Source organism: Pantoea sp. EKM20T (assembly GCF_011800485.1).
GTDB classification, from domain to species: domain Bacteria; phylum Pseudomonadota; class Gammaproteobacteria; order Enterobacterales; family Enterobacteriaceae; genus Pantoea; species Pantoea agglomerans.
In genome coordinates this window covers 1-57,671 of sequence record NZ_JAALFW010000015.1, presented here as the reverse complement: position 1 = coordinate 57,671, position 57,671 = coordinate 1, and the positions used below count along the sequence as shown (strand labels likewise).

Sequence of the window (57,671 nt, the reverse complement as noted above, 5' to 3'; positions counted from 1 at the left end):
GGCTTTAACCTGCTGGTGGGTGGCGGGCTGTCGATTGAGCACGGTAACAAAGCGACCTATGCGCGCACCGCCAGCGAGTTTGGCTATTTCCCGGTGGAGAAGATCCTCGACGTCGCCGAGGCGGTGGTCACGACGCAGCGCGACTGGGGCAACCGTACCGACCGTAAAAACGCTAAAACCAAGTACACCCTGGAACGCGTTGGCGTCGAGACCTTTAAAGCCGAAGTTGAAAAACGTGCCGGTGTGACGTTTGAGCCGATCCGTCCTTATGAGTTCACCACCCGTGGCGATCGTATTGGCTGGATTAAAGGCATCGACAACAAATGGCACCTGACGCTGTTTATCGAAAATGGTCGCCTGCTCGACTATCCGGGCCGACCACTAAAAAGCGGCATCGCTGAAATTGCAAAAATTCATCAGGGCGATTTCCGCCTGACCGCTAATCAGAACCTGATTGTGGCGGGCGTGCCGGAAAGCGAAAAAGCGCAGATCGAAGCAATCGCGCGCGAACATGGTCTGATGGATCACGTTACGGCACAGCGCGAAAACTCGATGGCCTGCGTGGCGTTCCCGACCTGTCCGCTGGCGATGGCAGAAGCCGAGCGCTTCCTGCCTGCCTTCGTGACCAAAGTGGAAGGGATCATGCATGCGCATGGCGTTGGCGATGAGCACATAGTGTTACGCGTTACCGGTTGTCCCAACGGCTGTGGCCGTGCCATGCTGGCTGAGCTGGGTCTGGTGGGTAAAGCGCCAGGTCGCTACAACCTGCATCTGGGTGGAAACCGCAGCGGAACGCGTATTCCCCGCATGTACCGTGAAAACATTAACGAAAGCGAAATTCTCGCCACCATTGATGAGCTGGTGGGACGCTGGGCCACTGAGCGCCAGGCCGCGGAAGGCTTTGGTGATTTCACCATCCGCGCGGGCATTGTTGCGCCGGTGCTGGACCCGGCACGCGATTTTTGGGAGGAAGCAAAATGAGTCACCCCGACCTCGCAGCACTGAATGGGATGTCCAAAGTCCAGCGTGCTATGGCGCTGGCCGCGACCAATGCGCAGCTGGAGAAGTCATCAGCGGAAGAGCGGGTCAGCTGGGCGCTGGAGAATCTGCCGGGTGCCTATGTGCTCTCCTCCAGTTTCGGTATTCAGGCCGCGGTGTCGCTGCATCTGGTGACGCGTCTGCAGCCCGATATTCCGGTGATCCTGACCGACACCGGCTATCTGTTCCCGGAGACCTATCGTTTTATTGATGAGCTGGCGGACCAGCTCAATCTCAACCTTAAAGTGTTCCGTGCCGAAACCTCACCGGCCTGGCAGGAAGCGCGCTACGGCAAACTGTGGGAGCAGGGCGTCGAGGGGATTGAGAAATATAACGAGATCAACAAAGTTGAGCCGATGAATCGCGCCATTGAAACCCTGGGCGCGCAGACCTGGTTTGCCGGATTGCGCCGCGACCAGTCGGGCAGCCGGGCGAATCTGCCGGTGCTGGGCGTCCAGCGTGGCGTCTTTAAGCTGCTGCCGATTATCGACTGGGATAACCGCCAGATTCATCAGTATCTGGAGCAGCATAAGCTGAAGTACCATCCGCTGTGGGATGAAGGCTATCTATCGGTGGGCGATACCCATACCACCCGCAAGTGGGAGCCGGGTATGGCAGAAGAAGAGACGCGCTTCTTCGGCCTCAAGCGCGAGTGTGGTCTGCACGAAGGCTGACGCAGGACTTCTCTCCCCGCACACAGGGAGAGAAGTTTTTGGCTGCAGTCAGGCGGAAAGCTAAGCGCCTTTTAATCCGGCAAACGCCTCTGCTGCACGGGTCACATTCACTTTCGTCACCTCATACTCTGCCACCGTGACAAACGGATCTTCCGCTAAAATTGCATCCAGCTCTTCTCGTTCCATCTCCCTGACCAGTAACATGCCGCCCGTGCGCGGATCTTTACGTCCCGCTGCAATAAAAAAGCCCGCGTCAAAATAGCGATCCAGCCATTCGATATGGGCTGCCAGCAGCGCTTCAACTTCTTCTACCGGACGAACGTAATTCAGAAAGACCACGTACATGTCAGATCCTTACACTTTGGGATTGGTCAGTTCACTGAGCAGCGGCAGCAGCACGCGAACGCTGTCGCGGGTTCGCAAGGTTATCTGCCCCGGCAGCCAGCGGTCGAGATAGCTCAGATTATCCAGGTCAGTCTGATGGCGGGTAACGCCATCAGGAAAGTGGGGACTACGATGACGCTGCAGCGCACCATCTTTATTACCCAGCGTCCAGTTGCTGGCGGTCACATCCAGCAGCGGAAAGCCCGCCTTGTCGAAGGCATTAAGAGCGTCAAAATCTTTACGGTTCAGCTGATGACTGGCGGCGGGAATGCCCTGCTGGCGTGCCAGTAACAGGGCTCGTTCGCTGGTCTGCTTGCGCACCGCCCGGGGCGTATTCATGCCGCTGTTAAAATAGAGATGATCGCCGGTGATCAGGCTATTCAGATCGATGACCAGCAGGGTATTCTTCTTCTCACGCGTGCTCATCCGCTCAACATAATCATCCATGCCGTGCAGATCCGCCTCTCCGGCGCTCAGCGCCACAAAGCGTATGCCGTAGTGCAGCGGTTTGCGGCTTAGCTGCTGCGCCAGCTCCAGCATTACGCCAAGACCCGATGCATTATCATCGACGCCCTGCAGGCGTAAGCCGCCCAGATTGTGCTGGGCCTGGCTGCTATTTTGCGGCGTCCAGGTATCCAGATGTGCCACGATCAGAATCTCCTGCGGCACGCTGCCTGCACGCGCGGCAATCACCGAGGTTGCCGTGAGCTTATGCCAGCGCTGCGTGCCATCCTCTTCCTGCCACTTATAGCCGGTCCTGAACTGGCGGGTATTGGTCTTATACCCCAGCGCGGTAAATTGCTGTTGCAGGTAGTCGGCTGCCATCAGCTCAGCCGGGCTGCCGCTCATCCGGCCAGGAAACAAGGTGGCGATGTGCCGGACCTGCTGTTCGGCAAACTGGCCAGGCGGAGTGGCCAGAGCCAGCGGAGAAATGAGTGCGCCAAATAAAATTGTCGCTACCCTCAAGCGGAGGGAATAAAACATAGTGCATCCTTTTTCATTATTCGGGAGCCGTTCCGCATGGGGGCCAGGGCCAGCCATGCCGCGCGCATTATATCCTTTTTGTCCCGTGACTTTGTTAGTGGAATCGGGCGCTGTCACTACCGAAAAGCGTAACGGACCATTATCGCTGGCACTTATCTGCTTTTGCTGCCGCAGGTGTGGCTTTCAATATGTGAGCTTGTTCACGAAAAAGCCATTAAATTTCATCTGTTAAGACCAAATTGTTCTGTGCTTTGCGGCGTCGTTATTCCATTCGGTAACTACTCATTCCAATTCGTAATTTCATCTGGATAAACCCAGCGACGTATAGTCGCGTTAATACAAAGTTAAAACATCAGGGTTAACGTGGACTATTTGCCTCTTTTTGCCGATCTTTCTGGCCGCCCGGTTCTGGTTGTCGGCGGGGGAGATATTGCGGCGCGAAAAATTGAACTGCTGCGCCGTGCACGCGCGCGCGTTCTGATCGCATCTCGTGAACTCTGCCCTGAACTGCAGGCACTGCTGGATAAGCAGGAGCTGGAGTGGCTGGCGACCGAATTTGACCCGGCCCAGCTGGATGGCGTTTTCCTGGTGATTGCCGCCACCGACGACAACCATCTCAACAGCCAGGTGTTTGAAGCCGCCAACGCGCGGCATAAGCTGGTTAACGTGGTGGATGACCAGCCAAAATGCACCTTTATCTTCCCCTCGATTGTTGACCGCTCACCGCTGGTGGTGGCGATCTCCTCCAGCGGCACCGCACCGGTGCTGGCACGCATGCTGCGCGAAAAAATCGAAACGCTGCTGCCTGCCAGTCTGGGTCAGATGGCTGAAGTGGCCGGACTCTGGCGCGATAAAGTCAAACAGCGCTTCAGCCGCATGTCTGACCGTCGGCGCTTCTGGGAACGCGCTTTCGACGGCCGGTTCGCCAGTGAGATGTCTGCCGGTAACGTCGAAGAGGCGAAACGCACGCTGGACCGCGAACTGCAGGAAGAGCCGACCCGTCAGGGCGAGATCTTTCTGGTGGGCGCCGGGCCGGGCGACAGCGGTCTGCTGACGCTGCGTGGCCTGCAGGTGATGCAGTTAGCCGATGTGGTGCTCTACGACCATCTGGTCAGCGAAGAGGTGCTGGATCTGGTGCGCCGCGATGCCGATCGCATCTGCGTCGGCAAACGGGCCAGCGCGCACACGTTGCCGCAGGAAGAGATCAATCAGATGCTGGTTTCACTGGCGCTGAAAGGCAAGCGCGTCGTGCGCCTCAAGGGCGGCGATCCCTTTATCTTTGGCCGCGGCGGCGAAGAGCTGCAGGCGGCTCAGCAGGCGGGTGTGCCGTTCCAGGTGGTGCCGGGCGTCACCGCGGCAGCCGGTGCGACGGCCTATGCCGGTATTCCGCTGACCCACCGTGACTACGCGCAGAGCGTGATGTTTATTACCGGTCACTGCCGTCCCGATGGGGATGACATTGACTGGCCATCGCTGGCGCGTGCGCGTCAGACGCTGGCGATCTACATGGGAACCGTTAAAGCCGCTGCCATCAGCGAGGCGCTGATTCAGCACGGTCGCGCGCCATCAACGCCGGTGGCGGTGATCAGTCGCGGCACCCGTCAGGATCAACAGGTGCTGACCGGCACCTTAGAACAACTTGAGGCGCTGGCCGCCTCGGCACCCACTCCGGCGCTGCTGGTGATCGGAGAGGTGGTTAATCTGCACGGGCAACTCGCCTGGTTTAAACATTCAGCACAGCAGGGGGCTCGCGAGTCCGCCGTTGTCAATCTGGCTTGAGGGAAAATCATGGACCAAAAACGACTCACTCATCTGCGTCAGCTGGAGGCGGAGAGTATCCACATCATTCGCGAAGTGGCGGCGGAGTTCAGCAATCCGGTGATGATGTACTCCATCGGCAAAGACTCCTCGGTCATGCTCCATCTGGCGCGTAAAGCCTTCTACCCAGGCACGCTGCCGTTCCCGTTGCTGCATGTGGATACCGGCTGGAAATTCCGTGAAATGTACGAATTTCGCGATCGCACCGTGAAAGCGATGGGCGCAGAGTTGCTGGTTCACCGCAACCCGGAAGGCGTAGCGATGGGCATCAACCCCTTTGTTCACGGCAGTGCCAAACACACTGACATCATGAAAACCGAAGGGCTGAAGCAGGCGCTGAACAAATATGGTTTTGATGCAGCCTTTGGCGGCGCACGTCGTGATGAAGAGAAGTCACGCGCCAAAGAGCGTATCTACTCATTCCGTGACCGCTTCCATCGCTGGGATCCGAAAAACCAGCGCCCTGAGCTGTGGCACAACTACAACGGTCAGATCAACAAGGGTGAAAGCATCCGCGTCTTCCCGCTGTCGAACTGGACCGAACTGGATATCTGGCAGTACATCTTCCTGGAAAACATCGAGATCGTGCCGCTCTATCTCGCCGCACCGCGTCCGGTGCTGGAGCGTGATGGCATGCTGATGATGATCGATGACGATCGCATCAACCTGCAGCCGGGAGAAGAGATCACCGAACGGATGGTCCGTTTCCGTACGCTCGGCTGCTGGCCGCTGACCGGCGCGGTAGAGTCTGAAGCGCAGACGCTGCCGGAGATCATCGAAGAGATGCTGGTTTCCACCACCAGCGAGCGTCAGGGCCGCATGATCGATCGCGATCAGTCCGGTTCGATGGAACTGAAAAAACGTCAGGGTTATTTCTAAGGAGACGCCAGATGAATACCGTAATTGCACAACAGATTGCCGACCAGGGCGGCGTTGAAGCCTGGCTGACCACGCAACAGCACAAGAGCCTGCTGCGTTTTCTGACCTGCGGCAGCGTTGATGACGGAAAAAGTACCCTGATTGGACGTCTGCTACACGACACCCGTCAGATCTATGAAGATCAGCTCTCGTCGCTGCACAACGACAGCAAACGTCACGGCACCCAGGGCGAGAAGCTCGATCTGGCGCTGCTGGTGGATGGTCTGCAGGCTGAGCGTGAGCAGGGCATTACCATTGATGTGGCCTACCGCTACTTCTCGACCGAAAAGCGTAAATTTATTATCGCCGACACGCCGGGACATGAGCAGTACACCCGTAACATGGCGACCGGCGCGTCAACCTGCGATCTGGCGATCCTGCTGATCGATGCGCGTAAAGGCGTACTGGATCAGACCCGCCGCCACAGCTTTATCTCGACGCTGCTGGGTATCAAACACCTGGTGGTGGCAATCAATAAGATGGATCTGGTGGAGTACAACCAGGAGCGCTTCGAACAGATAAAACAGGATTACCTCGACTTTGCTGCGCAGCTGCCGGAAGACCTCGATATCCGCTTTGTGCCGATGTCGGCGCTGGAAGGGGATAACGTCGCCTCTGCCAGTCAGACCATGCCGTGGTATAGCGGCCCGACGCTGCTGGATGTGCTGGAGACTGTGGAGCTGAAGCGCGTCGTCGATCATCAGCCGATGCGTTTCCCGGTGCAGTATGTCAACCGTCCGAACCTCGATTTTCGTGGCTATGCCGGCACCCTGGCGTCGGGCAGCGTGCAGGTAGGCCAGCGCGTTAAAGTGCTGCCTTCTGGCGTGGAGTCGACCATTGCCCGCATTGTGACCTTCGATGGCGATCTGCAGGAAGCGGGTGCAGGCGAAGCGATTACCCTGGTGCTGCAGGATGAGATTGATATCAGCCGTGGCGATCTGCTGGTGGATGCCAGTGAAGAGCTGGCAGCGGTTCAGTCTGCCAGCGTTGACGTGGTCTGGATGGCAGAACAGCCACTGCAGGCCGGTCAGAGTTATGACCTGAAAATCGCCGGTAAGAAAACCCGTGGCCGGGTAGAGAAGGTGCTGCATCAGGTCGAGATCAACTCGCTGGAGACGCGTCAGGTCGATACGCTGCCGCTGAACGGTATCGGTCGCATTGAGATCACCTTTGATGAACCGATGGTGCTCGACAGCTATCAGCAGAACCCGGTAACCGGCGGCATGATCTTTATCGATCGCCTGAGCAACGTCACCGTGGGTGCCGGCATGATCCATCAGCCAAACCATGATGCCCCGGTTAATACCGGCGAGTTCAGCGCGTTTGAGCTGGAACTGAATGCGCTGGTGCGCCGCCACTTCCCACACTGGAATGCGCGCGACCTGCTGGGCGGTCAGTAATGGCGCAGCACGACGATAACGTGGTGTGGCATGATCATCCGGTGACACGCGCCTCACGCGAACAGCAGCATGGCCATCAGGGCGTGGTGCTGTGGTTCACCGGGCTTTCGGGCTCGGGGAAATCCACCGTTGCCGGTGCGCTGGAGCAGGCGCTGCACCGCATCGGCGTCAGCACCTATCTGCTGGATGGTGACAATGTGCGTCACGGCCTCTGTCGTGACCTCGGTTTCAGCGATGATGACCGTAAAGAGAATATCCGTCGCGTCGGTGAAGTGGCGAAACTGATGGTGGATGCCGGACTCGTGGTGCTCACTGCCTTTATTTCGCCGCATCGCGCCGAGCGTCAGATGGTGCGCGATCTGCTGGAGCCGGGACAGTTTATCGAGGTATTTGTCGATACGCCGTTAGCCGTGTGTGAAGCGCGTGATCCGAAAGGGTTGTATCGCAAAGCGCGCGCCGGTGAACTGCGTAATTTCACCGGCATCGACAGCGTCTATGAGGCGCCCGATAGCCCGGAAATCCAGCTGGATGGCGAACAATTGGTTACAAAACTGGCCGCCCAATTGTTAGACCTGCTGCGTGACCGCGATATCATCAGATCCTGAAGAGACAGCGGCAAATCGTTTCTGATTTGCCGCCCTCGCGCCAACAGGATGCCTATGCAGAACATTACCCCAATGCTCGCTCGAAAAGATGACTCCTCCCCGGATGAGCCGCGCTCATTGCTGCCGGGCGGCGTTATCGGCTTTCTCGCTTACTGGTGCGCGCTGGCGATTCCTTTCCTGCTGTTCGGCTCTAACACACTGTTCTTCTTTCTTTATACCTGGCCATTCTTTCTGGCGCTGCTGCCGGTTGCGGTGGTCACGGGTATCGCGCTGAATACGCTGCTGAGTGGACAGTGGCTGTGGGCCGCGCTCGCCACGGTGATCATGGTGGTCACGCTCTTCTGGTTAATGTTCTCTTTTCTCTCCGGCTGGTAAGCCCTCAGTGCGCCCGCGCTGATGTGCAAACGCATCGGCAGGTTACAAATCTTTTCCCGTCTGAATCGGTACTGATTCATATTTTGCGCAGACGCGCAGCAAAGCGCGCCATTTTCTCCGCTGGTGTGGAGTCCTGTGCAAAGTTATGGGATGATTGGGCCGTTTTTAGGGGGCGGGATGGGAAAACTGACGTTACTGTTATTGGTGCTGCTTGGCTGGCTGCAATATTCGTTGTGGCTGGGGAAAAATGGCATCCATGACTATACGCGCGTCAATGATGATGTCGCGGTGCAACAGGCAAACAATGCCAAACTGAAATCGCGAAACGATCAGCTGTTTGCCGAAATTGACGATCTCAATGGCGGCTCGGAAGCGATCGAGGAGCGTGCACGCAATGAACTGGGCATGATTAAGCCCGGTGAGACTTTCTATCGTCTGGTGCCTGACCAGAACAAACGCAACGCGCAACAAGCAGCGCTTAACCAACAACGATAAAACATGAACACTCTGGCCTCCCTTGCGGATGTGATTGCCGTGGTGCCCGCTGCCGGGATCGGCAGCCGCATGCAGGCAACCTGTCCGAAGCAGTATCTGACGATTGGTCAGCACACCCTTCTGGAACACAGCATTGCGCGTCTGTTTTCCCATCCCGCTATCAAACAGGTGATTGTCGCCCTCAGTCCTGATGATCAGCACTTCGCTTCACTGCCGCTGGCACGCGATCCGCGCGTGCTCAGGGTGACAGGCGGAGAGACCCGCGCCGAATCGGTGCTGGCCGGATTGCAGGCCGCACAGGGTTCCGCCTGGGTGCTGGTCCATGATGCCGCGCGTCCCTGTCTGCATCCCGACGATCTCCAGCAACTGCTCAACGTGCGTGAACAGAGCCACGTTGGCGGGATTCTGGCCGCGCCAGTGCGTGACACCATGAAACGGGGCGAGCCGGGCAAAGCCGCGGTGGCCCATACCGTAGAGCGCGACGATCTCTGGCACGCCTTAACGCCGCAATTTTTCCCTCATGCGCTGCTCACCGCCTGCCTGACGCGGGCGCTGGCAGAAGGCGCGACCATCACCGATGAAGCCTCGGCGCTGGAGTATTGCGGCTACCACCCGCTGTTAGTCAGCGGACGCAGTGATAACATCAAAGTCACCCGGCCAGAAGATCTGGCGCTGGCGGCTTTTTATCTGAGTCAGATTCAATTAAAGGAGAGCGCATGATGCGTATCGGTCACGGTTTTGACGTTCACGCCTTTGGCGGAGAGGGTCCGTTAGTGATTGGCGGTGTGCGGATCCCGTTTGAGCAGGGTTTTATCGCCCATTCGGATGGCGATGTGGCGCTGCACGCGCTGACTGACGCGCTGCTGGGCGCAGTGGCGATGGGCGATATCGGCAAGCTTTTTCCTGACACCGATCCGGCCTTTAAAGGGGCGGACAGCCGCGGCTTGCTGCGTGAGGCCTGGCGCCGTATCGAAGCCAAAGGCTATCGCATCGGTAATGTCGACGTCACGATTATTGCTCAGGCACCGAAAATGCTGCCGCACGTGCCACAGATGCGGATCAATATTGCAGAAGATCTGGGCTGCCATATGGATGCGGTCAACGTCAAAGCGACCACCACCGAGAAGCTGGGCTTTACCGGGCGCGGCGAAGGCATCGCCTGTGAAGCGGTGGCGTTAGTCCTGAAAGCTGACAGCCAATGATGCTGAATTACCTGCACGGCACACCCGTGGCCTCCGGCGTGATCAAAGCCAATCCGGAAGATTTCGTGGTGGTTGAGGATCTCGGTTATGGCGCGGATGGTGAAGGTGAGCACCTGCTGGTGCGCATCCGTAAAGTGGGGGCCAATACCCGCTTTGTGGCTGAGGCACTGGCGAAGTATCTCGGTATTCATCAGCGCGACATGAGTTATGCCGGAATGAAAGATCGCCATGCGGTGACGGAACAGACTCTCTGTTTTCGCCTGCCGGGTAATGCGATGCCCGATCTGCGCGGTTTTGAGCTGGAAGGGGTCGAGATTCTGCAGGCGGTGCGCCACAAACGTAAGCTGCGCATCGGCGCACTGGCGGGGAACGCGTTCCGGCTGATCATCCGCCAGATCAGTGACCGTGATGCGGTTGAAACGCGTCTGGCGCAGATTCGCGATGCGGGCGTGCCGAACTATTTTGGTGAACAGCGCTTTGGTCGCGGCGGCAATAACCTGGTGATGGCTGAAAAGTGGGCGCGCAATGAGATCATTATTCGCGACCGCAACAAGCGCAGCCTGATGCTCTCTGCCGCGCGCAGTGCGCTGTTTAATCAGGTGACCAGTGCGCGTCTGCAACAGCAGGGTGGGCTGACTCAGGTGCTCAACGGCGATGCGTTGCAGCTGACCGGACGAGGCAGCTGGTTTGTCGCCCAGCCTGATGAACTGGCAGAGTCACAGCGCCGGGTTGAGCAGCATGAGCTGCGCATCACCGCGCCGCTGCCGGGACGGGGCGAGCCTGGCCCGCAGGCTGACGCGCTGGCCTTTGAACAGCAGGCGCTGGCTGATGAGACGCTGCTGCTGGGACTGATTGAACGTGAAAAGGTCGATGCTGCACGCCGTGCCATGTTGATGGTGCCGCGCGATATGCAGTGGAGCTGGTGGGATGATGTTACGCTGGAACTGGCATTCTGGCTGCCAGCGGGCAGCTTTGCCACCAGCGTGGTCCGGGAGCTGCTGACCCACGCGGACTCGCCCGATCAGATTGATGAGTAATCTTCGCCGCAACCTGACCCGCAGTGTGGGTAATGTTGCGGCAAACCCCCACCGTCGTGTGATTTACGCCTACCACTTCCTTGCGCGCCTCGCTAGAATGCAAAAATCGCCGTCTATTCCTCACCTGTTGCCATGCCGTTAAAACAGGTTCCGTCACGGCGACCAGTCGAATAAAAAAAGGTCAGAACGAAATGCGGATATTGCTCAGTAACGATGACGGCATTCATGCGCCAGGCATTCAGACTCTGGCGAAAGCCCTGCGGCAGATTGCTGACGTGCAGGTTGTTGCCCCCGATCGTAACCGAAGCGGTGCCTCGAACTCATTAACGTTGGAAACGCCTCTGCGCACCTTCACCCATGAAAACGGCGATATCGCCGTCCAGATGGGGACGCCGACCGACTGCGTCTATCTGGGGGTGAATGCGCTGATGCAGCCGCGTCCCGACATTGTGGTGTCGGGCATCAATGCCGGCCCCAATCTGGGCGATGATGTGATCTACTCCGGCACGGTGGCGGCAGCGATGGAAGGGCGACATCTTGGCTTACCGGCTATCGCGGTTTCGCTCAATGGCCATCAGCACTACGCCACCGCGGCGGCCGTGACCTGCGCGCTCCTCAGGGCGCTGACGCATGAACCGCTGCGCACCGGCCGCATTCTCAACATCAACGTTCCCGATCTGCCGTTATCTGAACTCAAAGGCATCCGCGTGACGCGCTGTGGCAGCCGCCATCCGGCGGATCAGGTGATTGCGCAGCAGGATCCGCGTGGCAATACACACTACTGGATTGGTCCGCCAGGCGAAAAACTGGATGCGGGCCCGGATACAGACTTCGCCGCCGTGGATCAGGGCTACGTCTCTGTCACGGCACTGCATGTCGATTTAACGGCGCACAGCGCGCAGAACGTGCTCAGTGACTGGCTGGCTAAAGCTGAGGTGAACCTGGCATGGTGAATCGGCGTATTGAGACGTTGCTGTCACAACTGCGTCAGCAGGGCATCGATGATGAAAACCTGCTGAAAGCCATCAGCGAGGTGCCGCGCGAACGTTTTATCGACGAAGCGTTCGAGCATAAAGCCTGGGACAATGTTGCCTTGCCCATCGGCTCCGGTCAGACGATATCACAGCCCTACATGGTTGCGCGGATGACCGCGCTGCTCGGACTTAATCCGCATTCGCGTGTGCTGGAGATTGGTACGGGTTCAGGTTATCAGACGGCGATTCTTGCCCATCTGGTGGACCATGTTTATTCAGTGGAACGCATCAAAGGGCTGCAGTGGCAGGCCAAGCGCCGTCTGAAACAGCTGGATCTGCATAATGTCTCAACCCGTCATGGTGATGGCTGGCAGGGCTGGCCTTCACGTGGCCCCTTCGATGCCATCATCGTCACGGCTGCACCGCCTGAAATTCCGATTGCGCTGATAGCACAACTGGCAGAAGGCGGCATCATGGTGTTGCCGGTTGGCGAAGATCAGCAGGTACTGAAGCGCCTGCGTCGTCAGGGCGAAGAGGTGATGGAAGAGACCATTGAACCAGTGCGTTTTGTCCCGCTGGTGCAGGGCGATCTGGCCTGACCCTCTTCGTATTTCTTCACAACTGTTTCATAGCACCACGTACCTGATGTTGTTACTATCCAGTTTATTCATCGAAAACGCAGATTTTATCGCGCCGCGCAGAGTATCCTGCTGGCAGATACAGTGAAACAGATAGATCAGAGTTGCCATCACGGGGGATTAATGAGCACGGGAAGCACACTTTTTCAGTTACGCCGTCTGGCGGCGCTTTCACTGGTAGGTTTTTGGCTGGCAGGCTGTAGCTCCAGCGACAACTCACAGGCACCCATCAGTCGCGTTGGCGACAATGGTGGCATGAACACTAACCAGTCTGGAGCAGACATGAGTTCAGGCGGCGTTCCTGCCACGCCAGCCCAGGGACAAATGTTAAGCAAAAATTCAGCATCTGCCCCCGCTAGTGGTGGAATGATTAGTACCAACAGCAATGTTGAGACGCAGAATGGCCGGATTGTTTACAATCGCAGTTATCAGAACATTCCTAAGGGTAGCTACTCCGGTGAAACTTATACCGTTAAGCGTGGCGACACATTGTTTTACATCGCCTGGATTACCGGCAACGATTTCCGTGATTTAGCCCAGCGCAACAATGTTCCGGCGCCATATGGCCTGAATGTCGGACAAACTTTGCAGATTGGCAATGGGTCGGGTCAGCCGATTACTGGCGGCAATCCCATTACCGTTGCTGATGCAACGCAGGGCGGCGTTCCGGCGGCGCCACAAATTAAATCGCCTGCTGTTGCACAGCAACCTGTTATTACGTATTCTGATGATTCAGGTAATTCGGGTGGCAGCAAAATGTTGCCTTCGAATGGAGCAAATGTTGCAACGACAACAGCTCCAGTCGTTACCGCACCCCCAACGGTTAGCAGTACAACCAACAGTTCAACGCCGGTCGGAAGCTGGCGCTGGCCGACTGACGGGAAGATCATCGATAACTTCTCTGCCGCCGAAGGTGGCAATAAAGGTATCGATATCGCCGGGACGCGCGGACAATCTGTGGTCGCCACTGCTTCAGGACGAGTGGTTTACGCAGGTAACGCACTCCGGGGTTACGGTAATTTAATCATCATTAAACACAACGATGATTACCTGAGCGCCTACGCCCACAACGATACAATGCTGGTCCGGGAACAACAGGAAGTTAAGGCGGGGCAAAAGATCGCTACCATGGGTAGCACCGGAACCAGTTCAGTCAGATTACACTTTGAAATTCGTTACAAGGGGAAATCCGTAAACCCGTTGCGTTATTTACCGCAGCGATAATCCGGCAGAACAAAACAGGTTTATGTTCTGCCCTGGAATCACGGGTAGGAGCCGCTTATGAGCCAGAATACGCTGAAAGTAAACGAGTTACATGAGAACGCGGAATTCGATGAGAACGGAGCTGAAATTTTTGACGAGAAGGCACTCGTTGAAAATGAAGCCAGTGATAGCGACGTAGCGGAAGAAGAGTTGCTATCACAGGGTGCGACGCAACGTGTGTTAGATGCGACGCAGCTCTATCTCGGGGAGATTGGCTATTCTCCGTTGTTAACGGCAGAGGAAGAAGTCTTTTTCGCTCGCCGTGCATTGCGGGGTGATATCCCTTCCCGTCGCCGTATGATCGAAAGTAACTTACGCCTGGTGGTGAAAATCGCTCGTCGTTACAGCAATCGTGGTTTAGCTCTGCTGGACCTGATTGAAGAAGGTAACCTCGGCCTGATTCGCGCCGTAGAGAAATTTGACCCGGAGCGCGGGTTCCGTTTCTCAACGTACGCCACCTGGTGGATTCGTCAGACTATTGAACGGGCGATCATGAATCAAACCCGTACCATCCGTCTGCCGATTCACATTGTGAAAGAACTGAATGTTTATCTGCGTACTGCGCGTGAACTTTCCCACAAGCTCGACCATGAGCCGAGTGCGGAAGAGATCGCAGAGCAGCTTGATAAACCGGTTGATGACGTAAGCCGCATGTTACGTCTCAACGAACGCATTACCTCGGTTGATACGCCATTAGGCGGTGATTCTGAAAAAGCGCTGCTGGATATTCTGGCCGATGAGAAAGACAACGGCCCGGAAGACACCACGCAGGACGATGATATGAAACAAAGCATCGTTAAATGGCTGTTCGAACTGAACGCCAAGCAGCGTGAAGTGCTGGCACGTCGTTTCGGCCTGTTGGGCTATGAAGCGGCAACACTTGAGGATGTGGGTCGTGAAATCGGCTTAACCCGCGAGCGTGTACGCCAGATTCAGGTTGAAGGTTTACGCCGTCTGCGTGAAATCCTGCAGGCGCAGGGCCTCAGCATTGAAGCACTGTTTCGTGAATAATCGTTAACAGTAAATCTGAGTTTGAATGCGAAAAGCGATGGTGAAAACCATCGCTTTTTTTATGTCTGCAGAAAAGTGATTTGCGGGCGAGCGAGCATAGCACCGCGCATTAACGCGGTGCGATGTACGGGATGTAATGTCAGACCAGCGATTTAAGACGATAAATCCAGTCGAGTGCCTGACGCGGTGTCAGCGTATCGGGATCCAGCGCCTCAAGCGCCTCCATGGCAGGCGAGGTCTCTTCAACCAGCAGCGGCAGCTGAGAGCCATCGACCGTCGATGACGCGGAGTGGTTTGAAACGGTCTCAAGTTCCTTCAGCTTATTGCGTGCCCGCTTAATCACCTCTTTGGGTACGCCGGCCAGCGCCGCCACCGCCAGACCATAGCTCTTACTTGCCGCACCCTCCTGGACGCTGTGCATAAAGGCGATCGTGTCGCCATGCTCAACGGCATCCAGATGGACGTTGACCACGCCTTCCATTTTTTCCGGCAGGGTTGTCAGCTCGAAGTAATGGGTGGCAAACAGCGTCATCGCCTTGATACGGTTTGCCAGGTTTTCGGCGCAGGCCCAGGCGAGCGATAAACCGTCGTAGGTGGATGTTCCGCGTCCAATCTCATCCATCAGCACCAGGCTGTTTTCGGTGGCGTTGTGCAGGATGTTAGCGGTTTCGGTCATCTCAACCATAAAGGTCGAGCGCCCGGAGGCGAGATCGTCAGCGGCACCGACACGGGTAAAGATGCGATCCAGCGGGCCAATCAGCGTCTCATCGGCAGGAACAAAACTGCCAATCCATGCCATCAGCGCAATCAGCGCCGCCTGACGCATATAGGTACTTTTACCGCCCATGTTGGGGCCGGTAATAATCAGCATTCTGCGCTGGGGTGCCAGTGACAGTGGGTTGGCAATAAACGGCTCTTTCAGAACCTGTTCCACCACCGGATGGCGTCCGCCGCTGATTTTAATCCCGGCTTTATCCTGCAATACCGGGCGGCAATAGTTCAGGGACCAGGCGCGTTCTGCCAGGTTGCTTAACACATCCAGCTCTGCCAGCGCGGCGGCACTCAGCTGCAGCGCTTCAAGATGCGGCAGCAACTGATCGAACAGCGCCTCATACAGGCTTTTTTCCAGCGACAGCGCTTTACCTTTGGAGGTGAGTACTTTGTCTTCGTACTCTTTCAGCTCCGGAATGATATAGCGTTCAGCATTTTTCAGGGTCTGACGACGCACATAGTGCATCGGTACCTGATGGCTCTGTCCGCGGCTTACCTGGATGTAATAACCATGCACGCCGTTAAAGCCGACCTTCAGGGTATCCAGTCCCAGCTTCTCGCGTTCGCGGATCTCCAGCCGGTCAAGATAGTCGGTTGCGCCATCTGCCAGTGCACGCCACTCATCCAGCTCCGCGTTGTAGCCGGGCGCAATCACTCCGCCGTCGCGGATCAGCACCGGCGGTGACTCAATCACCGCCTGTTCCAGCAGCTCACGTAACGCAGTGAACTCGCCCATCTGCGTGCGCAGCTTCTGCAACTGGGGCGCCTCAACATCGGCCAGCAGCTGGTTAAGTTCCGGCAGTTGCTGAAACGCATGACGCATGCGAGCCAGATCGCGCGGACGTGCGGTGCGCAGGGCCAGGCGAGCCAGGATTCGCTCCAGATCGCCGACCTGACGCAGCACCGGTTGCAGCACGTCGCTGAGATTTTGCAGCTCAGCAATCGACTCCTGACGCTGGTTAATGATGCGCGCATCGCGCAGCGGCATATGCAGCCAGCGTTTCAGCATCCGGCTACCCATCGGGGTGACCGTTTTATCCAGCACCGCCGCTAAGGTGTTGTCGGTGCCGCCTGCCAGGTTCTGGGTGATCTCCAGATTACGGCGGGTGGCCGCATCCATGATGATGCTGTCCTGCTGCCGCTCCATGCTCAGCGAGCGGATGTGGGGCAGCGTGGTGCGCTGGGTATCTTTAACATACTGCAGCAGGCAGCCCGCCGCGCTCAGTCCGAGGTGCGCATTCTCCACGCCGAAGCCATTGAGATCGCGGGTGCCGAACTGCAGGTTCAGCTGCTGGCGTGCGGTATCGATCTCAAACTCCCACAGCGGACGGCGTCGCAGGCCGCGTCGCTGATCGATTAGCGACATCGCCTGAAAATCTTCGGGGTAGAGCAGCTCCGCCGGATTGGTACGCTGCAGCTCTGCCGCCATGGTTTCAGCATCGGCAGGTTCGCTGAGGCGAAAACGGCCTGAGCTGATATCCAGCGTGGCGTAGCCAAAACCACGCGGGCTTTGCACGATCGCCGCCAGCAGATTGTCGTGTCGCTCCTGCAACAGCGCCTCATCACTGATGGTGCCTGGAGTAACGATGCGCACCACTTTGCGTTCGACCGGGCCTTTGCTCAGCGCCGGATCGCCTATCTGCTCGCAGATGGCAACGGATTCGCCCAGCTGCACCAGTTTAGCCAGGTAACCTTCAACCGCATGATAGGGCACACCCGCCATCGGAATCGGCTCGCCCGCTGACGCACCGCGCTTGGTGAGTGAAATCTCCAGCAGCTGCGAGGCACGTTTTGCATCGTCATAAAACAGCTCGTAGAAGTCACCCATACGGTAAAACAGCAGAATGTCAGGATGCTCCGCCTTGAGACGCAGGTACTGCTGCATCATCGGCGTGTGGGAAGGAAAGTCCTTTTCGGTTGGCTCTTGCATAAGGTTTTAGCTCATTTTTAATGCGGTAAATTTCTGGCGGTCAACGCCCATGAAACCGAAAGGGATTCCAGGCGCGCAGGATAATCAGATGATAACGAATAGGGCAGGGCATATGCCAGCGTGATGCACAGCCGCGATCCTGACCGGGTGTAACCTGACAGGCATCCTGGCAAATGTGGCGGCGGCTGGCGACAAAAAAGTGCCTGTTCTCATGATGCTGAGGCGGGGCTGCGAGGCGGCTCGCGATTTCTGCGGTAGTTTACGGCCGGCAGGAGGGCAATGCGCCGCATCGGGAAGGGGAAAGTGTCAGTGCAGCCCGTTCTGCAGCGCCCAGACGGCGGCTTCAAGTCGGGATTTAAGGTTCATCTTTTTCAGCAGATATTTAACGTGAACCTTGACCGTGCTTTCACTGATGACCAGCTTGCGGGCAATCGCTTTATTGGTCATCCCGTCGCTGATCAGTTGCAGAATATCGCGTTCGCGCCGGGTCAGCTGATTGATATCGCGCGTCTGAGCAGGCTGCGCTTCACGCAACCGGGCGACCAGAATCGGGGTTAACGCCTCGCTCAGCACGATCTGACCGGCAGCAGCCTGATGCAGCGCTTTCAGTAAGGCTTCTGGTTCCATATCTTTCAGCAGATAACCATCAGCGCCGCGCTTCAGCGCGCTGACCACATCCTCTTCATTATCTGAAACGCTGAACACCACCACCCGGCCAGAAAGGGCTATCTCACGCAGCTGGGTCAGGGTATCCAGTCCGTTCAGACCTGGCATATTAAGATCAAGCAGGATCAGGTCGGGATCATGCTGCTGTGCCAGCGCCAGGCCATCAATGCCATTACCCGCTTCGGCAACCACCTGCAGTCTTTCATCCAGCGCAATCAGCTGCTTCAGGCCATTGCGCAGCATGGGATGGTCGTCGATCAATAAAAGCGTAAATTTCTCTGCCGTCACAATGACTCCTGTTCCTGTCACATACGCCAGCCCTGAGCGGGCGGAGAGCCTATCTTACCGGTGAAGCGGGGTCGCTATATACCCCCAATGGACTACTCCTTTATTTCCAGTCGGACACCCTTTTACAGAAGGCATGGGCGGCCGTGTTTAAACCCTATGATTTATAAGGGTTATCTGAATTCAGTCAACTACTTAACCGGGGTGAAGAGAGGGCGCTGCACCTCTGTAACCTGCATTGCCGTTGATTTGTATCAAGCCCGACACCACGGCGGATGCGCAGGATACGCACAATTATTATTCTGCTGATGAGAGATTTATGACCCAATCCACCTCTTTGCAAACCCCGACGCGCGGCGCGTTAATTCAGGACTGGCAACCGGAAAACGACGCGTTCTGGCAGGCGCGTGGTAAACGTATCGCCAGCCGTAACCTGTGGATTTCTGTCTTCTGTCTGCTGCTGGGCTTCTGCGTCTGGATGCTGTTCAGCACCGTTGCGGTTAACCTGAATAAAGTTGGCTTTACCTTCAGCACTGAGCAGCTCTTTTTACTGACCGCACTGCCGTCGGTTTCTGGCGCGTTGCTGCGTGTGCCTTACTCTTTTGTTATTCCCATCTTTGGAGGACGTCGCTGGACCGCCTTCAGCACCGGCATCCTGATCATTCCCTGCCTGTGGCTCGGCTTTGCCGTACAGGACAGCCAGACCTCATTCACCACTTTTATGGTGATTTCCCTGCTGTGCGGTTTTGGTGGCGCTAACTTCGCGTCGAGCATGGGCAATATCAGCTTCTTCTTTCCCAAAGCCCGTCAGGGCGGCGCGCTGGGCATCAACGGCGGCCTCGGTAACCTTGGCGTCAGCGTAATGCAGTTTGTCGCCCCGCTGGCGATCTCCTGTGCCATTTTTGGTTTTGCCGATGTGGGTCAGACCACCGTCACCGGCGACAGCATCTGGCTGGAAAATGCCGCCTGGATCTGGGTGCCGTTCCTGGCGATCGGCACGCTGGCGGCCTGGTTCGGCATGAACGACCTGGCGGCGGCGAAATCCTCGCTGCGTGAGCAGTTGCCGGTGCTGAAACGTCCCCACCTGTGGGTTATGGCGCTGCTCTATCTGGCGACCTTTGGCTCGTTTATCGGTTTCTCTGCCGGTTTTGCCATGCTGACGAAGACGCAATTTCCTGATGTCGTGATCATGCATTACGCCTTTTTCGGCCCCTTTATTGGCGCGCTGGCCCGTTCAGCAGGCGGCATCATTTCTGACCGCTTCGGCGGTACCCGCGTCACGCTGATTAACTATGTGCTGATGGCGCTGTTTGCTGCGCTGCTGTTCCTGACCCTGCCGGGTGCCGGACATGATGGCTCGTTCGTGGCCTTCTTCGCCGTGTTTATGGGCCTGTTCCTGACGTCCGGGCTGGGCAGCGGCTCCACCTACCAGATGATTGCGGTGATCTTCCGTAAGCTGACGCTGGAACGTATCAAAGCTGAGGGCGGCGACGATGCGCTGGCACAGCGTGAAGCGGCAACAGAAACCTCTGCTGCGCTCGGCTTTATCTCCGCGATTGGCGCGCTGGGCGGTTTCTTTATTCCGCAGACTTTTGGCCTGTCGCTCGCGATGACCGGTTCACCCGCCGGCGCGATGAAAATCTTCCTGGTCTTTTATCTCTGCTGCATCGCGGTGACCTGGCTGGTTTACGGCCGAAAAGCACGCGCCTGATAACGACAAAGCCGGTGTGGCGCACCGGCACAATTTCACTTTCTGTGTCGGGACAGATGCAGAGTCAGCAATGTCACATTAAGCCTTCAGGAGTATTCCGGATGAGCAAGTTTCTTGATCGGTTTCGCTATTTCAAACAGCTGGCCGAACCCTTTTCAGGCCAGCATGGCCAGACGTTAAACAGCAACCGCGACTGGGAAGATGGCTATCGCAGTCGCTGGCAGCACGATAAAATCGTGCGCTCCACGCACGGCGTTAACTGTACCGGCTCATGCAGCTGGAAAATCTACGTCAAAAATGGACTGGTCACCTGGGAGACCCAGCAGACCGACTATCCGCGTACCCGTCCCGATCTGCCAAACCATGAGCCGCGTGGCTGCCCACGCGGTGCCAGCTACTCGTGGTATCTCTACAGCGCTAACCGCCTGAAATATCCGTTAATGCGCAAGAAGCTGATTCAGCTCTGGCGCGACGCGAAAGCGCAGCACAGCGACCCGGTGGACGCCTGGGCATCCATCATCAGTAATCCTGAAAAGGCCAGAAGCTACAAACAGGCGCGTGGACGCGGCGGCTTTGTCCGCTCCAGCTGGCAGGAAGTCAACGAGATGATCGCCGCCGCGAACATCTGCACCGCGAAGACCTACGGCCCTGACCGCATTATGGGATTCTCACCGATTCCGGCGATGTCGATGGTCTCTTACGCTGCGGGCGCACGTTACCTGTCACTGATTGGCGGAACCTGTCTGAGCTTCTACGACTGGTACTGCGATCTGCCGCCGGCCTCACCGATGACCTGGGGCGAGCAGACCGACGTGCCGGAATCGGCTGACTGGTACAACTCCTCCTACATTATTGCCTGGGGCTCTAACGTGCCGCAGACCCGTACCCCGGATGCGCACTTCTTTACGGAAGTCCGCTATAAAGGGACGAAAACCGTGGCGATCACGCCGGACTATGCTGAGGTCGCGAAGCTGTGTGACCAGTGGCTGAGTCCGAAGCAGGGCACCGACAGCGCGATGGCGCTGGCGATGGGCCACGTGATGCTGAAAGAGTTTCATCTTGATCGCGAAGTTGGCTATTTCCGCGACTACGTGCGCCGTTACACCGATATGCCGATGCTGGTGCTGCTGGAACCCCGTGAGGGCGGTTTTTACGCCGCCGGCCGTCAGCTGCGCGCCAGCGATCTGGTGGATGGGCTCGGTCAGGAGAATAACCCGGAGTGGAAAACCGTCGCGATCAACGAGGCGACCGGGGAGCTGACCGCGCCGCAGGGATCTATCGGCTTCCGCTGGGGCGAAAAAGGCAAATGGAACCTCGAGCAGCGTGATGGGGCGTCACATCAGGAAGTTGAACTGCAGCTCAGCCTGCTCGGCAGCCATGATGAGGTGGTCGAGGTCGGTTTCCCTTACTTCGGTGGCATTACCAGCGAGCATTTCAACAGCGTTGCGCTGGACGAAATCCTGCTGCATAAGCTGCCGGTGAAACGCCTGCAACTGGCGGATGGCAGTGAAGCACTGGTCACCAGCGTCTACGATCTGACGCTGGCGAATTATGGTCTGGATCGCGGTCTGGATGATGCCAACTGCGCGCAAACCTACGACGACATCAAAGCGTACAGCCCGGCCTGGGCGGAGCAGATTACGGGTGTCTCCCGTCAGAACATCATTCGCATTGCCCGTGAATTTGCCGAAAACGCCGAGAAAACCCGCGGTCGTTCGATGATCATCGTCGGTGCCGGTATGAACCACTGGTATCACATGGACATGAACTATCGTGGCCTGATGAACATGCTGATTTTCTGCGGCTGCGTCGGTCAGAGCGGCGGTGGCTGGGCGCACTATGTCGGCCAGGAGAAACTCCGTCCGCAGACCGGCTGGACCCCGCTGGCCTTTGGCCTGGACTGGCAGCGTCCGCCACGCCAGATGAACAGCACCTCCTTCTTCTACAACCACTCCAGTCAGTGGCGCTATGAAACCCTGGCCACCAGCGAATTGCTCTCCCCGCTGGCGGATAAAAGTCGTTACAGCGGCAGCCTGATCGACCTTAACGTCCGTTCCGAACGTATGGGCTGGCTGCCTTCAGCGCCGCAGCTTAACGTCAACCCGCTGCACATCGCGGCGCAGGCGAAAGCCGCCGGTCAGTCGCCGCTGGATTACACCGTGGAAAGCCTGAAGCAGGGCACCATGCGGTTTGCCGCTGAACAGCCGGACGATCCGCAGAACTTCCCGCGTAACCTGTTTGTCTGGCGCTCCAATCTGCTCGGCTCATCCGGTAAAGGGCATGAGTACATGCTGAAGTATCTGCTGGGCACGGAAAACGGCATTCAGGGCAAAGATTTAGGCCAGCAGGGCCGCGTGAAGCCGGAAGAGGTGGAGTGGCTGGATCAGGGTGCCGAAGGCAAACTGGATCTGGTGGTCACACTCGACTTCCGCATGTCGAGCACCTGTCTCTACTCCGATGTCGTGCTGCCAACGGCGACCTGGTATGAAAAAGACGATATGAATACCTCGGATATGCATCCGTTTATTCATCCGCTTTCGGCGGCCGTCGATCCTGCCTGGGACTCAAAAAGTGACTGGGAGATCTACAAAGGCATCGCCAAAGCCTTCTCCGATCTCTGCCCGGGTCATTTAGGCGTTGAAACGGACGTCGTTACTCTGCCGGTGTTGCATGACTCACCCGCGGAACTGGCGCAGCCTTTTGAGGCGAAAGACTGGAAAAAAGGCGAATGCGATCTGATTCCGGGTAAAACCGCGCCACACATTATGGTGGTGGAGCGCGACTATCCGGCGACCTGGGAGCGCTTTACCTCGCTGGGACCGTTGCTGGAGACCCTGGGTAACGGCGGCAAAGGTATCAGCTGGAACACCAGCAAAGAGGTCGATTTCCTCAAGCAACTGAACTACGTCAAAGCGGATGGCCCGGCAGCGGGGCGGCCGAATATCGACACGGCGATCGATGCGGCAGAAGTGATCCTGGCGCTGGCACCGGAAACCAATGGTCAGGTGGCGGTGAAAGCCTGGCAGGCACTGGGCGTGATTACCGGTCGTGACCACACCCACCTGGCGCTCAATAAAGAAGATGAAAAGATTCGCTTCCGCGATATCCAGGCGCAGCCGCGCAAAATTATCTCTAGTCCGACCTGGTCAGGGCTGGAAGATGAACATGTCTCTTACAACGCCTGCTACACCAACGTTCATGAGCTGATCCCGTGGCGAACCCTGAGCGGCCGTCAGCAGCTCTATCAGGATCATGAGTGGATGCGCGCCTTTGGCGAGAGCCTGATGGTCTATCGTCCGCCAATCGATACCCGCGCGGCGAAGCCGTTGCTGAACAGCAAACCCAACGGTAACCCGGAGAAGGCGCTGAACTTCCTGACGCCACACCAGAAGTGGGGCATTCACTCCACCTACAGCGACAACCTGCTGATGCTGACACTGTCGCGCGGCGGACCGATTGTCTGGATGAGTGAAGATGACGCTCGTGAGCTGGGTATCGTGGATAACGACTGGATCGAGGCGTTCAATGCCAACGGTGCGCTGACCGCACGTGCAGTAGTGAGCCAGCGCATCCCGGCCGGTATGACCATGATGTACCACGCGCAGGAACGTATCGTGAATATCCCTGGCTCGGAGATCACCAGCCAGCGCGGCGGGATCCATAACTCGGTGACGCGGACCTGCCCGAAACCAACCCATATGATCGGCGGTTATGCGCAGCTCTCCTGGGGCTTTAACTACTACGGCACCGTCGGCTCTAACCGCGATGAGTTCGTGGTAGTGAGAAAAATGAACAACGTTAACTGGTTAGATGGGGAAGGCAACGATGCCTGCCAGGGCAGCCAGCAGGAGGTAAAACCATGAAAATTCGTTCACAGGTCGGCATGGTGCTGAACCTCGACAAATGTATCGGCTGCCACACCTGCTCGGTGACCTGTAAAAACGTCTGGACCAGCCGCGAGGGCATGGAGTACGCCTGGTTTAACAACGTTGAAAGCAAACCCGGTGTCGGCTATCCGCACGCCTGGGAAGATCAGCAGAAGTGGAAGGGCGGCTGGATCCGTAAGATCAACGGTAAGCTGGAGCCGCGCATGGGGAGTCGCATCGGCCTGCTGTCGAAGATCTTCGCCAACCCGGATGTGCCCGCGCTGGATGATTACTACGAACCGTTCGATTTTGATTATCAGCATCTGCACAATGCGCCTGCCGGTAAGCATCAGCCGATTGCGCGTCCGCGCTCGCTGATCACCGGTCAGCGGATGAAAAAGATCGAAAACGGCCCGAACTGGGAAGAGATCCTCGGCGGCGAGTTTGCCAAACGTTCGCAGGATAAGAACTTCGATAACATCCAGAAGGAGATTTACGGTCAGTTTGAGCATACCTTCATGATGTACCTGCCGCGCCTGTGTGAGCACTGCCTCAACCCGGCGTGTGTGGCGACCTGCCCAAGCGGCGCGATCTACAAACGCGGCGAAGATGGCATCGTACTGATCGACCAGGATAAATGTCGCGGCTGGCGGATGTGCCTCACCGGCTGTCCGTACAAGAAGATCTACTTCAACTGGAAAAGCGGCAAATCAGAAAAATGCATATTCTGTTATCCGCGCATTGAAGCGGGCCAGCCCACCGTCTGTTCAGAAACCTGTGTCGGCCGTATCCGCTATCTCGGCGTGTTGCTCTATGACGCTGACCGCATTGAACAGGCGGCCGCAGCGGAAAACGAGAAAGATCTCTATCAGAGCCAGCTGGATATCTTCCTTGATCCCAACGATCCGGCGGTGATTGCGCAGGCGCTGAAAGATGGCGTTGCGCAGAGCGTGATCGACGCAGCACAGCGTTCACCGGTCTATAAAATGGCGATGGAGTGGAAGCTGGCGCTGCCACTTCACCCTGAATACCGCACGCTGCCGATGGTCTGGTATGTGCCACCACTGTCACCGATTCAGTCGGCGGTGGATGGCGGGGCGCTGGCGCACACCGGCGTGCTGCCGGATGTGGAGAGCCTGCGCATTCCGGTTGAGTATCTGGCGAACCTGCTGACCGCAGGCGACACCGCACCGGTGCTGCTGGCACTGAAGCGGATGCTGGCAATGCGTCATTACAAACGCGCAGAAAGCGTGGACGGTGAGCATGATATCCGGGCGCTGGAGCAGGTCGGCCTGACCGAAGCGCAGGCGCAGGAGATGTACCGCTATCTGGCGATCGCGAACTATGAAGATCGCTTTGTGGTGCCTTCCAGCCATCGCGAACTGGCGCGTGAAGCCTTCCCGGAAAGCAAAGGCTGCGGCTTTAGCTTTGGCGATGGCTGTCACGGCAGCGACAGCAAATTCAACCTGTTCAACAGCCGCCGTATTGATGCCATCGACGTCAGTAAGAAAACCATTCGTCCGGAGGATGCCTCATGATGACGTTACGGATTCTTTCGCGGCTGCTGGACTACCCGGACGAGGCGCTGTTTACCCACTCTTCCGACCTGATCGCGGCGCTGGATGACGCCACTGAACTCAACCTGCAGCAGAGTGCACGGCTGGTGCGTTTTATCAATCAGCTCTGTGCCCGGCCACTGCTCGACGTGCAGGCTGACTACTGCGAACTGTTTGATCGTGGCCGCGCCACCTCGCTGCTGCTGTTTGAACACGTGCACGGTGAGTCACGCGATCGCGGTCAGGCGATGGTTGATCTGCTGGAACAGTATCGTGCCGATGGTCTGGAGCTGAACAGCAAAGAGCTGCCCGATTTCCTGCCGCTCTACCTGGAGTATCTCGCCTGTAAAAGCGATGAGGCCGCGCGTCAGGGACTGGACGACATCGTGCCTATCCTGGCCTTGCTGGCGGCGCGGCTTGAAGAGCGTCAGAGCCCCTACGCCGATCTCTTCACAGTGTTACTGACGCTGTCCGGTAGCGCAGTTGATCCTGCGGCCCTCAAGCCACAGGTGGCGCAGGAAGCGCGCGACGATACGCCGGCAGCACTGGATGCTGTCTGGGAAGAGGAGCAGATTAAATTTCTCGGCGAACAGGGCTGCGCCTCGGCGCAGCAGGCGATGCATCAGCGTCGCTTCGCCGATGCGGTCGCGCCGCAGTATCTGGACATTGCCGCGGCGACGGCGCGTACCACAGGAGAATCAGCATGAATTTTATTAACACTTTCTTCTTCGATATTTACCCCTATCTCGCCGGAACGGTCTTCCTGGTGGGAAGCTGGCTGCGCTATGACTACGGGCAGTACAGCTGGCGTGCCGGTTCCAGTCAGATGCTGGACAAAAAAGGGATGCGTCTCGCCTCCAACCTGTTTCACATCGGCATCATCGGTATTTTCTTCGGTCATATCGTCGGGATGCTGACGCCGCACTGGATGTATGAATCCTTCCTGCCGATCGACGTGAAGCAGAAACTGGCGATGATTGCCGGTGGCCTGTTCGGGGCGATGACACTGCTGGGCGGTGGACTGCTGCTGAAGCGCCGTCTGACCAATCCACGGGTGCGGGCGACCAGTAGCGTCGGTGATATTCTGATCATGACCCTGCTGGTGGCTCAGGCGACGCTGGGCCTGCTGACCATTCCCTTCTCCGCCCAGCATATGGACGGCAGTGAAATGATGAAGCTGGTGGGCTGGGCGCAGGCGGTGGTGACATTCCACGGTGGCGCTTCGCAGCATCTCGACGGCGTGGCGTTTATCTACCGCGTGCATATGGTGCTGGGAATGACGCTGTTCCTGCTGTTCCCGTTCTGCCGGCTGGTGCATATCTGGAGCGCGCCGGTTGAGTATCTGACCCGTCGTTATCAGCTGGTGAGAAACCGCCGCTAAGCGCATGATGGTTGCGGGGCAGAGAGAGCCCCGCAGCCATTTTAGCCCACGGCTGCCTTGACGTTTTTTTAAGATTTTGCCCTGTATGTCATTGCGCTGAACGTCTACTATTACCGCATCTGAAATTACCCCTCGTTTATGGATAACCGATGCGCCTCAAGTTAGCCTTCCTTGCGTTCATCCCGCTTCTGGCCTCCTGCAGCAGCAAACCTGAAGTCCCGTCCCAGCAGAAGATGCTGGCTGCGCCACAGGGCGGTTTTTTACTGCAGCCGTCGCACAGCGGACAGGCGATGTTTGGCGACTTTGCCGGTAACCCGGCAGCAGAGCAATTTATCGATAAGATGGTAGAGAAGCATGACTTTGACCGTCAGCAACTGCACAACATCATCGGTCAGGCCAAACGACTGGATTATGTGCTGCGACTGATGGATCGTCAGGCACCAAGCTATACGCCAGCGCCAGGACCTAATGGCGCCTGGATCCGCTATCGCAACAAGTTCATTACGCCCGATAACGTGCAAAATGGGGTGGCGTTCTGGAATCAGTATCAGGATGCCCTGCAACGCGCACAGCAGGTTTATGGCGTGCCGCCAGAAATTATTGTGGGCATCATTGGCGTGGAAACCCGCTGGGGTCGCGTGATGGGGAAAACGCGGATTCTGGATGCGCTTGCGACCTTATCCTTTAACTATCCGCGCCGCGCAGAGTACTTCAGCAGCGAGCTGGAAACCTTTCTGTTGATGTCGCGCAAAGAGCAGGATGACCCGCTGGCGCTGAAAGGCTCCTTTGCCGGGGCGATGGGTTATGGTCAGTTTATGCCCTCCTCTTACAATGATTATGCGGTTGATTTCAACGGCGACGGTCATGCAAACCTGTGGGATCCGGTGGATGCTATCGGCAGCGTGGCGCACTATTTTCAGAAGCATGGCTGGCGTAGCGGCGAAAACGTGGCGGTACCGGCCAGCGGTCAGGCACCGATGCTGGAAGATGGCTTCAAAACCCGTTACAGCGTGAGCATGCTGGCGGCGTCAGGATTGTCCCCACAGGGCTCGCTGAACGGTAACGATCAGGTCAGTCTGCTACGCCTGGATTTGGGCACCAGCTACCAGTACTGGTACGGCTTACCCAATTTCTATGTCATTACCCGCTACAACCACAGTACCCATTATGCGATGGCGGTGTGGCAGCTGGGTGAGGCGGTGAGCAAGGCACGCCAGGGCGGCCTGTTATAAAGGCTATCCTTGTTAACTGTAAGGTTATATGATGACGCCCTTTTTCAGGCCACACAGCCACTGATATTTCTGGAGTCACTATGTCTTTACCTGCCTGCCCGGCTTGTCACGCCGATTACACCTGGCAAGATGGCGATAACCTTAACTGCCCCTCCTGCGGTCACATCTGGACCGAGGGAGAAGGTGACAGCAGCAACGCAACACTGGAAGTGCGTGATGCCAACGGCAATCTGCTGGCAGATGGCGACAGCGTCACGGTGATCAAAGATCTCAAGGTGAAGGGCAGTTCTTCATCGCTGAAGATCGGCACCAAAGTGAAAAGTATTCGTCTGGTTGAAGGGGACCACAACATCGATTGTAAAATCGACGGTTTTGGCCCGATGAAATTAAAATCTGAGTTTGTGAAAAAGAACTGAGATCGGGGGCGCAGGGATGCGCCCGCTTTCCTGCTTAGCTGAACAGCTTATCAATTGCGGCACACTGTTCCGCATTCAGCGTGCCACCGTAGTTTCGTGAGCCGCTGTTCATCGAGTCATAGCGCCGTGCCACGGCCGTTTTAATTGTCGTTACGAAATCATCTCCGATACTGTAAATCGCCATCAGACGGCCGATCTGCTGCTGCAGGTGCGTCAGCTCCGGCAGATTGCCACTTCGCCATGCCGTCATCATCTGCGCAAAGTACTCCGGCACAATATTATTCAGTCCTGAAATGACACCGGCACCGCCCGCCAGCAGGTTCGGTAGCAGGTACTCGTCATACCCCGACAGTACGGCGAAATCGCTACGCACCTTGCGGGTCTCTTCAATCATCATCCGGTTATGCGACAGGCAATCCACCGTATCTTTAATGCCGGCGAAGTTGGGCAGCTTTGCCGCCAGGGCGGCAATCAGCGCGGGCGTCAGATCGCAGCCGGTGCGGGCCGGAAAATTGTAGGCAAACCATTTACCACCCAGCTGCGCGTCCAGTGCTTCGAAGTAGTGCATCAGCTGGTTTTGCGTCTGGCCATAATAGTAGGGCGGCAGCACCATCACCGCGTCAAAGTCATTTTTCCAGGCGGCTTCAGCCAGCTCCAGCATGTCAGGAATGCTGGTTGCCGAGACGTTCGCGACCATCTTCAGCGATGACAAGGGTCTGGCTTCCTGAATCAGTTGTAAGCGTTCCTGCTGCGTCAGTGAGGCGAACTCGCCAATGCTGCCCATCACCAGTAAGGTATCGATACCGGAGTCATTGAGGCGGGAGAAATGTCGCCCGAGCGCATCAATATCGACCGCACCCTGCGCATTGAACGGGGTGACTGAAGGGCACCAGACACCAGCAAAGGGCGATTTTTCACTCATAAATGACTCCTGAATCGGATGTTAAAAAATGAAACAGTGTTTTAACTTAATAACTCCGGCCGGTCTCTGCCAGCGCATGATTCAAAAATGAGCAACGGGTCGCACTTTTTCCTCTTTCATCCGTCTCAGTAAGCGGATGCATCTGATAACTGAGCGAGAGGTCATGATGAAAGAGTGGGATCCTGTGCTGTACCGTAAGTTTGAAGCAGAACGAACCCGTCCAGCCCGCGAACTTCTGGCGCGCCTCAGCCTGGAACAGGTTGAGCAGGTGACCGATCTGGGATGCGGGCCCGGTAACAGCACCGAGCTGCTCGCCGATGCCTGGCCACTGGCGCAGATTACCGGGCTGGACAGTTCCGCCACGATGTTAACTCAGGCTGCTGAACGCCTGCCGCACTGTCGTTTTATCCAGGCGGACATCCGCAACTGGCAGGCCGATGTGCCGCAGCAGGTGATCTACGCCAACGCCTCTCTGCAATGGCTGGATAATCACGCAACGCTGTTTCCCCATCTGGTCAGCCAGCTGGCGCCCGGTGGCGTGTTAGCGATCCAGATGCCTGATAACCTGAATGAGCCGTCGCACCGGCTGATGCGCGAGGTGGCGGCAACGGATCGCTGGCGTTCACGCATCAATGCCGATGCCGCTGAACGAACACAGCTGCTTTCCACGGGCGAGTATTACGATCTGCTGACGCAGGCAGGCTGTGAGGTGGATATCTGGCGTACCACCTATTATCACGTGATGGCCGATGCGCAGGCGATTATCAGCTGGCTGCAGGCGACCGGTTTACGGCCTTTCCTGGCAACGCTGGATGAGACCGAACAGACGGCGTTTCTGACCGATTATCATCAGCGTCTGCTCGCGGCTTATCCGGCTCAGGCTGATTGTCAGGTGTTGCTCGCCTTCCCGCGTCTTTTTATGGTTGCGGTGAAAAACCGGTAAGTGCAGTGGAAAGCTGACCGCAAAAACAGCGTAATAATGGTGAGTGACCTTGAAAAAGCAGTTTTTCTGCACCACCTTCAACCCACAGCCAAAGGGAGAATCGCAATGGATGATCAGCAATTGCAGGCGCTTAGTGCGCAGATAGGTGAGAAGCTGAAGCAGCGCAATGCCACCGTAACCTGTGCGGAATCCTGCACGGGGGGATGGATTGCCAAAGTCTTTACCGATATCAGCGGCAGCTCCGCCTGGTTCGAGCGGGGTTTTGTGACCTACAGTAACCAGGCCAAACAGCAGATGGTCAGTGTTCAGGCTGCTTCGCTGTTGCAGTATGGTGCGGTAAGTGATGTGGTGGTGCGGGAGATGGCGCTGGGTGCCCGCAGGGCGGCCCATGCTGACTACGCGATCTCCGTCAGCGGTATTGCCGGTCCGGATGGCGGCAGTGAAGAAAAACCGGTGGGTACGGTATGGTTTGGCTTTGCCGGGCCGCAGGATAAGGTATTGACTTTTCAGCAGCATTTTAGCGGCGATCGTGATGCCGTACGCCGCCAGTCGGTGGCATGGGCCCTGCAGAAACTGTATGGCGAATTTCTGACAAATTAAACTTGATACTGTATGACTATACAGTATAATTGTCGGCAACAGAAAGAGTACAGGCACCCTGAGTGCGTGTTTACCCGGCTTGATTAGGAGTTGAAATGGCGATTGATGAAAACAAACAGAAGGCTTTAGCTGCCGCGCTTGGCCAGATTGAGAAGCAATTTGGTAAAGGCTCCATCATGCGCTTGGGTGAAGACCGCTCAATGGATGTGGAAACTATCTCTACCGGCTCGCTGTCGCTGGATATCGCATTAGGCGCAGGCGGTCTGCCAATGGGCCGTATCGTTGAGATCTACGGACCTGAGTCTTCAGGTAAAACCACGCTGACTTTGCAGGTTATCGCATCTGCACAGCGTAAAGGTAAAACCTGTGCCTTTATCGATGCAGAACATGCGCTTGATCCGGTTTACGCCAAGAAACTCGGCGTAGACATTGATAACCTGCTCTGCTCTCAGCCAGACACTGGTGAGCAGGCGCTGGAAATCTGTGATGCGCTGGCGCGCTCTGGTGCCGTTGACGTGATCATCGTCGACTCCGTCGCGGCGCTGACGCCTAAAGCGGAAATCGAAGGTGAAATCGGTGACTCACACATGGGCCTCGCGGCACGTATGATGAGCCAGGCGATGCGTAAACTGGCCGGTAACCTGAAGCAGTCCAATACCCTGCTGATTTTCATCAACCAGATCCGTATGAAAATTGGTGTGATGTTTGGTAACCCGGAAACCACCACTGGTGGTAACGCGCTGAAGTTCTACGCCTCTGTCCGTCTTGATATCCGCCGTATCGGTGCAATCAAAGAGGGCGATAACGTGGTCGGCAGTGAGACCCGCGTTAAAGTGGTGAAAAACAAAATCGCCGCGCCATTCAAACAGGCTGAATTCCAGATCATGTACGGCGAAGGTATCAATACCTTTGGTGAGCTGGTCGACCTGGGCGTGAAGCACAAGCTGATTGAAAAAGCGGGTGCATGGTACAGCTACAATGGCGACAAGATTGGTCAGGGTAAATCGAATGCAGGCAACTTCCTGAAAGAGAATGCTGCTGTGGCAAACGAGATTGATCTGAAGTTACGTGAGATGTTGCTCAACGGCGCGGATGAAAAACTCGCAGCAGCCGACAAGGCTGCTGAGAAAGAAGACGCGGCTGAAGCGAACGAAGACTTCTAATCTCTGATGCGGGAGGGGCGAAAGCCTCTCCCGTAGTTTTTATCCCCCTCTATTGCCTTTCTTGCCTTCCCTCTGTCCTGTTCTGTCGCCATAATCTCCCTCTGTTTGTACAAGGTGCGCAGTATGACTGAACCCTCTCAGCCCCAACCTAATGTCGTCTCTTACTCTCGTTTGCTTGACCGTGCGATGCGTATTCTGGGTCAGCGCGACCACAGCCGTGCAGAGTTAGCGCGTAAACTGCAACAATCAGCGCAGCGTGCTGCGTGGGCGCAGAAAAAAGAGCCCGAAATTGTTACCGAAGCGTTGCTGGAACAGGTTCTTAACTGGTGTCAGGAAAGCGGCTGGTTAAACGACGAGCGTTTCACCGAACGATTTATTCAGAGCCGGAGCCGTAAGGGCTTTGGATCGCAGCGCGTGCGCCTTGAACTGGGCCAGAAAGGCATCGACCGTGAAGCCATTGATCTTGCAATGGAAGAGACAGAGGTAGACTGGGCGGCGTGTGCGGCTCAACTGGCTGAACGAAAATTCGGACACCCGCTGCCCACAGAGTGGAAAGAGAAAGCGAAAGTACTACGCTATCTGCAGTCAAAGGGTTTTATGAGCGAAGATATCCAGTCCATTTTCAGAAATTTTGATGACTAAAAGCCGATGTAATTTTACTTCCCACTGAAGAAAATTTATCTTATTCCCACTTTTTGTTCCGCTAATCAGGCACCACACAGAATGTGGTCGCGCCGATCAGAGGGAACGTTCGTTAGCGTGATTCCAGGATATATATGAGCAAGAGCACTGCTGAGATCCGTCAAGCGTTTCTCGACTTTTTTCATAGCAAGGGACATGAGGTTGTAACCAGCAGCTCCCTCGTACCGAATAACGATCCAACGTTGTTGTTTACTAACGCCGGGATGAACCAGTTTAAAGATGTGTTCCTCGGTCAGGACAAACGTGACTACACACGTGCGACCACGTCACAGCGCTGCGTACGCGCAGGCGGCAAACACAACGATCTTGAAAACGTCGGTTACACCGCACGTCACCACACCTTCTTTGAAATGCTGGGTAACTTCAGCTTTGGTGACTATTTCAAGAGAGAGGCGATTGGTTTTGCCTGGGAACTGCTGACGAGCGAGCAGTGGTTCAGCCTGCCAAAAGAGCGTCTGTGGGTGACGATCTATGAAACCGACGATGAAGCCTTTGATATCTGGGCGAATGAAATCGGTGTGCCACGTGAACGCATTATTCGCATCGGCGACAACAAGGGCAGTGCGTATGCGTCAGATAACTTCTGGCAGATGGGCGATACCGGTCCTTGTGGTCCGTGCAGCGAGATTTTCTACGATCATGGCGATCACATCTGGGGTGGCCCGCCGGGCAGCCCGGAAGAAGATGGTGACCGTTACATTGAGATCTGGAACATCGTCTTTATGCAGTTCAACCGTCAGGCTGATGGCACCATGCTGCCGCTGCCAAAACCGTCGGTTGATACCGGAATGGGCCTTGAGCGTATTTCTGCCGTTCTGCAACACGTCAACTCCAACTATGAAATCGACCTGTTCCAGAAACTGATTCAGGCCGTGGCACAGGTTACCGGTGCCACTGACCTCAGTAACAAATCGCTGCGTGTCATTGCCGACCACATTCGCTCCTGTGCATTCCTGATTGCCGATGGCGTCATCCCGTCTAATGAGAACCGTGGCTACGTGCTGCGTCGTATCATTCGTCGTGCCGTGCGTCATGGCAACATGCTGGGCGCCAAAGAGGCCTTCTTCTATAAACTGGTTGCGCCACTGATTGAGGTCATGGGTGCCGCAGGTGAAGAGTTACAGCGCCAGCAGGCTCAGGTTGAGCAGGTGCTGAAAAGCGAAGAAGATCAGTTTGCCAGAACCCTGGAGCGCGGACTGGCGCTGCTGGACGAAGAGCTGGAAAAACTGCAGGGCGACAGGCTGGATGGTGAAATCGTCTTCCGTCTCTACGATACCTTTGGTTTCCCGGCTGATTTAACGGCTGACGTCTGCCGCGAACGCAATCTGAAGATCGACGAAGCCGGCTTTGAGCGGGCGATGGAGCAGCAGCGTCAGCGCGCACGTGAAGCGAGTGGCTTCGGCGCTGACTACAGCAACGTTATTCGTATTGATGCCGCCTCATCCTTCAAAGGCTACGACCAGCTCGATTTAGCTGCCACGGTGAAAGCGCTCTATGTTGCAGGCGAGGCGGTTGATGAAGTGACCGCGGGTCAGGATGCCGTGGTCGTGCTGGATGAAACGCCATTCTATGGCGAATCGGGTGGCCAGGTAGGCGATACCGGTCTGCTGAAAGGGAAGAATGCTGAATTTAGCGTCCAGGATACACAAAAATATGGTCAGGCAATCGGTCATGTCGGTAAGCTGACCGCAGGGCAGTTGCGTATCGGTGATCGCCTTGAGGCGCAGGTTGATGCAGCACGCCGTGCGCGCATCCGTCTTAACCACTCTGCTACTCACTTACTGCATGCCGCCTTGCGTCAGGTTTTAGGTGAGCATGTGGCGCAGAAAGGCTCGCTGGTTAACGACAAGTACCTGCGTTTCGATTTCTCGCATTTCGAAGCGATGAAACCTCAGGAGATTCGTCAGGTCGAAGATATCGTCAATGCGCAAATTCGTCGCAACCTGCCGGTTGAAACCGAAGTGATGGATCTGGATGCGGCGAAGTCTAAAGGGGCAATGGCACTGTTTGGCGAGAAATATGATCAGCGCGTGCGTGTTCTGACCATGGGTGATTTCTCTGTTGAGCTGTGTGGTGGTACCCATGCTGCGCGCACGGGTGACATCGGGCTGTTCCGTATTCAGGCGGAGTCAGGTACCGCAGCCGGTATTCGTCGTATCGAAGCGATTACGGGTGAAGGCGCGCTGGCGCAGGTCAATGCGCAGAGCAGCCAGCTGCAGGATCTTGCGCAGCTGGTAAAAGCGAACAGCAGCAACCTGAATGAGAAAGTGCGTGGTCTGGTCGATCATGTACGGGCTCTGGAGAAAGAGTTGCAGCAACTGCGCGATCAGCAAGCCGCGCAGGAGAGCGCTTCACTGAGCAGCAATGCTATCGACATTAAGGGAGTGAAACTGCTGGTCAGTGAGCTCAACAATGTTGAACCTAAAATGTTGCGTACCATGGTTGATGATCTTAAGAATCAGCTGGGTTCGGCGATTATTGTGCTGGCAACGGTTACTGAAGGTAAGGTGTCGCTGATTGCGGGTGTGACCAAAGATCTGACTGACCGTGTTAAAGCGGGTGAGTTGATTGCCGGTCTGGCTCAGCAGGTTGGCGGGAAGGGCGGTGGCCGTCCTGATATGGCACAAGCTGGTGGTAACGATGCGGGTGCTCTGAAAGGCGCATTAGCAGGGGTTGAGGACTGGGTCAGCAGCCGTCTGTAAGTGAATTAAAACAAGGCATCGTAAAAAGCGTCAGAACGGTTGTTCCGGCGCTTTTTAATACGATGCTAAAGCAGCAAATGACAAAGTCAGGTTGATGTAGTGTATTTCGGCTAAACTAACTATCAGCAGAATGTATTGGCGCATCGATGTGCATTGGTGTATTTCTCATACACATTGTGCAGCGTTAAATGATGGATAATGCCGGGAGCCTGTACAAGCCCGACTCTTTTAATCTTTCAAGGAGCAAAGAATGCTTATTCTAACTCGTCGAGTTGGTGAAACCCTCATGATCGGTGATGAGGTAACTGTAACGGTGCTGGGTGTTAAGGGTAACCAGGTTCGTATCGGTGTTAACGCGCCGAAAGAAGTGTCTGTGCATCGCGAAGAGATCTATCAACGCATCCAGGCTGAAAAAACGCAACAAACCAGCGTTTAACGGATTCAGCGTCTCGCACCTGTGCGAGGCGCTACCGCTTTCTGTAAAAATCCTGCCTTTTCTTTCTACCTGTTCCTCCTCTGTTTTGTTAACGCCATCATCTTTCATTGTTGATAATTCACTCTTTTTGTCGCCATTTTGTCCCAATTGTGTGTGATTTGCTCAATCAAACAAAGTTTCGGAAAAATTGTTTGACTTAAAAGTCCGGGAAAGTAATATGTGCGCCACGCAGTGCCGATGAGCAGAAACAACGTTCAGACGCACAGTTCGAAAGAAAGCGTAAGGTGAGGTGGCCGAGAGGCTGAAGGCGCTCCCCTGCTAAGGGAGTATACGGTCAAAAGCTGTATCGAGGGTTCGAATCCCTCCCTCACCGCCATTTTCGATGCATCCATAGCTCAGCTGGATAGAGTACTCGGCTACGAACCGAGCGGTCGGAGGTTCGAATCCTCCTGGATGCACCATATTTTCGAATATGGAGAAGTGCCTCGGTGTGACATGACGCATTAGCGTACAGGCCGCACTAAGGAGGATAACGTTGCATCAGCAACGGCCCGCAGGGCGAAGCGCAAGCTGAGTAATCCTCCTGGATGCACCATCGAAACAAAGCGAATTAGCAATTCCTTTCATGGTGAGTAGTTAGCACCCTGCGTTGTACAAGAATTTGATTTATGCATCCATAGCTCAGCTGGATAGAGTACTCGGCTACGAACCGAGCGGTCGGAGGTTCGAATCCTCCTGGATGCACCATATTCTTCCCGAATATGGACAGTGCCTCAGTGTGTCATGACGTGATTATCGTTCAGGCCGCACTAAGGAGGATAACGTTGCATCAGCAACGGCCCATAGGGCGAAGCGCAAGCTGAGTAATCCTCCTGGATGCACCATTCTTTGTAACATCCTCAGGTTGGTTTCTGTAAGTCCATAAAAAGTTGTACCTCAAAAGATAGACCCCAAAAGATAGACCCCAATGCATCCATAGCTCAGCTGGATAGAGTACTCGGCTACGAACCGAGCGGTCGGAGGTTCGAATCCTCCTGGATGCACCATCTTCTCGAATGTTGGCAGTTCCTCAGTGTGACATGACGCAATAAGCGTTCCGGCCGCACGAAGGGGGATAACGTTGCATCAGCAACGGCCCGCAGGGCGAAGCGCAAGCTGAGTCATCCTCCTGGATGCACCATCTTCTTCTTTAGCCTCAAAATCCCTCAAAGTATCATGGCGCGATGATCGCTAAGACCTCACTAAACACGATAGCATTACTTCCGTAACCGCCCGTACAGCAAACGCTGAGTGAGTATCCTGAAAAACCTCTGCAGTTTCCCTCTGGCTTCACACGCACTCTTTTCCTGTTTAATCTGCCCCATTGATTCATCATCCTGACTTAAGCGATCCGAAACGCCTGTTTCCCGCATCAACGCCTTCTGTTTTGCTGCCCATGCCCGTCCGCCGCCGCTTGTCTGCCAGAAGAATGTTAAAAAAACGCTGGAATTTCGTACGTTTATCGCTGGTCGTGCACGATCACCTTTATCTGAAAACAAAAATTGTTAATGCTTTCAAAGCATTTGCTGTTCATCCCCCCTGGCGACAACCTGTCCACATTAGGCTAAAGTAATGTCTCATTTGATGAATGTCCGGAGTGACAATGTACGATCAATATGACGCCCTGATTTTCGATATGGACGGCACGATTCTTGATACTGAGCCGACACATCGAAAAGCGTGGCGTCAGGTACTGACGCGTTATGGATTAACGCTGGATGAAGCACGTATTATCGACTTCAATGGCGCACCAACCTGGCGGCTGTCGCAGTTCATCATTGAATCCAATCAGTCGTCACTCGACCCTCATCTTCTTGCCGCAGAAAAAACCGCTGCCGTGAAAGCGATGCTGCTGGAAAACGTGAAGCCACTGCCTTTAATGGAGGTGGTGAAAGCGTATCACGGGCGTCGTCCGATGGCGGTCGGTACCGGAAGCGAACACAGCATGGCAGAGGCGTTACTGACGCAGCTGGGCGTACGTGAGCTCTTTTCGGCCGTCGTCGGTGCTGACGACGTACAGCGTCATAAACCTGAGCCTGAAACCTTCTTACGCTGCGCTGAGCTGATGGGTGTGACGCCGGCACGTTGTGTGGTGTTTGAGGATGCGGACTTTGGTATTCAGGCAGCGAAGGCGGCAGGTATGGCTGTGGTGGATGTCCGCTTACTGTGAGTGACGTTCTTACCTATGCCTCGATGTTCGGCAGCAGCTTTTTAAGTGCAACGCTCCTGCCGGGAAGTTCTGAAGCACTGCTGATAGCACTATTGATAGCAAAAAAGACATCAGTTTACGGGTTGCTTTTGGCCGCATCACTGGGAAACACCTTGGGCGGCTTAACCAACATTCTTATTGGTCGCTTGCTGCCGTTAAAACGTCAGGGGCGATGGCATGACACAGCAATGACGTGGTTGCACCGACTGGGACCTGCAGCACTGTTATTCAGCTGGCTGCCAGTGATAGGTGATCTGCTCTGCGTTCTGGCAGGCTGGTTACGTTTCGCCTGGCTACCCGCGATGCTGTTTCTCGCTGTCGGCAAAACACTGCGTTATATCGTTATCGCGACTGCCACATTACAGGGTATGCAATGGTGGCATTGATTCGCACAGATTCGAGGCTACGGTTAACATTATGCTGAACAAAAATAAATTATTATCACAGCGGGGGGGTAATGTGATCCCGGACGTATCTAAAGCGCTCTCCTGGCTGGAAGCGCATCCCAATGCCCTTAAAGGTATTGGCCGTGGCATCGAGCGTGAAACGCTGCGTGTACAGGCAAATGGCGAGCTGGCAAAAAGCGGCCACCCGGAATCTCTGGGGTCGGCGCTGAAACATGACTGGATCACCACTGACTTTGCCGAAACGTTGCTGGAATTTATTACGCCAGTGGATCACAGCATTGATCATATGCTGGCATTCCTGCGCGATATTCATCGTCACGTTGCCCGTGAACTGGGTGATGAACGCATGTGGCCGTTTAGTATGCCGTGCGTGATTGACGATGCGGACAATATTGAGCTGGCGCAATATGGCACGTCCAATATTGGTCAGATGAAGACGCTCTACCGCGAAGGGCTGAAAAACCGCTACGGCGCGTTGATGCAGACCATCTCCGGCATTCACTATAACTTCTCACTGCCACTCTCATTCTGGCAGGAGTGGGCTGACGTGAAAGATAAGGAAAGCGGAAAAGAGACGATCTCGGCGGGCTATCTGCGGCTGATCCGCAACTATTATCGCTTCGGCTGGGTCATCCCCTATCTGTTTGGCGCATCGCCTGCTATCAGCTCCAGCTTCCTGCAGGGCCGTGAGAGCGCGCTGCCGTTCGAAACCAACGACAAAGACACGATGTGGCTGCCGTATGCCACCTCACTGCGTCTGAGCGATTTAGGCTACACCAATAAATCGCAGAGCTCTCTGGGCATCACGTTTAACTCACTGGAAGGCTATGTCACCGCGCTGAAGAAAGCGATTAAGACACCGTCAGAAGAGTATGCAGCGATGGGCACTAAAGATGCCGACGGTAACTGGCTGCAGCTCAACACCAACGTGCTGCAGATTGAAAACGAGCTCTATGCGCCAATCCGGCCTAAGCGTGTGACACGGTCGGGTGAAGCGCCCTCTGATGCGCTGCTGCGTGGTGGTATTGAGTACATTGAAGTGCGATCGCTGGATATCAACCCGTTCTCTGCGATCGGCGTAGATGAGAATCAGGTTCGCTTCCTCGACCTGTTCCTGATCTGGTGTACCCTGGCCGATGCGCCGGAAATGAGTGCAGATGAGTTGCAATGCACCCGTATAAACTGGAACCGGGTTGTGCTGGAAGGGCGTAAACCGGACCAGAAAATTGCCGTAGGCTGCGGAGAAGCGGAACATTCGCTGGTTGAAGTGGGCAAAACCTTGTTTGCCGATCTGCGTCGGGTTGCTGAAGTGTTAGACAGTCATAATCAGGACAGCACGGAATATCAGCAGGTTTGCGATCAACTGGTAGCATCGTTCGACGATCCTGAGCTAACCTACTCAGCGCGCATCCTTCAGGCAATGAAGGACAACGGTGTAACCGGAACCGGCGTGGCGCTGGCTGAACAGTATCGCCATCTGCTCTGCGAAGAGCCGCTGGAAGTGCTGACAGAAGAAGATTTCACGCGTCAGGCGCAGGCGTCTGTTGCTGCACAGCAGCAGCTGGAAGCGAATGATAAGCTGGATTTTGAAGCGTATCTGGCGAGCCGGGAAGGGTAGAAAAGAAAAAGGCCACATCAATGTGGCCAAATTAACATCTCTGTTGTCAGGGATGATGATAACAAATGCGCGTCTTTCATATATTCAGACGTTGGGCGAACAGAAAAGTTTCATCGTTTTAAAAAAAATTCTCAGAACAGGAGGTGACGTATGCCACTACTGGACAGTTTTACCGTTGATCACACCATCATGGGCGCACCGGCAGTTCGCGTGGCGAAAACCATGAAGACTCCGCATGGCGATACGATTACCGTTTTTGACCTGCGTTTTTGCCGCCCGAACATTGATATTCTCACTGAGCGTGGCATTCATACGCTGGAGCATCTCTTTGCCGGCTTCATGCGTGATCACCTGAATGGTGATGGTGTGGAAATCGTCGATATCTCGCCAATGGGTTGCCGCACCGGCTTCTACATGAGCCTGATTGGTACACCAGACGAGCAGCGCGTTGCCAAAGCGTGGAAAGGGGCGATGGAAGATGTTCTGAAAGTGAAAGATCAGAACCAGATCCCTGAGCTGAATGAATACCAGTGCGGCAGCTACAAGCTGCACTCACTGGATGAAGCGCAGCAGATCGCCCGCAATGTGCTGGCGCATGAGATCGGTGTTAACCGCAACGAAGATCTGAAACTGCCTGCTGAAAAGCTGAAAGAACTGCACATCTAGTCAGGGCTTTGCTGCTAAAAAAAACGCCGCATCATGTCGATTGCGGCGTTTTTTTATCGCTTCAGGAACCTACCGATTTTTTCAGTGGCGTCTTCGGCGTGATGCGCACTTGTTTAATCATGTTGTCCTGCACGTCCAGAATATCGACGTTGTAGTGGCCGATCTGAACACGGGTGGCGATGGCAGGGATCTCTTCCAGCGCTTCCAGCAGCATGCCGTTGATGGTGCGCGCTTCCTGCTCTGGCAGTTGCCAGTTAAACGCCTTGTTAATTTCACGCACACTGGCGCTGCCTTCAATCAGCACGGACCCATCATTCTGCGGCATCACTTCTTCTGCCAGTGATGGTGACATGGAGGTGGTGAAGTCACCCACGATCTCCTCCAGAATGTCCTCTATTGTCACCAGCCCTTTGATGTCGCCATACTCATCCACCACCACGCCCGCTTTCTCTTTGTTGCGCTGGAACTTCACCAGTTGGGTGTTCAGCGGTGTCCCTTCCGGGATGTAGTAGATCTCATCGGCGGCGCGCAGCAGCGTCTCTTTGGTGAACTCTTTTTTCTCCGTCATCATGCGCCAGGCTTCGCGCACCCGCAGCATGCCGACGCAGTCATCCAGCGAGTCCCGGAACAGCACAATGCGGCCGTGTGGCGAGTGGCTCAACTGGCGCACCACCGACTTCCAGTCATCGTTGATATTAATGCCGACGATCTCGTTACGCGGAACCATGATGTCATCAACGCTGACTTTCTCCAGGTCGAGCACGGAGAGCAGCATGTCCTGATTACGGCGTGACATCAGGCTACGTGACTCATAGACGATGGTACGCAACTCCTCTTTGCTCAGCGCGGAGTTAATGGCACCGTCAGCGCGGATACCCGCCATCCTCATCAGCAGACGGGTAATGGTGTTGAGTAGCCAGACCAGCGGCAGCATGATGTATTGCAGCGGGACCAGCAGCAGGCTGCTGGGAAAGGCGACGCGTTCGGGATAGAGGGCCGCCACTGTTTTCGGCAGCACTTCAGCAAATACCAGCACCACAAAGGTCAGGATACCGGTTGCGATCGCAACCCCTTCGTCACCGTGAATACGCATGCCAACAATGGTGGCAAGTGCGGAAGCCAGAATATTCACCAGGTTATTGCCGATTAATACCAGGCTGAGCAACCGGTCGGGGCGACGCAGTAACTTCTCCACCCGGCGTGCGGGGCGACTGCCGTTTTTGGCCTGATGGCGCAGCTTATAGCGGTTAAGCGTCATCATTCCGGTTTCCGACCCGGCAAACCAGGCGGAAACCAGTACCATGACGCAGAGAATAATAATCAGCGTGGTGGTTGAAACATTCTCCAACGCAGAACTTCCTTTTTAACGAGAGGTGGGGACAAGCAGATGCTGCAGGATGCGACTGCCGAAGTAAGCCATGGTTAACAGCACCGCACCGCTGCAGTTAAACCAGACGACGCGGCGACCACGCCAGCCTTCATGATAGTGCCCCCAGAGCAAAACGATATAAACAAACCACGCGATGATAGAGAGCACGGCTTTATCGACGTTTTCTGCGCTGAAGAGATCCTGCATATAAAACAGACCGGTGCAGAGCACCAGCGTCAACAGGACGACGCCCACCTGGGTGATGTGAAACATTTTACGTTCAATGGTCAGCAGCGGCGGCATATCCTGTGTGAACGCCAGGCGCTTGTTTTTTAACTGGTAATCGATCCACGCCAGCTGCAGTGCATAGAGCGCGGCAATAATCAGCGTCGCGTAGGCGAACAGCGACAGGCCGATATGAATCATCATGCCTGGCGTGGTTTCCAGATGGGTGATGAACGCATTGGGCACAAAAGTGGCGAAGGCCAGATTGATCAGCGCGAAGCTGTAAACAATCGGCAGCAGCAGCCAGCCACGGTTGCGTGACGCCACAATGGTCATGATGGCGCAAATCAACAGGCTGACCAGCGAGCCTATGTTGAGCAGGCTTAAATTCTGTCCGCTATCAACAGCAAATATGCGTTGCTGCAAGGCCACCGCGTGTGTCACCAGCGCCACACAGGCAGAGAGCATCGCCATTCGCCGCCAGCCGCCGTTACGTTTCAACAGGCTGGGAATGATCAGGGCAAGACTTAAGGAGTAGGCGAATAGCGCCACTATCGCGAAAACGAACATAGATCCTTTCAGGTTCAGTCAGATAAGGAAAAAGGCAGTATAGCGCCAGCCGAAGCAGGCTCCAAACGATCTGAGGGGCAATTGCAGAGATCGCTGAGGCTTCGTGTTATAATCCGCCGCATTCTGCCGATCAGGCGCCTCGCGATCTTTTTTTTAGTGAGAGACCATGTTTGATAATTTAACCGATCGTTTGTCGCAAACCCTGCGAAACATCAGCGGCCGCGGAAGGCTGACTGAAGAGAACATCAAAGAGACCCTGCGTGAAGTGCGCATGGCACTGCTTGAGGCTGACGTTGCGCTGCCGGTAGTGCGTGACTTCATCAACCGTGTGAAAGAGAGCGCGGTCGGCCATGATGTGAATAAAAGTCTGACTCCAGGTCAGGAGTTTATCAAAATCGTTCGTAACGAGCTGGTTACGGCGATGGGTGCAGAGAACAATGCACTCGACCTGGCTGCTCAGCCGCCAGCCGTGGTGCTGATGGCGGGTCTGCAGGGTGCCGGTAAAACGACCAGCGTCGCTAAGCTGGGTAAGTTCCTGCGTGAGAAGCACAAAAAGAAAGTCTTAGTGGTTTCTGCCGACGTCTATCGTCCGGCGGCAATCAAACAGCTGGAAACGCTGGCACAGCAGGTGGGTGTGGATTTCTGCCCATCCGATCTCAGCCAGAAGCCGGTCGATATCGTTAACAATGCGCTGCGTGAAGCTCGCCTGAAGTTCTACGATGTACTGCTGGTGGATACCGCCGGTCGTCTGCACGTTGACGAAGCGATGATGGACGAAATCAAACAGGTTCATGCCGCGATCAATCCGGTAGAAACGCTGTTTGTGGTCGATGCCATGACCGGTCAGGATGCGGCAAACACGGCTAAAGCTTTTAATGAAGCGCTACCGCTGACCGGTGTTATCCTGACCAAAGTCGATGGTGATGCACGAGGCGGTGCGGCGCTGTCGATTCGTCATATCACCGGTAAGCCGATTAAATTTATGGGTGTCGGTGAAAAAACCGATGCACTTGAGCCGTTCTATCCGGAGCGTATTGCTTCGCGTATCCTCGGCATGGGTGACGTGCTGTCACTGATCGAAGATATCGAAAGCAAGGTTGACCGCGATCAGGCTGAGAAACTGGCTAAGAAGCTGAAAACCGGCGACGGTTTTGATCTCAACGACTTCCTTGAGCAGCTGAAGCAGATGCGCAACATGGGCGGCATGGCCAGCCTGATGGGCAAACTGCCCGGTATGGGACAGTTGCCTGACAATGTGAAGTCACAGATGGATGACAAAGTGCTGGTGCGCATGGAAGCGATCATCAACTCGATGACACGCAAAGAGCGTGAAAAACCAGAGATCATCAAAGGCTCACGCAAGCGCCGCATTGCGACCGGCTCCGGTATGCAGGTGCAGGACGTTAACCGCTTATTGAAGCAGTTTGACGATATGCAGCGTATGATGAAGAAAATGAAGAAGGGCGGTATGGCGAAAATGATGCGCGGCATGAAGGGTATGATGCCGCCAGGTTTTCCTGGCCGCTAAAGCGTTCCACAAAAAAGCCCGAAATGGCACGGTTTAGGTTGCTTTTTTCGCCAAAATGAGTAAAATTTTCGGGCTTTTTATACAGCACCCGGACCCCGTTCCTCGATGGGGGCCGGGTGTTTTATTAACTGAAGAGGATGTTATGGTAACAATTCGTTTGGCACGTCACGGCGCTAAAAAGCGTCCGTTCTATCAGGTCGTCGTCACTGACAGCCGCAATGCACGCAACGGTCGTTTTATCGAGCGCGTTGGTTTCTTCAACCCGATCGCATCTGGTCAGGCTGAAGGTCTGCGTCTTGATCTGGATCGTATCGAGCACTGGGTTGGCCAGGGCGCAACGCTTTCTGATCGCGTTAACGCGCTGGTCAAAGAAGCTAAGAAAGCAGCTTAATCTGTCACGGTGGTGAGCATGAGCAGACAAATTGCCGCACAGCCTCCTGTTAACCCGATTGTATTGGGTAAGATGGGAGCCGCCTACGGTATTCGCGGCTGGCTCAAAGTGTTTTCCTCCACTGAAGACGCTGAAAGCATCTTCAACTACCAACCCTGGTTCATCCAGCGCGCCGGTAAATGGCAGCAGGTCGAACTGGACGGTTGGAAGCACCACAATCAGGACCTGATCATCAAAGTCAAAGGCATTGAAGATCGGGATGCGGCGGCTCAGTTAACCAATTGCGAAATTCAGGTTGACTCGACGCAGTTGCCATCGCTGGAAGAGGGCGACTACTACTGGAAAGACCTTATGGGCTGCCAGGTAGTTAACCTTGAAGGCTACGAGATGGGTAAAGTCATCGATATGATGGAAACCGGCTCGAACGACGTTCTCGTCGTTAAGGCAAACCTGAAGGATGCATTCGGTGCTCAGGAGCGGTTAATTCCGTTTCTTGATGAACAGGTTATCAGGAAAGTCGATCTCTCTACTGGCATCATTGAGGTAGATTGGGATCCTGGTTTTTGATCTCCGAATCGAACGGTAACGTAACGGCGAATACAATGTGGATTGGTGTTATTAGCCTGTTTCCAGAAATGTTTCGCGCTATTACCGATTACGGGGTAACTGGCCGGGCTGTAAAAAACGGTCTGCTCAGCATTCAGAGCTGGAGTCCTCGTGACTTCACGCACGACCGGCACCGTACCGTGGATGATCGTCCTTACGGCGGCGGACCGGGAATGCTGATGATGGTACAACCCTTACGGGATGCCATCTCCGCAGCGAAAGCAGCGGCAGGTGATGGGGCCAGGGTGATATATCTTTCACCTCAGGGTCGCAAACTGGACCAACAGGGCGTTTGCGAACTGGCGGCACGGGACAAGTTAATTCTGGTCTGTGGCCGTTATGAAGGGATTGATGAGCGCGTAATCCAGACCGAAATTGATGAAGAATGGTCAATCGGTGATTACGTTCTCAGCGGCGGGGAACTGCCAGCGATGACGATGATTGACGCAGTCGCCCGGTTTATTCCTGGCGTGCTCGGCAAGCAGGCGTCAGCCGATGAGGATTCGTTCTCGGAAGGTTTGCTGGATTGTCCGCACTATACCCGACCTGAAGTGTTAGACGGCGTGGAGGTCCCGGCAGTATTACTGTCAGGCAACCATGCTGATATCCGCCGCTGGCGTCTGAAGCAGTCGCTAGGCCGTACCTGGCTGAGAAGACCTGAACTTCTGGAAAACCTGGCTCTGACTGAAGAGCAAGCAAGGTTGCTGAATGAGTTCCAGCGGGAATCTCAGCAGCAACAAAACGATGATGTGGAAGAGTAAGCTCTTCCCCGACTATCAGTTTACCCAGGATATGAGATTTAATTATGAGCAACATTATCAAGCAAATTGAACAAGAGCAGATGAAACAGGACGTACCTTCCTTCCGCCCGGGTGATTCCGTGGAAGTGAAAGTATGGGTCGTTGAAGGTTCTAAAAAACGTCTGCAGGCATTCGAGGGCGTGGTTATCGCTATCCGTAACCGCGGTCTGCACTCTGCATTCACTGTTCGCAAAATTTCTAACGGCGAAGGCGTTGAGCGTGTATTCCAGACTCATTCACCTGTAATTGACAGCATCGCTGTTAAACGTCGTGGCGCTGTGCGTAAAGCCAAACTGTACTACCTGCGTGAGCGTACTGGTAAGTCTGCTCGTATTAAAGAGCGTCTTAACTAAGGTATCGCTAACGCGACATCTAAAAGTTAATAGCAAACAAGGGGTTGGCATCTGCCAGCCCCTTTTTTATGTCACAGTCAACCTTACTGCCTGCAGTTAACCGTCGTCCGGCCGCTGAAAATGATAAATCGCGGTATTAACCGGCCCTTCCTCTAATACGATCAGGCCATAGCGACAGCCAATGAACTGACCACCGCACTTCTCAGCCACGCCCCGACTGGCCAGGTTATCCTCTGCTGCCAGAATCTCAATCACCCGGGTCTCTGGGCGTGAAAACCCCAGCGGCAGCAACGCGGCCACCGCGCGGCTGGCGATTCCCTGACGCTGTGCATCACTGCGAACCCAGTAGCCAATTGCGCTGGTGTCACCCGGATGACGGGCAAAGCGTATTCCTGCGCCCCCCAGCAGCTGGTCATGCTGATCAACGATGGCAAACTCTTCCGCTTCCTCTTTCATCCGTTGCCAGTGGGTAAAGCGGATCCAGCTTTCTGCTTCATGAGGCTGATAATCGTGATGCGCCCAGACCATCCATGGGATAAGGCTATCCAGCGAGGCATTAACCGCAGTGGTAAACGCAGATACGTCGCTGAGCTCAAAAGGTCGCAGATAAATATTTTGTGGTGATGGGTACATAACTCTCTCAGCGCGAACAGAATGATTCTTTTATTCTGCCTGTGGGTAGAAGAAAGGCAATAACCTTAACTGTAAACTTATTTGTACAATTGTCTTTGGTTTTTTGTGGTTGGGGTTTTTATTATATTCATGATTTTATTGTTTATTTTAAGTATATTTCGCACCCTTCTTCATCCGTGGTAATAAAAGTGTACATATAATATTGCGCTATGTATTGTCTGTGATACAGTATTTGCATTCCTCAGTGAGGAGTCCATGACTGCCAATACGAGCCAAAGGATCGCCATCATGCAAAAAGACGCGCTGAACAATGTGCATATCGCCGGTGAACAGGTATTAATCACGCCTGAAGAGCTGAAAGCGAAGTTTCCACTGACCACTGAACAGCAGGATCAGGTCGCGGCGTCGCGCCAGACTATCTCTGACATTATTGCCGGCCGCGATCCGCGTCTGCTGGTGGTGTGCGGACCCTGCTCAATTCACGATACCGAAGTGGCACTGGACTATGCTCGTCGTCTGCAAACCCTTTCTGAACAGCTGAAAGATCAGCTCTTTATCGTGATGCGCGTCTATTTTGAAAAACCTCGTACCACCGTCGGCTGGAAAGGGCTGATCAACGATCCTTTCATGGATAACTCGTTTGATATGGAAGCGGGTCTGCACATTGCGCGCCAGCTGCTGGTGAACCTGGTTGAAATGGGTTTGCCTCTGGCCACTGAAGCGCTGGATCCCAATAGTCCGCAATATCTGGGCGACCTGTTCAGCTGGTCTGCCATTGGCGCACGTACCACTGAATCGCAGACGCACCGTGAAATGGCCTCGGGCCTGTCGATGCCGGTAGGCTTTAAAAATGGCACCGATGGCAGTCTGGGAACGGCAATCAACGCCATGCGTGCTGCCGCAATGCCACACCGTTTTGTCGGGATTAATCAGGCCGGTCAGGTCTGCCTGCTGCAGACTCAGGGCAATCCGGATGGTCACGTGATCCTGCGTGGCGGCAAAGCGCCGAACTACGGTCCTGAAGATGTCGCGCAGTGTGAAAAAGAGATGCTCAAGGCGGGACTGCGTCCAGCCTTAATGATAGATTGCAGCCATGGTAATTCGAACAAAGACTACAGCCGTCAGCCTGGCGTAGCGGAATCCGCTATTGCGCAGATCAAAGACGGGAACCGTTCAATCATTGGTTTGATGCTGGAAAGCCATATCAATGAAGGTAACCAGTCTTCTGAACAGCCACGCAGCGAAATGAAGTATGGCGTTTCCGTAACCGATGCATGCATCAACTGGGAAGTGACCGAAACGTTGCTGCGTGAAATGCATCAGGATCTGCAGGGAGTGCTGTCGGCGCGTCTGTCACAAGAGGTGTAAGAGCAATGGTGGCTGAACTGACCGCGTTACGCGATCAAATTGACAGTGTTGATAAAGCGCTGCTGGATCTGCTGGCTAAGCGACTGGAACTGGTGGCCGAAGTAGGTGAAGTGAAGAGCCGTTACGGCCTGCCTATCTATGTGCCTGAGCGTGAAGCGTCGATGCTGGCTTCCCGTCGTAAAGAGGCCGAAGCGCTCGGCGTCCCACCGGATCTGATTGAGGATGTGCTGCGTCGCGTGATGCGGGAATCCTATACCAGCGAGAATGACAAAGGCTTTAAAACCCTCTGTCCTGAACTGCGCCCGGTGGTGATTGTCGGTGGTAAGGGCCAGATGGGCCGGCTGTTTGAAAAAATGCTCGGGCTATCAGGCTACACGGTTAAAACGCTGGATAAAGAGGACTGGCCTCAGGCTGAGACTCTGCTCAGCGATGCCGGAATGGTGATCATTAGCGTGCCGATTCACCTGACCGAGCAGGTGATTGCCCAACTGCCACCACTGCCGGAAGATTGTATTCTGGTCGATCTGGCGTCGGTCAAAAACCGGCCTCTGCAGGCAATGCTGGCTGCCCATAACGGGCCTGTGCTGGGTCTGCATCCGATGTTTGGCCCGGACAGCGGCAGCCTGGCAAAACAGGTGGTGGTCTGGTGTGATGGAAGACAACCGGAAGCGTATCAGTGGTTCCTGGAGCAGATTCAGGTCTGGGGTGCGCGTCTGCATCGTATCAGCGCTGTTGAGCATGACCAGAACATGGCATTCATTCAGGCGCTGCGTCACTTTGCTACCTTCGCTTATGGTCTGCATTTAGCCGAAGAGAACGTCAATCTGGATCAGCTGCTGGCGCTCTCGTCGCCCATTTACCGGCTTGAACTGGCGATGGTGGGGCGGTTGTTCGCTCAGGATCCGCAACTCTATGCGGATATCATCATGTCTTCAGAGAGTAATCTGGCGCTGATAAAACGCTATTACCAGCGGTTTGGTGAAGCGATTGCGCTGCTGGAGCAGGGCGACAAGCAGGCGTTTATCGCCAGCTTTAACCGGGTTGAACAGTGGTTTGGCGATCACGCAAAACGCTTCCTGGTCGAAAGCCGAAGCCTGTTGCGATCGGCCAATGACAGCCGCCCATAAATGACAGCCATCCATCAATGAAAAAGGCATCCAGTTGGATGCCTTTTTTCTTCTTTTTATTCGCCAGGTTCAGCGGGCACCACATTTTCGCTGGGGTAACAGCCCAGTACCTTCAGAGAGCGGGTCATGGTCTGTAATTCCTGCAGCGCCTGCTGCATCCGCTCTGATTGCAGGTTGCCCTGCACATCTATGTAAAACATCTCTTCCCACGGATTACCATTAATCGGGCGGGACTCCAGCTTGCTCATAATCAGGTTGTGCTGACGCAGTACCAGCAGCGCGTCGACCAGCGCACCCGCCTGCTGGCCGGTTGCCATAATCAGCGTGGTTTTCGCTGGCACCTGGTCAGAAACCTCGATTGCTTTGCGGGCCAGCACGATAAAGCGGGTGTGGTTCTGCTGCTGATTCGCCAGATTACGTTCCAGCACCTGCAACTGATAGAGTTCGCCGCCGGCCTCACTGCCCAGCGCCGCCACCTTAGGTGAGTTGAGCGCAGCCACTTTCTCCATCGCTGCCGCAGTACTCTCGGTATATTCGATTTTCCAGTGCGGGAAACGATTAATAAACTGGCTGCACTGCTGGAACGGTTGAGGATGGCTGTAAACCGTCTCAATCTGCTGAAGATCGGTGGGGCCATTCACCAATACGCAATGGTCGATAGGCAATGTCAGCTCGCCCACGATTGAGAGGCTGGTCTGTTGCAGCAGATCGTAGACATCGTTGATCGAGCCTGAACTGGTATTCTCAATCGGCATCACGGCGTAATCAGCTACGCCATTTTCGACCTGTTTGATGATGTCGTGAAACTTCAGGCAGCCACACTCCACCATGCTATCGAAATGGCGCGACGCGTAGTTGCGTGCTGCAAGATGCGAATAAGAGCCTTTCGGGCCCAGGAAGGCGATACGGGCGGCATGCGCATGGGGATGGTTGAGGTTTTTTTGCAGCAGCGCTTGCTGAGTCAGCACGGAATCTTCAATTACCAGCTGGAACAGACGGGTGATGTAGTGCGCATCCAGGTTGTGTGCCTTACCCAGTACGATGAGATTCTCCAGTAGCGCGCGTTCGCGCTCCACATCCCGAATCGGGCGATGCGTCGCCAGTTTCGCTTGTGCAACTTCCACTGCCAGCAAACGACGCTCGGCCAGCAGCGTCAGAAGTTTTTTATCCACGGCGCTGATTTTATCGCGTAGCGCCAGCAATGGATTATCGGGATTCATAGGGCTCACCTGTATGCTATCCAAAAAAAAAAGCCTCCCGGTTGGGAGGCTTTGGTGTTCGTCTTCGCTTTCATTTTCACACGACGAATGGCCTCCCGTTCAGGGGAAGGTAAAAAAGAAAGCGAAGAAAAACAGATCAAGTTTCATGGTAATGTCCGAAAAGAGAGTGACCTGAGAGTAACCGTACTGCTTAAAAGCTGTCAATAAAAAACGCGCCCGCAGGCGCGTTAAGAAACAGCGTTAAGAAAATCAGGACTCTTCGTCGGCGGGAATGATGTCTTTCACGCTGGCACTGGCGCGGCGTGCTTCAGACTTGTGCTGAACTTTATTCAGCTGACGCTCGAGCTTGGCAATCAAATCGTTGATAGCGGTATACATATCATCGTGCTTGGCGCTGGCCACCAGAGTCCCGTTAGGTGTGTTAATAGTGGCGTCAGCCACGAATTCTTTGGGCTCTTTGGAAAGGACAATATGTGGATTAATCAGGTCGGTTTGCCATTTTTCGAGCTTGGCGAGACGGTCTTCAACATGGCTTCGGATTGCCGGAGTGATGTCCATTTGTTTACTGGTAATGTTCAGAATCATCGTTCTTACCTCTCTGTCATTTCCGTCTTGGTCTTCTCAGCATAGCGCGAAAAAGCGTTCAATGTGGGATTTCGATCACGAAAAAATGTCACTTTTTGTCAGTCACAACATTCTGTGAGAAAGGCAGAGAAACTGGCCGAAATGGCTTGAAGCGAAACGATTAACACGGCATGCTTGATGAGTTAGCTCGCTGAGAACAGATCCAAATCTGACTGTTCTGTGAGCAAAAAAAAGCAGCCCTGAGAGGCTGCTTTTTTTATGGCTTAGAATCTGTCTGACTATCAGCTTTTGTTAGCTGCAATGATTTTCGCCACTTTATCGGCTTCAGCGTTCAGCTGCAGATTGCGGTAAGCATTCTCCATCAGCGGCAGGGCATCGTGTGTTGCCTGCGTATCCGGATAATCGCGCATCATACCTTCGACACGGTTAACAACCGCGACATAAGCCTCACGCTTAGTATAGAATTGCGCCACTGACAGCTCATATTTAGCCAGACGGTCTTTCAGATAGACCAGGCGTTTCTGAGCATCAGCCGCATACTGGCTGTTCGGGTAACTCCGCAGCAGCTGGGAAAAGTCGCGGAAAGCATCACGAGCGTGCGTCGGATCGCGGTCAGAACGATCAATACCAAAGAAGCCCTGCAGCGCGGAGTCATCCAGCGCCATGTCCGTCAGACCTTTCATATAGATGACATAGTCAATGTTCGGATGCGTGGGGTTCAGACGCATAAAGCGAGCAATGGCAGCCTGCGCCAGGGGCAGATCGGCATTTTTATAGTACGCGTAGATTAAATCCAGCTGCACCTGCTGCGAATAAGGACCGAACGGATAACGATTATCCAGCGCTTCCAGTTGCTTAATCGCAGCTTTAAAGTTACCGTCCTGCAGCTTTTGCTGCGCTGTAGCATAGATTTCAGAAGGCGGGCTGTCCGGTACCGCGTCATTTGAGCCGGAACAACCAACAAGTGCCAGGCTCAGTGTGGCAGCAGCCACCAGATGTTTCATACGCGTCATGACGAAGTGATTATCCTCAAATGTTATGGCGGAAGCTGTCCGTATAGCTCCCGGTAATGACCAGGTACGATAGCACATTATATTAAACGGCATCGCCGTGAAAACCCAACGTTAACGAAGAAGCTGTATATGGCACAACAAGTTCAACTCACCGCAACGGTATCCGAATCACAACTCGGACAACGCTTAGATCAGACTTTGGCGGAATTGTTCCCTGATTATTCACGTTCTCGCATAAAAGAGTGGATCCTCGATCGTCGCGTTACTGTAAACGGCGTCATGGTCGATACACCCAAAGAAAAAGTGCTGGGCGGCGAGCTGGTCGCGATTGACGCTGAGATCGAGGAGGCGCAGCGCTGGGAACCGCAGAATCTGCCACTCGACATCGTTTATGAAGATGAAGACATTATTGTCATCAACAAACCACGCGACTTCGTGGTTCACCCTGGCGCCGGTAATCCGGATGGCACGGTGTTAAACGCCTTACTTCATCACTATCCGGCGATTATGGATGTGCCGCGCGCGGGCATCGTACACCGCCTGGATAAAGACACCACCGGTTTAATGGTGGTCGCGAAAACCGTTCCGGCTCAGACGCATCTGGTGGACTCGCTGCAGCGTCGCGAAATCACCCGCGAATATGAAGCGGTTGCGATTGGCAATATGACTGCGGGCGGCACCGTTGAGCAGCCTATCAGCCGTCACTCAACCAAACGCACCCACATGGCGGTACACCCAATGGGTAAACCGGCGGTCACGCATTACCGCATCATGGAGCACTTCCGGGCCCATACCCGTCTGCGCCTGCGTCTGGAAACCGGTCGTACTCACCAGATCCGTGTGCATATGTCTCACATCAGCCATCCGCTGGTGGGCGATCCGCTTTACGGTGGCCGTCCGCGTCCGCCAAAAGGCGCGTCTGAAGCATTGATTACTACGCTGCGCGGTTTCGATCGTCAGGCACTGCACGCCACGATGTTGCGCCTCTATCACCCCATTAGCGGTATTGAAATGGAATTCCATGCTGCGCTTCCGCAGGACATGGTTGATCTCATCGCGGCGTTAAAAGCAGACACTGAAGAATTTAAAGACCAGTTGAATTGGTGATGAATCTGATTACTCCTCAATGGCCCGCTCCGTCACGCGTTCGGGCCTGCTCGACGCAGCGACAGGGCGGCATCAGCATATCGCCCTGGGATGCACTGAATCTCGGGGGGCATGTGGGGGATAATCCGGATGCGGTGGCGCGTAACCGGCAGTTGCTGTTGGAAGAGGCGGGTTTGCCTGCCATGCCGCAGTGGCTGGATCAGGTTCATGGCACTGAGGTTGTGCGTCTGACTGCAGGGGAAAGTACGCCATTACGTGCTGATGCCTGTATTACCGATCAGCCCGGTGTCGTCTGCGCCATCATGACCGCTGACTGTCTTCCGGTCCTGTTCTGTTCGCAGGATGGCACGGAAGTGGCGGCGGCACATGCAGGCTGGCGCGGACTTTGTGCGGGTATACTGGAAAATACGCTGGCGCAGTTTCGTTCGCCGCCTGATCAGATTCATGCCTGGCTTGGACCGGCAATCGGACCTGATGCGTTTGAGGTCGGCGCCGAAGTCCGTCAGGCCTTTATGGCTCAGGATCCCCGGGCTGTGCAGGCTTTCCGTCCATCAGGTGACCGCTTTTACGCCGACATCGGCCTGCTGGCGCAGATGCGACTACAGGCAGCGGGCGTGAATTCAGTCAGCGCCAGCAGCCGTTGTACCTTTACGCAGCGCGACGATTTCTTCTCTTTCCGCCGCGATGGGATCACCGGGCGTATGGCAACTTTGATCTGGCTGTTATAACCTTACGCCATAAGACGGTCCAGTTAGCGTATTTTTTACTCAAATCTCAGGTCATTAACCTTGAAATTTTGAGGGATGACCTCATTTAATCTCCAGTAGCATTTTGACCTGTAATGGGAGGAATTATGCGTCTGGATCGTCTTACTAATAAATTTCAGCTGGCTCTCGCCGACGCGCAGTCCCTCGCTCTGGGACACGACAATCAATTCATCGAACCTCTGCATCTGATGAGCGCATTGCTCAAACAGGAAGGCGGATCGGTTTCACCTTTACTGACTTCGGCCGGTGTCGACGTTACGCCATTTCGCGCTCAGGTTGAGCAGGCTATTGATCGCCTGCCACAAGTTGAAGGCAGCGAAGGCGATGTACAACCCTCATCTGACCTCGTCCGGGTATTAAACCTGTGCGACAAGCTGGCACAGAAGCGCAACGATAACTTTATTTCATCCGAATTATTTGTTCTGGCCGCGCTGGAATCGCGGGGCTCACTGGCCGATCTGCTCAAAGCAGCGGGCGCAACGCGCGAAAAAATCACCAGTGCGATTGAACAGATGCGGGGAGGAGACAACGTGAACGATCAGGGGGCTGAAGATCAGCGCCAGGCTTTAAAAAAATACACTATCGACCTGACCGAGCGGGCAGAGAAGGGCAAACTCGACCCGGTCATCGGTCGTGACGAAGAGATTCGCCGCACCATCCAGGTTCTGCAGCGCCGTACCAAAAACAACCCGGTACTGATTGGTGAACCTGGCGTGGGTAAAACCGCGATTGTCGAAGGGCTGGCGCAGCGCATCATCAATGGTGAAGTGCCTGAGGGTCTGAAAGGACGTCGGGTACTGGCACTGGATATGGGTGCGCTGGTGGCCGGGGCGAAATATCGCGGTGAATTCGAAGAGCGTCTGAAAGGCGTACTGAGTGACCTGTCGAAACAGGAAGGCAACGTCATTCTGTTTATCGACGAGCTGCACACCATGGTGGGAGCCGGTAAAGCGGACGGTGCGATGGACGCCGGCAATATGCTTAAACCTGCGCTGGCGCGTGGTGAACTGCACTGTGTGGGTGCCACTACGCTTGATGAGTATCGCCAGTACATTGAAAAAGATGCCGCGCTGGAGCGTCGTTTCCAGAAAGTCTTTGTGGCTGAGCCGAGTGTGGAAGATACCATCGCCATTCTGCGTGGTCTGAAAGAGCGTTATGAACTGCATCACCATGTGCAAATCACTGACCCGGCGATTGTCGCGGCGGCGACCCTGTCTCATCGTTATATTGCTGACCGGCAGCTGCCGGATAAAGCGATTGACCTGATCGATGAGGCAGCTTCCAGCATTCGTATGCAGATGGACTCGAAGCCGGAGTCACTGGATCGCCTTGAGCGCCGGATCATTCAGCTGAAGCTGGAGCAGCAGGCGCTGAAGAAAGAGGCGGACGATGCCAGTATCAAGCGTCTTGAAATGCTGGAAACCGAGCTCAACCAGAAAGAGCGCGAATACGCCGAGCTGGAAGATGAGTGGAAGACAGAGAAAGCCTCGCTGTCCGGCACGCAGAACATTAAAGCGGAACTTGAGCAGGCGCGTCTGAATTTAGAGCAGGCACGTCGCCAGGGTGACCTCGCTCAGATGTCAGAGCTGCAGTACGGTAAAATTCCGGCACTGGAAAAACAGTTAGCCGCAGCGACTCAGGCGGAAGGCAAGACCATGAAGTTACTGCGTAACCGGGTAACCGATGTGGAGATTGCCGATGTTCTGGCACGCTGGACCGGTATTCCGGTCGCACGAATGATGGAAGGTGAGCGCGATAAGTTACTGCGCATGGAGCAGGACTTACATGGCCGGGTCATCGGACAGGATGAAGCGGTTGAGGCGGTATCAAATGCTATTCGCCGTAGTCGCGCAGGCCTTTCTGATCCAAACCGGCCTATCGGTTCCTTCCTGTTCCTGGGGCCAACCGGGGTCGGTAAGACGGAGTTGTGTAAAGCGCTGGCTAACTTCCTGTTCGACAGTGACGATGCGATGGTTCGTATCGACATGTCTGAATTTATGGAAAAACACTCAGTATCACGGCTGGTGGGTGCACCTCCGGGTTATGTCGGCTATGAAGAGGGCGGTTATCTGACCGAAGCTGTGCGCCGTCGGCCTTATTCGGTCATCCTGCTGGATGAAGTAGAGAAAGCGCATCCTGATGTCTTTAACATTCTGCTGCAGGTGCTGGATGATGGGCGTCTGACGGATGGGCAGGGCCGCACGGTCGATTTCCGTAACAGCGTGGTGATTATGACCTCTAACCTGGGATCAGATTTAATCCAGGAGCGGTTCGGCAATCTCAGCTACCCGGAAATGAAAGATATCGTGATGGGTGTGGTCGGACAGCATTTCCGTCCTGAGTTCGTCAACCGTATTGATGAGGTGGTGGTGTTCCATCCGCTGGCTGAGAAACATATTGCGTCCATTGCGCAGATTCAGCTGCAGCGGCTGTACAAACGTCTGGATGAACGGGGTTATCAGCTGCACATCTCTGATGATGCGATCAAACTGCTGGCGGAGAACGGATATGATCCAGTCTACGGTGCACGTCCGCTGAAACGTGCGATACAGCAGCAGATCGAGAACCCGCTGGCTCAGCAGATCCTTGCCGGTTCGCTGGTGCCAGGCAAAACCATCGAAATGGATGTGGAGAACAACATCATTACTGCACATCAGTAAGGGTGTGGAATGAAAAACGGGCCTCTGGCCCGTTTTTTTTGCCCTTTTGAGGGATTTTTGCTTATTTAATACTCCTTTTGAGTGCAAAATGAACGGTCAGTAAAAAAGTCTCAATTTGCACTTGCGCTATCTGAGCCGTTCCCTATAATGCGCCTCCACTGACACGGCAAACCGGCAACGGAAAACGGGTCAGGAGGCACAGGAGACTGCGCCGCCGGAGAAAAACTTCTGAAATAGAGGTTGACTCTGCAGGAGGAAAGCGTAATATACGCCACCTCGCGACAGGACGCTAACGCACTGTTCGCACTGCTC

Annotated in this window: 54 protein-coding genes, 4 tRNA genes and 1 other annotated feature (1 of these 59 running past the window's edge); of the genes, 46 read left to right on the top strand and 12 right to left on the bottom strand. The window is 55.1% G+C overall.

Annotated features, from left to right (window positions below; all coding sequences use genetic code 11):
* Positions 1-981 carry the 3' portion of an assimilatory sulfite reductase (NADPH) hemoprotein subunit gene (gene cysI, locus HFD94_RS20240; RefSeq protein ID WP_167433497.1) on the top strand. Its footprint begins 741 nt before the window's first position, so only the last 981 of its 1,722 coding nucleotides appear in the window; its start codon lies beyond the left edge, outside the window; it ends in the stop codon at positions 979-981.
* Positions 978-1,712 carry a phosphoadenosine phosphosulfate reductase gene (cysH, locus tag HFD94_RS20235; protein ID WP_167433496.1) on the top strand — a complete coding sequence of 245 codons (735 nt, stop codon included), beginning with the start codon at positions 978-980 and terminating at the stop codon, positions 1,710-1,712. The genes cysI and cysH overlap by 4 nt, the downstream gene beginning before the upstream one ends.
* Before the next feature lie 60 nt (positions 1,713-1,772).
* On the opposite strand, the gene HFD94_RS20230 is transcribed toward cysH, so the two are convergent.
* Both HFD94_RS20230 and HFD94_RS20225 read right to left on the bottom strand, forming a co-directional pair.
* Positions 1,773-2,057, bottom strand: a complete 285-nt coding sequence (locus tag HFD94_RS20230; protein WP_010248560.1) for a YciI family protein — start codon at positions 2,055-2,057, stop codon at positions 1,773-1,775.
* A gap of 9 nt (positions 2,058-2,066) precedes the next feature.
* The gene (locus HFD94_RS20225) at positions 2,067-3,080 is read right to left on the bottom strand and encodes an aminopeptidase (RefSeq protein WP_010672132.1); all 1,014 of its coding nucleotides are present in this window, start codon (positions 3,078-3,080) and stop codon (positions 2,067-2,069) included.
* A 363-nt stretch (positions 3,081-3,443) separates the two neighbouring features.
* Here HFD94_RS20225 and cysG point away from each other — a divergent pair, with 363 nt between their 5' ends.
* The 13 genes from cysG (at position 3,444) to rpoS (ending at position 14,816) form a co-directional block, all read left to right on the top strand.
* A complete protein-coding gene (gene cysG / locus HFD94_RS20220) occupies positions 3,444-4,859 on the top strand; it encodes a siroheme synthase CysG (RefSeq protein WP_010248556.1) in 1,416 nt (471 codons plus the stop codon).
* 9 nt (positions 4,860-4,868) lie between these two features.
* Positions 4,869-5,777, top strand: a complete 909-nt coding sequence (gene cysD / locus HFD94_RS20215) for a sulfate adenylyltransferase subunit CysD (protein WP_010248554.1) — start codon at positions 4,869-4,871, stop codon at positions 5,775-5,777.
* An 11-nt stretch (positions 5,778-5,788) separates the two neighbouring features.
* Complete coding sequence (gene cysN, locus HFD94_RS20210; RefSeq protein WP_010248552.1) at positions 5,789-7,216, top strand: sulfate adenylyltransferase subunit CysN; 1,428 nt, start codon at positions 5,789-5,791, stop codon at positions 7,214-7,216.
* Positions 7,216-7,821, top strand: a complete 606-nt coding sequence (gene cysC / locus HFD94_RS20205) for an adenylyl-sulfate kinase (protein ID WP_013358869.1) — start codon at positions 7,216-7,218, stop codon at positions 7,819-7,821. The genes cysN and cysC overlap by 1 nt, the downstream gene beginning before the upstream one ends.
* Positions 7,822-7,875: 54 nt before the next feature.
* On the top strand, positions 7,876-8,196 hold the full coding sequence (locus tag HFD94_RS20200; RefSeq protein WP_010248547.1) for a DUF3561 family protein: 321 nt from the start codon (positions 7,876-7,878) through the stop codon (positions 8,194-8,196).
* A 177-nt stretch (positions 8,197-8,373) separates the two neighbouring features.
* On the top strand, positions 8,374-8,691 hold the full coding sequence (gene ftsB, locus HFD94_RS20195) for a cell division protein FtsB (protein WP_010248545.1): 318 nt from the start codon (positions 8,374-8,376) through the stop codon (positions 8,689-8,691).
* A gap of 3 nt (positions 8,692-8,694) precedes the next feature.
* Complete coding sequence (gene ispD / locus HFD94_RS20190) at positions 8,695-9,411, top strand: 2-C-methyl-D-erythritol 4-phosphate cytidylyltransferase (RefSeq protein WP_010248543.1); 717 nt, start codon at positions 8,695-8,697, stop codon at positions 9,409-9,411.
* Positions 9,411-9,893, top strand: coding sequence for a 2-C-methyl-D-erythritol 2,4-cyclodiphosphate synthase (ispF, locus tag HFD94_RS20185; RefSeq protein ID WP_010248541.1), 483 nt, complete (start codon positions 9,411-9,413; stop codon positions 9,891-9,893). The genes ispD and ispF overlap by 1 nt, the downstream gene beginning before the upstream one ends.
* Positions 9,890-10,930, top strand: coding sequence for a tRNA pseudouridine(13) synthase TruD (gene truD / locus HFD94_RS20180; protein WP_167433495.1), 1,041 nt, complete (start codon positions 9,890-9,892; stop codon positions 10,928-10,930). The genes ispF and truD overlap by 4 nt, the downstream gene beginning before the upstream one ends.
* Before the next feature lie 191 nt (positions 10,931-11,121).
* Entirely contained in the window at positions 11,122-11,883 is a 762-nt protein-coding gene (surE, locus tag HFD94_RS20175; protein WP_167433494.1) for a 5'/3'-nucleotidase SurE, read from the top strand.
* A complete protein-coding gene (locus HFD94_RS20170) occupies positions 11,877-12,503 on the top strand; it encodes a protein-L-isoaspartate(D-aspartate) O-methyltransferase (protein ID WP_010248537.1) in 627 nt (208 codons plus the stop codon). The genes surE and HFD94_RS20170 overlap by 7 nt, the downstream gene beginning before the upstream one ends.
* Before the next feature lie 162 nt (positions 12,504-12,665).
* On the top strand, positions 12,666-13,766 hold the full coding sequence (gene nlpD, locus HFD94_RS20165) for a murein hydrolase activator NlpD (RefSeq protein WP_010248535.1): 1,101 nt from the start codon (positions 12,666-12,668) through the stop codon (positions 13,764-13,766).
* 57 nt (positions 13,767-13,823) lie between these two features.
* Complete coding sequence (gene rpoS, locus HFD94_RS20160) at positions 13,824-14,816, top strand: RNA polymerase sigma factor RpoS (RefSeq protein WP_003849090.1); 993 nt, start codon at positions 13,824-13,826, stop codon at positions 14,814-14,816.
* A gap of 139 nt (positions 14,817-14,955) precedes the next feature.
* On the opposite strand, the gene mutS is transcribed toward rpoS, so the two are convergent.
* Positions 14,956-17,517 carry a DNA mismatch repair protein MutS gene (gene mutS / locus HFD94_RS20155; RefSeq protein ID WP_010248533.1) on the bottom strand — a complete coding sequence of 854 codons (2,562 nt, stop codon included), beginning with the start codon at positions 17,515-17,517 and terminating at the stop codon, positions 14,956-14,958.
* Between the two features lie 306 nt (positions 17,518-17,823).
* Positions 17,824-18,471 (bottom strand): two-component system response regulator NarL, encoded by a 648-nt coding sequence (gene narL, locus HFD94_RS20150; protein ID WP_010672127.1) that lies wholly within the window; start codon positions 18,469-18,471, stop codon positions 17,824-17,826.
* A gap of 316 nt (positions 18,472-18,787) precedes the next feature.
* Here narL and HFD94_RS20145 point away from each other — a divergent pair, with 316 nt between their 5' ends.
* The 7 genes from HFD94_RS20145 to HFD94_RS20115 all read left to right on the top strand — a co-directional run bounded on the left by HFD94_RS20145 (position 18,788) and on the right by HFD94_RS20115 (position 28,630).
* Positions 18,788-20,179: a NarK family nitrate/nitrite MFS transporter gene (locus tag HFD94_RS20145; protein WP_033786725.1), complete on the top strand. Its 1,392-nt coding sequence runs from the start codon at positions 18,788-18,790 to the stop codon at positions 20,177-20,179.
* 101 nt (positions 20,180-20,280) lie between these two features.
* Positions 20,281-24,042, top strand: a complete 3,762-nt coding sequence (locus HFD94_RS20140; protein ID WP_010248527.1) for a nitrate reductase subunit alpha — start codon at positions 20,281-20,283, stop codon at positions 24,040-24,042.
* Complete coding sequence (narH, locus tag HFD94_RS20135; protein ID WP_010248525.1) at positions 24,039-25,583, top strand: nitrate reductase subunit beta; 1,545 nt, start codon at positions 24,039-24,041, stop codon at positions 25,581-25,583. Before HFD94_RS20140 ends, narH begins: the two co-directional genes overlap by 4 nt.
* Positions 25,580-26,308 (top strand): nitrate reductase molybdenum cofactor assembly chaperone, encoded by a 729-nt coding sequence (narJ, locus tag HFD94_RS20130; RefSeq protein WP_167433493.1) that lies wholly within the window; start codon positions 25,580-25,582, stop codon positions 26,306-26,308. The genes narH and narJ overlap by 4 nt, the downstream gene beginning before the upstream one ends.
* Positions 26,305-26,982, top strand: a complete 678-nt coding sequence (gene narI / locus HFD94_RS20125; RefSeq protein WP_010248521.1) for a respiratory nitrate reductase subunit gamma — start codon at positions 26,305-26,307, stop codon at positions 26,980-26,982. The genes narJ and narI overlap by 4 nt, the downstream gene beginning before the upstream one ends.
* A gap of 149 nt (positions 26,983-27,131) precedes the next feature.
* Positions 27,132-28,214, top strand: coding sequence for a lytic murein transglycosylase B (gene mltB / locus HFD94_RS20120; RefSeq protein ID WP_010248519.1), 1,083 nt, complete (start codon positions 27,132-27,134; stop codon positions 28,212-28,214).
* Positions 28,215-28,294: 80 nt separating this feature from the next.
* The gene (locus tag HFD94_RS20115) at positions 28,295-28,630 is read left to right on the top strand and encodes a zinc ribbon domain-containing protein YjdM (RefSeq protein WP_010248517.1); all 336 of its coding nucleotides are present in this window, start codon (positions 28,295-28,297) and stop codon (positions 28,628-28,630) included.
* Between the two features lie 34 nt (positions 28,631-28,664).
* Here the strand turns inward: HFD94_RS20115 and HFD94_RS20110 are convergent, their stop codons facing one another.
* Entirely contained in the window at positions 28,665-29,552 is an 888-nt protein-coding gene (locus tag HFD94_RS20110; protein WP_122889671.1) for a dihydrodipicolinate synthase family protein, read from the bottom strand.
* Between the two features lie 166 nt (positions 29,553-29,718).
* On the opposite strand from HFD94_RS20110, the gene tam reads away from it, so the two are divergent.
* The 14 genes from tam (at position 29,719) to luxS (ending at position 41,037) form a co-directional block, all read left to right on the top strand.
* Positions 29,719-30,495: a trans-aconitate 2-methyltransferase gene (gene tam / locus HFD94_RS20105; protein ID WP_122889679.1), complete on the top strand. Its 777-nt coding sequence runs from the start codon at positions 29,719-29,721 to the stop codon at positions 30,493-30,495.
* Between the two features lie 105 nt (positions 30,496-30,600).
* Positions 30,601-31,095, top strand: a complete 495-nt coding sequence (gene pncC / locus HFD94_RS20100) for a nicotinamide-nucleotide amidase (protein ID WP_033772479.1) — start codon at positions 30,601-30,603, stop codon at positions 31,093-31,095.
* 95 nt (positions 31,096-31,190) lie between these two features.
* Positions 31,191-32,258 (top strand): recombinase RecA, encoded by a 1,068-nt coding sequence (gene recA, locus HFD94_RS20095; RefSeq protein WP_010248510.1) that lies wholly within the window; start codon positions 31,191-31,193, stop codon positions 32,256-32,258.
* Between the two features lie 123 nt (positions 32,259-32,381).
* Positions 32,382-32,900, top strand: coding sequence for a regulatory protein RecX (locus tag HFD94_RS20090; RefSeq protein ID WP_010248508.1), 519 nt, complete (start codon positions 32,382-32,384; stop codon positions 32,898-32,900).
* A 134-nt stretch (positions 32,901-33,034) separates the two neighbouring features.
* Positions 33,035-35,662, top strand: coding sequence for an alanine--tRNA ligase (gene alaS, locus HFD94_RS20085; protein WP_167433492.1), 2,628 nt, complete (start codon positions 33,035-33,037; stop codon positions 35,660-35,662).
* Positions 35,663-35,912: 250 nt separating this feature from the next.
* Positions 35,913-36,098: a carbon storage regulator CsrA gene (gene csrA / locus HFD94_RS20080; RefSeq protein ID WP_008927091.1), complete on the top strand. Its 186-nt coding sequence runs from the start codon at positions 35,913-35,915 to the stop codon at positions 36,096-36,098.
* 283 nt (positions 36,099-36,381) lie between these two features.
* Positions 36,382-36,474, top strand: a tRNA-Ser gene (locus HFD94_RS20075).
* 8 nt (positions 36,475-36,482) lie between these two features.
* Positions 36,483-36,559, top strand: a tRNA-Arg gene (locus HFD94_RS20070).
* A 209-nt stretch (positions 36,560-36,768) separates the two neighbouring features.
* A tRNA-Arg gene (locus HFD94_RS20065) sits at positions 36,769-36,845 on the top strand.
* Positions 36,846-37,067: 222 nt separating this feature from the next.
* Positions 37,068-37,144 (top strand) — tRNA-Arg (locus tag HFD94_RS20060).
* A gap of 596 nt (positions 37,145-37,740) precedes the next feature.
* Positions 37,741-38,307, top strand: coding sequence for a fructose-1-phosphate/6-phosphogluconate phosphatase (gene yqaB / locus HFD94_RS20055; RefSeq protein WP_031594176.1), 567 nt, complete (start codon positions 37,741-37,743; stop codon positions 38,305-38,307).
* Entirely contained in the window at positions 38,304-38,732 is a 429-nt protein-coding gene (locus HFD94_RS20050) for a YqaA family protein (RefSeq protein WP_010248498.1), read from the top strand. The genes yqaB and HFD94_RS20050 overlap by 4 nt, the downstream gene beginning before the upstream one ends.
* A gap of 31 nt (positions 38,733-38,763) precedes the next feature.
* Positions 38,764-40,371: a glutamate--cysteine ligase gene (gshA, locus tag HFD94_RS20045; RefSeq protein ID WP_033770020.1), complete on the top strand. Its 1,608-nt coding sequence runs from the start codon at positions 38,764-38,766 to the stop codon at positions 40,369-40,371.
* 150 nt (positions 40,372-40,521) lie between these two features.
* Complete coding sequence (gene luxS / locus HFD94_RS20040) at positions 40,522-41,037, top strand: S-ribosylhomocysteine lyase (protein ID WP_009086888.1); 516 nt, start codon at positions 40,522-40,524, stop codon at positions 41,035-41,037.
* Between the two features lie 61 nt (positions 41,038-41,098).
* Here luxS and HFD94_RS20035 read toward each other — a convergent pair whose 3' ends face one another.
* Positions 41,099-42,385 (bottom strand): HlyC/CorC family transporter, encoded by a 1,287-nt coding sequence (locus tag HFD94_RS20035; RefSeq protein ID WP_022623780.1) that lies wholly within the window; start codon positions 42,383-42,385, stop codon positions 41,099-41,101.
* A gap of 15 nt (positions 42,386-42,400) precedes the next feature.
* Positions 42,401-43,201, bottom strand: a complete 801-nt coding sequence (locus HFD94_RS20030; RefSeq protein ID WP_010248489.1) for an inner membrane protein YpjD — start codon at positions 43,199-43,201, stop codon at positions 42,401-42,403.
* Positions 43,202-43,367: 166 nt separating this feature from the next.
* Between HFD94_RS20030 and ffh the strand changes: the two genes are divergently transcribed.
* The 5 genes from ffh (at position 43,368) to rplS (ending at position 46,879) form a co-directional block, all read left to right on the top strand.
* Positions 43,368-44,729: a signal recognition particle protein gene (ffh, locus tag HFD94_RS20025; protein ID WP_010248486.1), complete on the top strand. Its 1,362-nt coding sequence runs from the start codon at positions 43,368-43,370 to the stop codon at positions 44,727-44,729.
* Positions 44,730-44,871: 142 nt separating this feature from the next.
* Complete coding sequence (rpsP, locus tag HFD94_RS20020) at positions 44,872-45,120, top strand: 30S ribosomal protein S16 (RefSeq protein WP_003849041.1); 249 nt, start codon at positions 44,872-44,874, stop codon at positions 45,118-45,120.
* A gap of 18 nt (positions 45,121-45,138) precedes the next feature.
* Entirely contained in the window at positions 45,139-45,687 is a 549-nt protein-coding gene (gene rimM / locus HFD94_RS20015; protein WP_010248480.1) for a ribosome maturation factor RimM, read from the top strand.
* Positions 45,688-45,722: 35 nt separating this feature from the next.
* The gene (gene trmD, locus HFD94_RS20010) at positions 45,723-46,487 is read left to right on the top strand and encodes a tRNA (guanosine(37)-N1)-methyltransferase TrmD (protein ID WP_010248477.1); all 765 of its coding nucleotides are present in this window, start codon (positions 45,723-45,725) and stop codon (positions 46,485-46,487) included.
* Between the two features lie 44 nt (positions 46,488-46,531).
* The gene (gene rplS / locus HFD94_RS20005; RefSeq protein ID WP_003849035.1) at positions 46,532-46,879 is read left to right on the top strand and encodes a 50S ribosomal protein L19; all 348 of its coding nucleotides are present in this window, start codon (positions 46,532-46,534) and stop codon (positions 46,877-46,879) included.
* A gap of 96 nt (positions 46,880-46,975) precedes the next feature.
* Here rplS and HFD94_RS20000 read toward each other — a convergent pair whose 3' ends face one another.
* Complete coding sequence (locus HFD94_RS20000; protein ID WP_010248470.1) at positions 46,976-47,512, bottom strand: GNAT family N-acetyltransferase; 537 nt, start codon at positions 47,510-47,512, stop codon at positions 46,976-46,978.
* A 288-nt stretch (positions 47,513-47,800) separates the two neighbouring features.
* Here HFD94_RS20000 and HFD94_RS19995 point away from each other — a divergent pair, with 288 nt between their 5' ends.
* Positions 47,801-48,880, top strand: a complete 1,080-nt coding sequence (locus HFD94_RS19995) for a 3-deoxy-7-phosphoheptulonate synthase (RefSeq protein WP_010672116.1) — start codon at positions 47,801-47,803, stop codon at positions 48,878-48,880.
* Positions 48,881-48,885: 5 nt separating this feature from the next.
* Positions 48,886-50,007, top strand: a complete 1,122-nt coding sequence (gene tyrA, locus HFD94_RS19990) for a bifunctional chorismate mutase/prephenate dehydrogenase (protein ID WP_010248465.1) — start codon at positions 48,886-48,888, stop codon at positions 50,005-50,007.
* Between the two features lie 56 nt (positions 50,008-50,063).
* Here the strand turns inward: tyrA and pheA are convergent, their stop codons facing one another.
* The 4 genes from pheA to bamD all read right to left on the bottom strand — a co-directional run bounded on the left by pheA (position 50,064) and on the right by bamD (position 52,825).
* Positions 50,064-51,227: a bifunctional chorismate mutase/prephenate dehydratase gene (gene pheA, locus HFD94_RS19985; RefSeq protein ID WP_010248448.1), complete on the bottom strand. Its 1,164-nt coding sequence runs from the start codon at positions 51,225-51,227 to the stop codon at positions 50,064-50,066.
* A gap of 23 nt (positions 51,228-51,250) precedes the next feature.
* Positions 51,251-51,375: a sequence feature (Phe leader region), on the bottom strand.
* The gene (gene pheL / locus HFD94_RS22925; protein WP_187507180.1) at positions 51,327-51,374 is read right to left on the bottom strand and encodes a pheA operon leader peptide PheL; all 48 of its coding nucleotides are present in this window, start codon (positions 51,372-51,374) and stop codon (positions 51,327-51,329) included. (Overlaps the previous feature by 48 nt.)
* 101 nt (positions 51,376-51,476) lie before the next feature.
* On the bottom strand, positions 51,477-51,812 hold the full coding sequence (gene raiA, locus HFD94_RS19980; RefSeq protein ID WP_003849030.1) for a ribosome-associated translation inhibitor RaiA: 336 nt from the start codon (positions 51,810-51,812) through the stop codon (positions 51,477-51,479).
* A 281-nt stretch (positions 51,813-52,093) separates the two neighbouring features.
* Positions 52,094-52,825 carry an outer membrane protein assembly factor BamD gene (gene bamD, locus HFD94_RS19975; protein WP_010248444.1) on the bottom strand — a complete coding sequence of 244 codons (732 nt, stop codon included), beginning with the start codon at positions 52,823-52,825 and terminating at the stop codon, positions 52,094-52,096.
* Between the two features lie 129 nt (positions 52,826-52,954).
* On the opposite strand from bamD, the gene rluD reads away from it, so the two are divergent.
* From rluD to clpB, 3 genes are all read left to right on the top strand, one after another.
* The gene (rluD, locus tag HFD94_RS19970; RefSeq protein ID WP_167433491.1) at positions 52,955-53,932 is read left to right on the top strand and encodes a 23S rRNA pseudouridine(1911/1915/1917) synthase RluD; all 978 of its coding nucleotides are present in this window, start codon (positions 52,955-52,957) and stop codon (positions 53,930-53,932) included.
* Positions 53,932-54,660 (top strand): purine nucleoside phosphorylase YfiH, encoded by a 729-nt coding sequence (yfiH, locus tag HFD94_RS19965; protein WP_122889674.1) that lies wholly within the window; start codon positions 53,932-53,934, stop codon positions 54,658-54,660. Before rluD ends, yfiH begins: the two co-directional genes overlap by 1 nt.
* A gap of 113 nt (positions 54,661-54,773) precedes the next feature.
* Positions 54,774-57,359: an ATP-dependent chaperone ClpB gene (clpB, locus tag HFD94_RS19960; protein ID WP_029519628.1), complete on the top strand. Its 2,586-nt coding sequence runs from the start codon at positions 54,774-54,776 to the stop codon at positions 57,357-57,359.
* The last annotated feature ends 312 nt before the right edge of the window (positions 57,360-57,671 follow it).

Coding starts and splice junctions, on each gene's coding strand:
- cysH (WP_167433496.1), top strand. CDS start 978: ATGAGTCACCCCGACCTCGCAGCACTGAATGGGATGTCCAAAGTCCAG.
- HFD94_RS20230 (WP_010248560.1), bottom strand. CDS start 2,057: ATGTACGTGGTCTTTCTGAATTACGTTCGTCCGGTAGAAGAAGTTGAA.
- HFD94_RS20225 (WP_010672132.1), bottom strand. CDS start 3,080: ATGTTTTATTCCCTCCGCTTGAGGGTAGCGACAATTTTATTTGGCGCA.
- cysD (WP_010248554.1), top strand. CDS start 4,869: ATGGACCAAAAACGACTCACTCATCTGCGTCAGCTGGAGGCGGAGAGT.
- cysN (WP_010248552.1), top strand. CDS start 5,789: ATGAATACCGTAATTGCACAACAGATTGCCGACCAGGGCGGCGTTGAA.
- cysC (WP_013358869.1), top strand. CDS start 7,216: ATGGCGCAGCACGACGATAACGTGGTGTGGCATGATCATCCGGTGACA.
- HFD94_RS20200 (WP_010248547.1), top strand. CDS start 7,876: ATGCAGAACATTACCCCAATGCTCGCTCGAAAAGATGACTCCTCCCCG.
- ftsB (WP_010248545.1), top strand. CDS start 8,374: ATGGGAAAACTGACGTTACTGTTATTGGTGCTGCTTGGCTGGCTGCAA.
- ispD (WP_010248543.1), top strand. CDS start 8,695: ATGAACACTCTGGCCTCCCTTGCGGATGTGATTGCCGTGGTGCCCGCT.
- ispF (WP_010248541.1), top strand. CDS start 9,411: ATGCGTATCGGTCACGGTTTTGACGTTCACGCCTTTGGCGGAGAGGGT.
- truD (WP_167433495.1), top strand. CDS start 9,890: ATGATGCTGAATTACCTGCACGGCACACCCGTGGCCTCCGGCGTGATC.
- surE (WP_167433494.1), top strand. CDS start 11,122: ATGCGGATATTGCTCAGTAACGATGACGGCATTCATGCGCCAGGCATT.
- HFD94_RS20170 (WP_010248537.1), top strand. CDS start 11,877: ATGGTGAATCGGCGTATTGAGACGTTGCTGTCACAACTGCGTCAGCAG.
- nlpD (WP_010248535.1), top strand. CDS start 12,666: ATGAGCACGGGAAGCACACTTTTTCAGTTACGCCGTCTGGCGGCGCTT.
- rpoS (WP_003849090.1), top strand. CDS start 13,824: ATGAGCCAGAATACGCTGAAAGTAAACGAGTTACATGAGAACGCGGAA.
- mutS (WP_010248533.1), bottom strand. CDS start 17,517: ATGCAAGAGCCAACCGAAAAGGACTTTCCTTCCCACACGCCGATGATG.
- HFD94_RS20145 (WP_033786725.1), top strand. CDS start 18,788: ATGACCCAATCCACCTCTTTGCAAACCCCGACGCGCGGCGCGTTAATT.
- HFD94_RS20140 (WP_010248527.1), top strand. CDS start 20,281: ATGAGCAAGTTTCTTGATCGGTTTCGCTATTTCAAACAGCTGGCCGAA.
- narH (WP_010248525.1), top strand. CDS start 24,039: ATGAAAATTCGTTCACAGGTCGGCATGGTGCTGAACCTCGACAAATGT.
- narJ (WP_167433493.1), top strand. CDS start 25,580: ATGATGACGTTACGGATTCTTTCGCGGCTGCTGGACTACCCGGACGAG.
- narI (WP_010248521.1), top strand. CDS start 26,305: ATGAATTTTATTAACACTTTCTTCTTCGATATTTACCCCTATCTCGCC.
- mltB (WP_010248519.1), top strand. CDS start 27,132: ATGCGCCTCAAGTTAGCCTTCCTTGCGTTCATCCCGCTTCTGGCCTCC.
- HFD94_RS20115 (WP_010248517.1), top strand. CDS start 28,295: ATGTCTTTACCTGCCTGCCCGGCTTGTCACGCCGATTACACCTGGCAA.
- HFD94_RS20110 (WP_122889671.1), bottom strand. CDS start 29,552: ATGAGTGAAAAATCGCCCTTTGCTGGTGTCTGGTGCCCTTCAGTCACC.
- tam (WP_122889679.1), top strand. CDS start 29,719: ATGAAAGAGTGGGATCCTGTGCTGTACCGTAAGTTTGAAGCAGAACGA.
- pncC (WP_033772479.1), top strand. CDS start 30,601: ATGGATGATCAGCAATTGCAGGCGCTTAGTGCGCAGATAGGTGAGAAG.
- recA (WP_010248510.1), top strand. CDS start 31,191: ATGGCGATTGATGAAAACAAACAGAAGGCTTTAGCTGCCGCGCTTGGC.
- HFD94_RS20090 (WP_010248508.1), top strand. CDS start 32,382: ATGACTGAACCCTCTCAGCCCCAACCTAATGTCGTCTCTTACTCTCGT.
- alaS (WP_167433492.1), top strand. CDS start 33,035: ATGAGCAAGAGCACTGCTGAGATCCGTCAAGCGTTTCTCGACTTTTTT.
- csrA (WP_008927091.1), top strand. CDS start 35,913: ATGCTTATTCTAACTCGTCGAGTTGGTGAAACCCTCATGATCGGTGAT.
- yqaB (WP_031594176.1), top strand. CDS start 37,741: ATGTACGATCAATATGACGCCCTGATTTTCGATATGGACGGCACGATT.
- gshA (WP_033770020.1), top strand. CDS start 38,764: ATGCTGAACAAAAATAAATTATTATCACAGCGGGGGGGTAATGTGATC.
- luxS (WP_009086888.1), top strand. CDS start 40,522: ATGCCACTACTGGACAGTTTTACCGTTGATCACACCATCATGGGCGCA.
- HFD94_RS20030 (WP_010248489.1), bottom strand. CDS start 43,201: ATGTTCGTTTTCGCGATAGTGGCGCTATTCGCCTACTCCTTAAGTCTT.
- ffh (WP_010248486.1), top strand. CDS start 43,368: ATGTTTGATAATTTAACCGATCGTTTGTCGCAAACCCTGCGAAACATC.
- rpsP (WP_003849041.1), top strand. CDS start 44,872: ATGGTAACAATTCGTTTGGCACGTCACGGCGCTAAAAAGCGTCCGTTC.
- rimM (WP_010248480.1), top strand. CDS start 45,139: ATGAGCAGACAAATTGCCGCACAGCCTCCTGTTAACCCGATTGTATTG.
- trmD (WP_010248477.1), top strand. CDS start 45,723: ATGTGGATTGGTGTTATTAGCCTGTTTCCAGAAATGTTTCGCGCTATT.
- rplS (WP_003849035.1), top strand. CDS start 46,532: ATGAGCAACATTATCAAGCAAATTGAACAAGAGCAGATGAAACAGGAC.
- HFD94_RS20000 (WP_010248470.1), bottom strand. CDS start 47,512: ATGTACCCATCACCACAAAATATTTATCTGCGACCTTTTGAGCTCAGC.
- HFD94_RS19995 (WP_010672116.1), top strand. CDS start 47,801: ATGCAAAAAGACGCGCTGAACAATGTGCATATCGCCGGTGAACAGGTA.
- tyrA (WP_010248465.1), top strand. CDS start 48,886: ATGGTGGCTGAACTGACCGCGTTACGCGATCAAATTGACAGTGTTGAT.
- pheA (WP_010248448.1), bottom strand. CDS start 51,227: ATGAATCCCGATAATCCATTGCTGGCGCTACGCGATAAAATCAGCGCC.
- raiA (WP_003849030.1), bottom strand. CDS start 51,812: ATGATTCTGAACATTACCAGTAAACAAATGGACATCACTCCGGCAATC.
- bamD (WP_010248444.1), bottom strand. CDS start 52,825: ATGACGCGTATGAAACATCTGGTGGCTGCTGCCACACTGAGCCTGGCA.
- rluD (WP_167433491.1), top strand. CDS start 52,955: ATGGCACAACAAGTTCAACTCACCGCAACGGTATCCGAATCACAACTC.
- yfiH (WP_122889674.1), top strand. CDS start 53,932: ATGAATCTGATTACTCCTCAATGGCCCGCTCCGTCACGCGTTCGGGCC.
- clpB (WP_029519628.1), top strand. CDS start 54,774: ATGGGAGGAATTATGCGTCTGGATCGTCTTACTAATAAATTTCAGCTG.